Origin of the sequence: Paenibacillus sp. JCM 10914 (assembly GCF_001315105.1) — a bacterium.
Lineage (GTDB): Bacteria > Bacillota > Bacilli > Paenibacillales > Paenibacillaceae > Paenibacillus_AQ.
Genome location: NZ_BAZR01000019.1, coordinates 55,764 through 99,643, shown reverse-complemented (window position 1 = coordinate 99,643; position 43,880 = coordinate 55,764). Strand labels below are relative to the sequence as shown.

The following is a 43,880-nucleotide window of genomic DNA, read 5'->3' as shown; positions in this document are numbered from 1 at the left end:
GGCCATCATGTGGATTTCTTATTCCGCGATGTTCAGCAGGTGTCGCGGATCATTGATGATTGTTCATCCGGAAAGGTGTCAGCGCATTACCAAACCGGGCATCCGCATGCTTATTTGAATGTCATGTATATGGGTGAGGTCTCCATCGCTGCTATTTTGGCCGACCCCGATCAACGGATTCAGACTCTGAAAACGAAAACAAAGCCTTACCCGAACGCATTGAAGGAAGCGATCATCCGATCCTTCGGCTTCGAAGCCTCTTTCTCCTTCATGTTGGCCGACAAGACGGCAGGAAGTGACGACATTACGTACGTTGCCGGACACTGCTTTCGCACGATCGCTTGCTTGAATCAAGTACTCTTCGCTAAGAATGAGTCATACTGCATCAATGAGAAGCGGGCAGTAGCCATGATCGAGAGCTTTCCCATTCGACCGGCGAATTACAAGGAACGACTCGACCAAGTAATTACACAGCTCTCATCGGATGCAGCAACAACGAAACAAGCCTTGGCGCTTCTTCACGATATCGTGCTGGAGACGGAAGCTTTGTAACAAACGGCTTACTTCTTATTCATCCATTTATGCGACACACGATCCGCGAATCTTGGAAACAGCTGATACAGGCGAATGGCGAATGAAGCCAGCCGCGGAAGATTAAGCTCTTCCCTCCGTTTTCTCACCAGTCTGACGACTTGATCAGCGACATAGTCGGCCTGCATCATGAACCAACTTACGTTCTTCACGTAACCGCCGGATGGATCGGCCAGCGAGAAGAATGGCGTATCGATCGGTCCAGGATTGACGGTGGACACCGTTATTCCTGTATGTCTCAGCTCCTGCCGTAAGGAGTTGCTGAATCCGAGCACGGCATGCTTGGTTGCGCTATAGGACGTAGACTTGGCGGTTCCAATCTTCCCGGCCATGGAGGCGATATTGACGATTTGTCCGTCTCCTCGTTCCAGCATGCCCGGCAGTACAGCTTGGGTGCATCGCACAATGCCCATATAGTTTACGTCCATCATATCTTGGAACTCGTCTTGAGACATATCCATGATGGACTCGAATTTTCCATAACCAGCATTGTTAATCAATACATCGATCCGGCCGTGTTGATCAAGAATCCCCTTGATTACAGATGTTGTCTGCTGGGGGTCCTGAACATCCAATGTCGCTATTTCATGAGGCGAAGAGAGCCGTTCCGCTACCTCTTGCAGACGTTCAAGAGAACGTGCACATAACACAACATAAGCACCTTCGCTTGATAACTTCTCTGCCATAATAGCTCCGATGCCGCTGGATGCTCCTGTAATAACGATAATCTTGTCCTTCAGCATGATTTCATGGCCCCTTTCTTCGCCGGTACGTATTACGTACTGGCGTGGGATTGCTTACTCTTATTTTATGAAATCATGACTTGAATATCCAGTTCGCCGATCCCTTCCATCCGCAGCGGTATGCAGAGCGCCTTCTTCTGAATAAAGCTGGTCGTGCGTTCCGATTTAATAATTCGCGGCGGTGTAATGTCGACAGCCACGCCTTGGCCAGCCAGAATCGTGCTGGCGTTGCCGCTAATCATGTTACCCAGCTCGGATATCGCGCTTTGACCCATCTCGTCCATCTCCGTAATCACATAACCGCCCATCATGACGGATACCATATGTAATGCAACCTGTTCCTGGATTCCGAATATAATGTCACCATTCATCTGTCCCGTCATGCCGATCTGAATCCAGATATGATTCTCAATATATACAATCTCTTTGACCCCAAGATTCCCCGTGGAAGGTGAAACCTGTATGACTTGTTCGATCACGTGTCGTGCGGACTCTAAAAAAGGATTGATGACTTCCGCTTTCATTCCTAAATACTCCCCTTTCACTGGGTTGATGGTCAGGGTCCCAAAGTCCTGTCTATTTATTTAAACATTATAATGGATACCTTGTAATAAATCATCACAAAATAGCGGCAGCCCTTGTAACAATACAGACTGATGCCTGCTTTGCTCTGAACGAGAACGCGGCTGCACGCAATATTCCATTACGATATTCAGGTCTTTGGTCGCACCCGATACATATGTCTACTTTACTATTATCGGAAGCTTTTCGTATCTTTTAATAACAAATATGGCGAAAGTCAAATCTTTTATTCGTCAACGCGGTTATCTGCTTCCATGCTGACTGAATTGCTCCACCCGGCAGAATAGCTATAATTTAGATCAAACAAGAAAGCGATGCGATCCCTAACGCGGAAGAAACCAATCAAGTAAGGAGGAAGGCTATGAACATCAGCCAATTGGAAACGCTTATTACCATCTCCAAAACGATGAGCTTTCGTAAAGCGGGAGAGCTGCTCAATCTGACTCAACCGGCCGTATCTGCCCAGATCAAGAGTCTGGAGGAAGAGTTCAAGACCGTGCTTGTGGACCGAAGCCAGCCGGTGACGCTTACCGACCGGGGGCAAGTGTTCGTCGAGCATGCCGAACAAATCCTCAGTATCGTGGATGAACTGAAGCAGCGTCTAAATGACCTGGATCAAACCCCGCAGGGTCATATTCAACTGGGTACGACCACTTCGATCGCGATTCAGATCCTTCCACGGGTACTTTCCTATTTTCAGGATCAATTCCCGCATATCAAGACCACCATCCAATCCATGGCGTCATCCCAAATCTACCATAGCGTGGAGAATGGACTGATCGACATCGGACTCGGGTATTTAATTGAACGCAATCCGAATCTCAGCACGTCCGTCCTATATTATGATTCCTTCGAACTGGTCGTATCACCTCAGCATCCTTTAGCTAAACTCTCTACAGCAAGTATCGATGTGCTGGGCGGCATTCCGCTCATTCTACTATCCCGCGATACGGTAGGCAGGCGTTTCGCCGATGAAGTGATGAAGAAGCATGGCATTCAGCCCCATGTTGTGATGGAATTGTCCAGCAGTGAGGAAATTAAGCGAATGGTCGAAATCAATCTCGGGGCGGCCATCATTTCCAAGCAATCCATTTCCACCGAATTGCGCAACGGCTCACTTCAGATCGTTCCGCTGCGAGAACTCGAGGTCAGCCATCCCGTCGGCGTGATCTACAAGAGCGGACGATACGTAAGCTCGGCCATGCGCCAATTTCTAAGCGATCTTAAGGGCATGCCGGAAACACAATTTATAAGCAGTGAATAATGAGGAGGAACGATTCATGAAATTTGATTTGCACACGCATCATTTTCGTTGTGGTCATGCAGACGGAAACATTCGTGACTATGTCGAAGCGGCGATTGCGGCTGATTTCCAAGTGATTGGCATCTCCGATCATACCCCTTATTTCGGGAGTGATGAGGAACAACCCTTCCCTTCGATTTCGATGGCCAAGCGCGAATTCGATCACTATGTTCGCGAAGTACTGGACATCAAGAAAGAGTACGAAGGGAAAATCAAGGTACTGCTCGGCATTGAAGCCGACTATTTCCCTCAACATGCTCACGTGTATCAACAAGCGTTGTCCGCACACCCTTTCGATTACATTATTGGCTCCATTCATCATGTCCGTGATGTCAGTATCTTCAATAAAAATCGCTGGAATCACTTAACGACCGACGAGCAAAAAGCTGACAAAGAGGAGTATTTCAACCTCATTCGCCAATCCGCTCGAAGCGGGATGTTCCAGATTATCGCGCACATGGATGCCATGAAGGGCAATTATCCGCCATTCTCCGATATTGTTACGGATGAAGCGATCGATGAGACATTGCGGGTCATCGCCGAGTGCGGCCTGGCCATCGAAGTCAACACTTCCGGCAAAACCAAACTCTCCGGCGGCTGGTATCCTTCCCACGCAATTCTCGAAGTCGCCCATCATCATGGAGTAGACATCACCTTTGGCTCCGATGCTCACAAGCCCTCCCGAGTCGGCGACGAATTCGATGAGGTTGCCAAAGTACTCAAAGATATCGGTTATAACGAATGGGTCTATTTCGAACAAAAGCAGAAGGTAACGGTTCCTCTTCTTTAAGAGGCAGCGTTACCTTCTGCTTTTTGTATATCCGTTTATTCGGGCAAAAAAAAGTGGACCCATCAATGGGTCCAAAACCATATATATATTCTCAAAAGGGGGTCATGTGATAAGTGTACCCTGCCGCTGTTAGAGTTTGATAACAGGTATATTTCATTTGTGTAACAAAATTGGACTTCCATACTTTACGTTGATTAATGGATGGATGAATGCAGCGTGATAATGGTAAGCTCCGGCTGACAGAGAAACCTCATCGGCAATTGCGTCGTACCGATTCCTCGGTTAACGTATACCTGCGTCCCTTCAGAGAGCGTGTACAGTCCTTGTACGTATCGTTTCGCTCCTGGAGGCGTTATGACCTCCCCAATCCAAGGGAGCCGAATCTGCCCCCCGTGGCTGTGCCCTGACAGCTGGAGTTGTACCGAGTAGACGGCCGCCGTATCCGCAAAATCGGGTTCATGCATAAGCAGCAGCTTGAACGTCTCCGAAGACACCCCTTGCAGAGCAGCTTCAAGGTCAGGCTGGCCCCAGATGCCATCATCCAAACCTGCAATGGCGATGACTGCCCCTTCCCGCTTGAGCTTGACGTGCGTGTTGCGGAGCACTTGAAATCCGGCTTCCTCCTCCAGGGAGATCAATCGGTTCACATGGCCATAATCATGATTGCCCAAGATCGAGAATACGCCAAGCTGTGCCCGAAGCATGGATAACGGCTGAACGGCGGCTAGCATCTCTTCTGCTTCGCCATCCACCATATCGCCCGTGAAGCAGACGATGTCGACTTGTTCATCATGAATGGCTTCCACAAGGCGCGTGACATCCTTTACGCTGGTCTGGAACCCCAGATGCAAATCACTGAAATGTGCGATCTTAAGCCCATGAAACGGCCGCGGAAGCGACGAGTAGGCGAGCGTTAACCTCGTGATGTCCAACTGTTTGGGTTCCCATAATGATGCATATGTTGCCCCAATCAGCCCAGTACCTGCAATCGCTGACGCGCCCAGTTTCAGGAACTGGCGGCGGGACATGGCTTTGCCTTTTCCTGAAGCCCCGGTCGGGCTTGTGTTCTCAACATCAGAGGCAGCATTTTTCATATATCCGCATCCTCCTATATAATAATGACAACATACATAATTCAATCATAGGGGTATACATATCTAATGGAGTTGAAATGAAAGGAGTTTATCTATGAATGTTAACGACTCGATTGCGGCTATAGTTTCGGAACAGGAGCGTTTTTTTCACAAGGGCATTACGCGTGAAGTCGGATTTCGACTACAACAGCTGCGTAAGTTAAGACAGGTCATCATTGCGCGCGAGAGTGACATCATTCGCGCTCTGCGCAAGGACTTGAACAAGGGTGAGCAAGAAGCGTATACGACCGAGATTGGCATCGTGTATAAGGAACTTTCTTTCATCATAAAGAATTTGAAAGGCTGGGCCAAGCCGCGTCGTGTAAAAACCGCGCTTACCCATGTCGGTAGTCGCGGCATGATCTATCCCGAGCCGTATGGCAAGGCTTTAATTATCGCCCCTTGGAACTATCCTTGGCAGTTAGCGATCTCTCCGCTGATCGGAGCCTTAGCCGCCGGCAATACAGCGATTGTGAAACCGTCTGAACTAACGCCTGCCGTTTCGGGACTCATTACCTCCATTATCCAAGAAACCTTCCCACCGGAGTACGTGGCGTCTGTAGAGGGTGGGCCTGATGTGAGTACGAGCCTGCTGGAGCAGCCGATGGATTATATTTTCTTCACAGGCAGCACCCATGTCGGTCGCATTGTCATGGAGGCGGCAGCCAAGCGACTAACTCCCGTTACGCTCGAGCTTGGGGGCAAGAGTCCGTGCATTGTTCATGAGGATGCTCCGCTAGAGCTCGCCGCCCAGCGCGTGGCTTTCGGTAAATTCACGAATGCCGGACAGACATGTGTCGCTCCGGATTACCTTCTCGTGCACAGCCGAGTGAAAGAGAAGTTTATCTCCCATCTGAAAGGTTCAATTACATCGTTTTATGGTCAAGATCCACTAACCAACATAGACTATGGCCGTATCGTTTCCAAGAAGCATTATGACCGGTTGTCTAGCTTTCTAGATAACGGGAATCAACGGCATGGAGGAAGAACAGACAAGGATCAATTACGGATTGAGCCTACCATACTCGATGATATTACGTGGGATATGCCTGTGATGGAGGAAGAAATATTCGGCCCGTTATGCCCAATTCTGACCTATGATGATCTGAATGATGCCATTCGAGCAATTAATGACCGCCCTAAACCACTGGCATTATATTTATTCACCGACAATGAAGATGTTCAGGACCATGTCCTGTCCTCCATTTCATTTGGCGGCGGATGTGTAAATGATACCTTAATGCATCTGGCAACGCCTTATCTTCCGTTTGGAGGTGTTGGTGAGAGTGGTATGGGAGCCTATCATGGGGAATACAGCTTCCACACGTTCTCGCACAGTAAAAGCGTGCTGAAGCAGACGAATCGCTTTGATTTCAAATTCCGTTATCCATCCAAGAATGGCCTTGCTATTCTAAAGAAATTGTTGAAGCCCTGACCATAATGGGGGTATCCCCAAAGTTCTAGCGGGAAAAGCCCCCCTTCTTCTGTTAGGAGACGCTCCGCGTACGAATCGTTCCGAAAAAAATCCTTAAAGATATGTGTTTAACATCGTTCGATTCTTTCATAATCCCACTCGAGTATTTTCATAGTCCTTCTAATACACAGATAAAAGGAAACACAAAAAGACACACGTTTACGTGTCCCATGTGTTCCTTTGATCACCAATCTTCAGCTTTGCTCTGTGTTCAACCTACACTCTCTCTTTTCTTAAACATGAGAGTTAGCACAGAATGTGATTCGATGTTACATATTAGTGTAGGGTATATAATGCTTTTATGGATGCTAATATGGGAAGCGTTCGAACAATCATGGATACATGAGACCAATAATATTATAGTACTTCTTCAAGTATCACTTTACCATTCTTATCTTTTGCTAGGATAGAGATACGACTTGATGAATCATCTGCGAAGTAGTACCACAAATCAAAATCCTTTGCTCTTATTATATCGCAATCAGAGCCGTTTACTTCGATTTTTGTTATCTCAGGATTGGTTATTGTTCCGTATATAATAAATTCGTTGATTTCTTTAGATTCTCCTGTGCCATATGTAAACCCAGTATTCGAATAAATAGGGATGCCCCCTAATATATGAGTAATCATCTTCCTATCTTCTTCTATTATCCCCATCCCAAGGCCATCTAGATTGTCATATATACGATTTTTATAAAAAGAGTAAATTTTATCATTCCTTATATCAAAATGAACTAATTCTTTAAAGGTATTATCTTTTTTTAGAATCTGTTCCTCAATTTTGGCTTCGATTGTCTTACTTTCGTTAATTACGAATTGAGCAATGATACCAAGCATTAATAATAGTCCCAACAATGCAATATATCTTTTTAGCTTCAATAGAATCACCTTTTTCTTTTCGTATATTTATTTATCAACTCCCTGCATTATATTGTAGTTTAATTAACAGGAATGAAAAACCCCCCTCATAAAAAATATGGGGGGGGACTATTACCTAGTGCGTATAAATCCATTGACCCGCATCGGTCCATTGTTTGCCTTCATTAGTCCATCCGAATGATGCAGAGTATGGACCAATTCCGATGCTATTCACAGAAGTTTGATCCCAAGTATGTGCATAGGTACCGTAATGCTGAGTCTTTGCACCACTACCTGGCGGTGTAACAAATTCAAAATAGAAGTTAAAGTTGCCGTAGTGTGAGTTGTAGTTTCTAACTGATCCAGCAAATATTCTATCTTGCCATCGCCATGCCCTTCCATAGTTACTGTAATTTTGGTAAAATTGTACATCGTTTTGTATTTTACCTTCCCAGTAATCATATACATAGGCACTTGTTGAATGGGTAAGAGCTTGCCTGTTTAGGCCGATTGAAAATCCTTCATAACCCCCTACATTCCCATAGCCTGAACGCTGATTTAGATATTCACGATCTACCCACTCATAATCAACTGTCGCTATCCAACTGTCTGTCCAGATAGAGTCATAGTAAAGCGAACCAGAGAAAGAAACTTGACCGTCTGCTGCGGGCAGCAATATTCCATGTTCTTCTGTATTATCTACCTTTACGAGGCCTGTCAGACTCTCGAGATTTGCTTCCGTATACGCAACGTCTTTTTTCAAATTTTCTAGTTCGCTTGTTATACTGGAAATATCATTTTGAGTCATAATAATACCATCAGTGCCATTTAATTGGTTGTTTAATGCCTTTATTCTAATTTTTTTGCTGTGAAGTTCATTCATAAAATCACTGAGTTCATCACCTCTTTGTTTTTTTGCGTCTGCGATCTGTTGTTCAGACAGCGCATTACTAGAAGCAGAAGCTTCGACAGAAGGTACAAACAAACCCAAAGTAATTATTGTGGAAAAGAATAGCATCAGAAGTTTGTTATTCTTCAGAACCATTAAAATACCTCCATTTCTATTATTTGGATTATATCTGACTTGAATTCTAACATAGGTAGTATTTCTTCCAAGTGACCAGGGTCATATATTTTTGTGGGACAATGAATCTAATTCGACAAAAAAAGATAAGTATAGTCAAAAAAAGCACTCTCAATTGCTACTTTTTTCATATAAACCCTCTATTTTTCGAGCTTTATATGTAGCAATCATCTCCGTCATTTTTACAGACTGGTCACCAAATAACCTAGTATGAGTTTGCAATGTGGCATAACATAATGCTGTAAAGTAATGAGATAAATAGACCGTGGTCTAGTTTCATTCCAGTGGAATATCTAACATCAGAATAGCAGGCATGTATTCTTAATATATTTGTGTGACAATGAGGTTCCAGCAAATTTTACAACGATATATATTAAAACTCCTTAGCTAGACCACGGGCAATACGACGAAGTCGAATGTAGTGGCTCCGCGAACAGAAATAACAGAAAGCGATCATGAAATATGGAAACGACACTACCGGAGTGAATGCCGTAAAGGTTGTTCACGGGCTAAGTAAAAAGAGCCTAGAGGACGAATGGCTTTCGCTCCCCATAATCTGCTCAAAAAGGCGGCAATGGACCGCAAAACAAGCAATGACGGGGCAAGGATCACATCCTGAGCACCGCCATTGTTTGTTTTGATTAATTTCAGGAACCCTCAAGTGAATAAACTTTCTTATGGGTCAACTCCCATCTACTTATAATCGAATCTTATTATCTAACGATTACTCTTTAGCCATTGTACCGCATAATCGACCATCAATCGCTGATCGGCCAACACGCAATCGGCTTGCTCTACCTTGCCTCGCTTGTAAGCCTCTGGACAGTCCGCCTCGAACGCTGCGCCCAACGCCTCAAAGTCATCGGAATGATAATTTATATCTTCGAACGACTCCCACAAGGTCCTGCCTGCTGCCCTGCGTACCGGCGCCTGCGGCGTTGTCTTCTCTTTGCCCTTCCATTCTGCCTGATACTCTGCCAGATGAAACGATGTATTCGTGTCATGTCCTGTTCCCAGCAATAGTACGTAGGCCCCTGCATCATACAACCTTCCTAGAGGTGAGCCATGGCTAAGGCTATGGGAGAGCGGGTGGCTCATCATATATTCCTTGGCTCTTCTTCCTCGCGCAGCAAAGGACACCTGCGGATGATGACTGCGGATGACTCCCTCCTGCTTGCGGTACACTTCGGGGATTATGCCCATTCCCGAAGTAACTGAACGGTAAGGATGGTACGGTGGCGTCTCGTCTCGGATCAGATCCCACCATTTCGGATCTGCTGGCGGGTTTCTCCACGTCTTCGGATCGGTTAAATTGCCCGATTGCGTTGGCATAACGATCGTGCCTTCCTCCCCTACAGCCTCCTCAAGCGCCATAATGATAGCCTCCGCCCCGCCAACAACCCAGCCTCCCAGGCTCTTTAAAGAAGAATGTACAAGCAGCGTCATCCCCTTCTGAATGCCTAACATCTGAAGCTGTTCTGTCATATCGCTCATCGTAATCGGTCTCTCGGTTATCATGTCAGTCACTCCCTGAATTTTTAATGCTGTTCATATTTTACCCTATGAAAAAAGCGTCTGCACACGCAGAGCTACCCTGCGGTTCAGACGCTTTTCATCAATATTGCGGATTAAACACCCAACCAGCGCTTGAACAGATGCTTGGTCGTGTCTTTGTTCATTTCTGCGATCGATGTTGTCAATGGAATTCCTTTCGGACAGGAACGAACACAGTTTTGCGAGTTACCGCAGCCTTCAATACCGCCATCTTGCATCAACGCTTCGAGACGGTCTTCCTTGTTCATCTCACCCGTTGGATGAGCATTGAACAGACGCACTTGGGAGATGGCCGCAGGACCGATAAAGTCCGTCTTCTCATTGACGTTCGGGCATGCTTCAAGGCACACTCCGCATGTCATGCATTTGGACAGCTCGTAAGCCCACTGACGCTTCTTCTCAGCCATCTTGGTCCAGGACCCAGGTCATAGGTTCCATCGATCGGAATCCACGCCTTCACGCGCTTCAGAGCCGAGAACATACGACTGCGGTCAATAACCAAATCTCGCACAACCGGGAACGTCTTCATCGGCTGAATACGGATCGGTTGCTCCAGCTTATCGATGAGCGCAGCACACGCCTGGCGAGGTTTGCCGTTGATCACCATCGAGCAGGCTCCGCAGACTTCTTCCAGACAGTTGGAATCCCAACATACCGGTGCTGTAGTCTTTCCATCAGCGTTCGTCGGGTTACGCTGAATTTCCATTAATGCACTAATAACGTTCATACCAGGGCGGTAAGGGAGTTCGAATTCCTCATCATAGGATTTCGTCTCCGGATTGTCCTGGCGTGTAATGATAAATTTAACACTCTTTGAAGCGGTTGCCGTTTGAGACATATTAATTCCCCCTTCCTTCTTACTTGTCTTTCGAATAGTCGCGAATACGCGGCGGGATTAAGGAAACATCCACTTCATCATAAGAAATCTGTGGTCCGTCCGGTGTCCACGCTGCTTTAGTCGTCTTCAGGAATTTCTCATCATTACGTTCCGGGAAGTCCGGCTTGTAATGTGCTCCACGGCTCTCGTCGCGCAGGAGCGCTCCGAGTGTCATGGCTTCGGAGAGCTCCAGCATGTTCCACAATTGACGGGTAAATGCTACTCCCTGGTTGTTCCAGCGGGAAGTATCCGTCATATTGATATTGCGGTAACGCTGTTTCAATTCCTTAATCTTAGCGATAGTTGCTTCCAGTTTATCGTTATAACGAACGACGGTCATATTGTTCGTCATCCACTCGCCAAGCTCTTTATGGATAACGTAAGCATTCTCCGTACCTTCCATCTTGAGCAGGCCTTCATACTTGTCGGTTTGCTCTTTGGCTGCACGATCAAATACCGTTGAAGAAATATCCTCTGAGGACTTCTTCAAGCCCTTCACATACTCGATTGCTTTCGGTCCCGCAACCATACCGCCATAAATGGCCGATACGAGGGAGTTCGCTCCCAGACGGTTGGCACCGTGATATTGATACTCACATTCGCCGGCTGCGAACAGTCCTGGAATGTTCGTCATTTGATTGTAGTCTACCCACATTCCACCCATCGAATAGTGCACGGCAGGGAAGATTTTCATTGGGATCTTACGCGGATCATCGCCCATGAACTTCTCATAGATCTCGATAATACCACCGAGCTTAACGTCCAGCTCCTTCGGATCTTTATGCGAGAGGTCAAGGTACACCATGTTCTCGCCGTTAATGCCCAGGCCCATATCTACGCAGACGGAGAAGATTTCACGCGTCGCAATATCACGCGGCACAAGGTTTCCGTACGCTGGATATTTCTCTTCGAGGAAGTACCATGGCTTACCGTCTTTATATGTCCAGATTCGTCCGCCTTCACCGCGAGCTGACTCCGACATCAAGCGGAGCTTGTCATCGCCTGGAATAGCCGTTGGGTGAATCTGAATGAATTCGCCGTTAGCGTAATGAACGCCTTGCTGGTACACTGCACTTGCTGCGGTACCGGTGTTAATGACCGAGTTCGTTGTTTTACCGAAAATAATACCAGGACCACCACTTGCCAAGATGACCGCTTCTGCCTTGAACGACTTGATCTCCATCGTCCGTAGGTCTTGAGCAGAAATACCGCGGCATACGCCTTCATCATCAATAATAGCGTTGAGGAATTCCCAGTTCTCGTATTTCGTTACGAGACCCGCAGTCTCCCAGCGACGAACCTGCTCGTCAAGCGCATACAGCAGTTGTTGACCTGTTGTTGCACCTGCAAAAGCCGTACGGTGGCGCTTCGTACCACCGAAGCGACGGAAATCCAAGAGACCTTCCGGCGTGCGGTTAAACATTACGCCCATGCGGTCCATCAAATGGATGATGCCGGGTGCAGCTTCGCACATCGCTTTAACCGGAGGTTGGTTCGCGAGGAAGTCGCCCCCGTATACAGTATCGTCAAAGTGCTCCCAAGGAGAGTCACCCTCACCTTTGGTATTTACAGCTCCATTGATTCCGCCTTGCGCACACACGGAGTGAGAGCGTTTAACGGGTACAAGTGAGAACAGATGAACGTGAGCTCCCGCTTCGGCCGCTTTGATGGTTGCCATCAATCCGGCAAGGCCGCCACCCACTACAATTATATTAGATGCCATTGATCGTTCACTCCCCTTTAACTTAAGACTGTCTTAACTACATCGATCGCTGTTGCGAACTCAGAACTGCGGAACGCAGTCATGGCCAGAACGAACAGCACGCTCATCAGCACGAACAAGCCCATACAGATGTAACTCGATACTTTCTGCGCGCGAGGGCCGACGGTGATGCCCCAGCTAACGAGGAACGCCCACAGGCCGTTAGCAAAGTGGAAGGCTGCAGAAACAACACCGATTACATACAGAATAAAGAGCACGGGATTGTTCATGATGCTGTGCATCGTAGCGCCCAAATCGTCATGGGTGATATTGCCGATGATAATCTGGAAACGCGTATCGTACATATGCCAGATAACGAATACAAACGTAATGACCCCGGTTATACGTTGAATGGTAAAACGAATATTGCGCTCATAGTTATAATTACCTACGTTGTTGTTCGCTTGATAAGCAATGTACAAACCATAAACACCATGATAAAGCAATGGCAGCCAGATCAGGAACAACTCGAGGAAAAATACGAGCGGCATGCTGTTCAGAAAATGTACAGCTCCCTCAAAGCCTTTCTTTCCACCCTCGAAAGCCTTAAAGTTGGAGATCATATGGCTGATTAGAAAAGCTCCCAGCGGTATGACACCAAGTAAGGAATGTAGCTTTCTGGAATAATACCCTTTCATTAGTTGACGTTCCCCTTTCCAATGTGCAGCGTTTTCAATTTTCAATCTTTCCTATTTTCAGAACAATTACACATCACATGTCCCAAAACGATGATACGACAAAAAGCTGCCGGTTTCCACAATACTGTGAACAACTTGTGTCATGTTTCATGTTACTCCTTTTTTTCTTATAATGGAATTGCAATATAATTATTAATCGTTATAAGCTATACGCATAAGTAAATATCAAAGAACACGTTTATATATATAGTTACCTATATAATAGGAGGAAATATCATGTTTGAAGAATTGGACATGTTTGCGGTTGTCGTTGAACAATCGAGCATTAATCAAGCTTCGAAGCTATTAAATTTATCACAACCGGCCCTATCTCGTAAAATCGCCAAGCTTGAGGTAGAGCTCGGCTTGCAATTATTTAATCGGCGCGGCAAACGCCTGGAATTAACCTCAATCGGCCAGATCGTATACACCTACGCCCTCGAACAACGTCAACAGCAATTGAAGCTGATGCAGACGCTCGCCCATTATCGGGAAGGCGACCAAATATCGATTAATCTCGGTGCCAGCTTAACGACACTGCAGACAACGCTGCCGCCCCTCGTAAACGCTTTTATGGAGCGTCACCCGGCGGCCGAGATCAAGCTTATTACCGGCAAGACACATGAAATTGTATCGTATGTACGAGACAAACGGGTAGATGTCGGCATCGTCGCCTCATCCATCAATCAACCGGGACTCAACTGCATCCCTTTGTTTGATGATCATCTGGAGCTTGTTATTCCCTCCAGCCATCCGCTTGCAGAGCTCGAGGCGGTCGGGATTGAACAGCTTCAGGGCTTGCCGATGATCATCTTCTCAACCGGTACCTGGTACCGCAAGTTGACCGATGGTCTCTTTCATCGCTGGGGCATCATGCCCGATATTCGGATGGAAATCGACTCCTTCGAGGCAATCGTCCGGCTCATCCCAACGTGTAAGGCAGCCGCCCTGCTGCCTAAATCGTATCTTCGGCCACAGCTGCTCTCCGATAATGGGCTGCTGGACATTCATATACCGGCACTGATCGAAACTCGTCGCACGACCTCGCTCATCTATGGCCAGGCTTCTGAGCTAAGCAAAGCTGCCAGCCGCTGGATCGAGGAGACCGAAGTGTTGTTCCGCAGACAAGCCGAAGACAAAGCCTAAAGCCCTGCATCTGTCGGACTCTACATGTATCATCGTTTATCGTTCGTTCATGTTCACCACTTCGGATTCAAACCGTTCCACATTCTCATTCGTCCCGATAACCACCATAACATCTCCGGCATTCACCGCGTCCATTGCCGTTGGTGCGACAATAATGCCGGACTGCTTATTAAGAGCAACCACGGATACACCGTAATGCACCCTCGTGTTCAATTCGCTAAGCGTCTTCCCGTCCATGCACGCTGTAACCGCCATCTCAACAATGATATAATCCTTAGACAACTCGATATAGTCGAGCAGGTTCGGGGTTACTAACTGGTGCGCGACACGGATTCCCATATCCCGCTCCGGGAAAATCACCCGGTCAACGCCAAGCTTCTCTAGCGCTCTGCCATGAAGTACGGAGATCGCTTTGGCCACGACGGTAGCTACGCCGAGCTCTTTTAACAATATCGCGGATAGGATGCTCATCTGGATGTCATTACCGATGGCCACGATGCCGCAATCGAAATTACGAATGCCCAGCGACTTGAGTACCTCTTCATCCGTTGCGTCGGCCACAACCGTATGTGTCAGTTGATCGCTCAAATCATCTACGATCTCTTCGTTACGGTCAATGCCAAGCACCTCATATCCCAACTCCATTAATTCAAGCGCCAGAGCCGAGCCGAATCGCCCTAAACCGATAATTACAAATTGTTTTGGTTTCATGTCTCTTCTGTACCCCTTATCCAATCATCAGTTTGCCTTCTGGGTGACGATATAATTCTTTACCCTTTTTTGGTCCAAGTGCATACGCGAGCGTGAGCGGGCCGAGGCGCCCGATGAACATCGTCAGACTAAGCAAAATTTTTCCGAACGCCGTCAGTTCAGGGGTCAGTCCCATCGATAACCCGGCCGTAGCAAAAGCTGAGGTCGCCTCAAACAAAATCTCCAGAAAACTCCCCTCTTCCGTAGTCGAGAGAATCATCGCTACCGTCAAGACGAGCAGCACGGCCAATACAGTGATGGTCAGTGCCTTCAGGACGCGTTCTTGGGCGAAACGATAGCGGAACATGACAATATCCTCCCGCCCGCGGATCATCGCAATCACGGCTCCAACCATAATCGTGAAGGTTGTCGTCTTAATCCCGCCACCGGTAGAGCCGGGGGACGCACCGATAAACATAAGAATAATGATGAAAAATTGCGTAGCCTGTCTCAGACCGGTAATATTTATAGTATTAGCACCCGCCGTACGCGGTGTGACGGATTGGAACATGGCCCCAAGCAGCTTCCCGCCCCAGTTCAGAGAACCGAGTGTTCGTGGATTCGTGAATTCAAAAATAAAGATGACGATAAACCCGACCAGCAGCAACGTAGCTGTCATCGACAACACCACTTTGGAGTGCAGAGAGAGTTTCTGCTTCTGCTTGAGATCAATCAAATCGGATAGTACAACAAATCCGATACCGCCGGATACGATCAGGAACATCATGATCATGTTAATAAGCGGATCATATACATAGCCGGTCAAACTGCGAAAGCCGCCGAACAGATCAAAGCCTGCATTGTTAAACATCGATATCGCATGGAACACACCATAATAAACGGCTCTGCCAAGTGGCATATCAAAAGCCCAGCGTATACTTAACAAAGCTGCGCAAGTTGCTTCGATGATAAGCGTATAGATCATGACCCTGCGAATCAAGCGTACGATTCCTTCCATTGAGCTTTGATTCATGCTTCTTGCAGAATCAGCCGATCCTTTAACAGAATACGACGCTTGAACACGAGGGCGAACAATGTCGCCATCGTCATGAAGCCCAATCCACTGATTTGAATGAGCAGCATGATCACAACTTGCCCAAAGATGCTGAACGTTGTGCCCGTATCCACCACAACAAGACCGGTAAGGCATACGGCCGAGGTGGCGGTAAAAAAGCTGTCCACCCACGCTAAGGGTTCCCCGTTAGCGCTGGATATAGGCATCTTCAATAATAGTGTCCCTATTAAAATAATGGCCGCGAAGCCCAGAACGAGTATTTGCGGCGGGGACAATTTGAACCAGCTGAACTTGGTGTTCACTCCGTCACCTTCTTAAAAAAGTCATAGAAAAAAGACACTGGAAAACGCAGTGTCCCTCACGGTTCTGGTTCCTGTGCACAGCCTACGAGGTTAGCTGACGGATTCGGGCCTTGTCACAGGTCGCCCTATCCACGATCCTTACAGAATCATGAAATTCACCCCAATTACATGGTTCCCCCATTTTCAAATCGAAATTCGGCTGGAATATTCGGTTCCTGATGAAGCATGATGTGATTATACAGCATTCGCTGGCGTTACCCAATGCCGTTTTTCATCCAAAAAGTCTTTAAAAGGGCGGGAAATGGGCATATTCAAGAATACGAGCATAGGGTTATCGAACGTTTTCGAAACTTTTCATTCATTTTCATCATTTTTAACGGATCATGGTCATGAGTGGGATAAGCTGCAGCTACCCTTCATATCTATGTTATATTGACATTACGCGTTCTCAGTTGTACTAACTTTCGTACCACATTAGAAACAAGACCATTTTCTTCAAGGAGGAATGACATGAATCGTGTAAGAGAGCCACTGAAGCTGGAAGCCAATCTCAAGAAGCTTATCGTACCCGCGACAGTCGGCCTGATCCTGTTCCTAATATTCCAGGTGTTTCCCTCTACCAGCAGCGAATTGACGCAAACCAGCTCGGCCGATCTGATCTCCAAAGAACAAGCGCGGACTGCCGCAACCAGCTTCGCACAGGAGAATCTGCAATTCCAAGCTGCCGAAGCGGATGAAACGTTAGTTACATATCAATCCAAATCGGAGCTATATGGTTATTTGTCTAAGGAGAAAAAACTTTCTGATTATAACAAGAACTATGAAGCCAAGTATCCCTACGATGTGTACCGCGTTCGTTTCAGCCAGCCTGGGGGCGATGCGCTGAACGTGGACGTGCATATGCAGAATTCGGGTGTTGTGGGCTTTCAATATGATTTCGCACGGTCCAACTACGACCGCATTGAGCTGAATAAAGGTCGCGTCCAGCGGCAAATGCTCTTGGCGGCAGAAGATGGCATGACACTAGCCGACAAACAAATCCTGGCTGAGCCATGGCTGAAGCGTGCCGGATATGACTTGTCTCATCTGGAATTGGCTACCCAAGAGGGTGCGCCCAGACTGAAATACGTAGATCCGGAAGCCGCTGTCGGCAACGCCAGACTGGAACTCCAATTTACTTTTGAGCATGGGAAATTACGTTCCTTTGAACCTACATTCTCAGTACCTGCTGCCCATTCCAGTTATGTTGCACAGCAGACGCAGAATGCGATGGTGCTGACGCTGGTCGGTTACGGTCTGTTTACGTTAATTCTCGGGATTCTCGCTATCGTGTACAGCGTGAAGACTCAGGCACATACGTCGTTCAAGCGCGGCTTGTTCCTCTCTTCGCTCTTGTTCGTCATCCAGATGGCGAACACCTACAATCTGATTCCGGTCTTTAAATCGGAGGGGATGACATCTGCGGGAGTCGTGGGGATGATGATATTCTACGGGGTGTATTCCCTCATCTTCTCAGCGCTGCTCTACTTCGCCCTTGTCGGCGGGAATGGGCTCTGGCGCAAGGAAGATGGCCTGAACCCCTGGCCAAGAGCGAAAGAGCCGGGTTATGGACGATATGTACTGGACAGTATGAAGATTGGTTATATGTGGGCGCTGATCTTGCTCGGCGTGCAGACCATCATCTTCGTCATCCTTGGCTTGACGCTCAATACGTGGTCTACCACCGATGCGACCCAATCGCCTTACAATATGCTGTATCCGTGGCTCTTCCCACTGATGGCCTGGCTGGCGGGAATATCAGAAGAGGCGGTATATCGTCTGTTCGGTATTAAAATGCTGAAGAAGATCGTCCGCAGCACCTTTGCTGCGAGTCTGATCACGTCCCTGATCTGGGCGCTGGGCCATACGCTGTATCCAATCTATCCGATTATCTCGCGCCCCATCGAACTCGTGATTATCGGTCTGCTGTTCAGTTACATTTTCCTGAAATACGGATATTTATCAGCCATGTTCGCGCACGTGATCTTTAACAGCATTCTAATGGGCATTAGCCTGGTCATGATGAAGGATACCGCGAACCTGCTAATCGGCTTGTTCTATATCGTGCTTCCGGCGATCGTAGCCTATGTCATCTACCGATTTAATCCCGTAAAAAAAGAGAAGCCGTATGTTACGACTCCTCCTCACGAAGCGCTTTAAGAATATCTGTTGCTAATTTTTCACCAATGGAAAGGGGCTTGAAGTCTTCGACTGAAGCCTCTTTTATTTTTTTCACGGAGCCAAAATGCTTCAGCAGCAGCTTCCGGCGTTTCTCGCCGATACCCGGAATCGCATCCAACTTGGAGGATACCATCGACTTGCCGCGCTGTTCCCGATGGAACGATATCGCGAAGCGATGGACCTCGTCTTGAATGCGCTGTAATAAGTAGAACTCCTGGCTATCCCTTGGCAAGGACACCGGCTCAGGCGGATCCCCGATCATCAACTGCGCTGTCTTATGCTTCGCATCCTTCACCAGTCCGCAGACCGGGATAAACAGCCCGAGTTCGTTCTCCAGCACATCAATCGCCGCCGAGATTTGGCCCTTGCTCCATCAACAACGATCAAATCCGGAAACGGAAGATTCTCCTTCAACACCCGTTCATATCGACGGCGGATGACTTCGCGCATCGTCTCGTAATCATCGGGTCCCACAACGGAACGAACCTTGTACTTACGATACTCCTTCTTATCAGGCTTCCCATTCGTAAATACAACCATAGCCGACACCGGGTTGGCGCCTTGGATGTTGGAGTTGTCAAACGCCTCGATCCGATTTAGTGATTCCAAACCGATCACTTCGCCCAAGTTCGCAGCGGCCACCGAGGTCCGCTCTTCATCCCGCTCGATCAGGCGGAATTTCTCGTCGAGCGATACCCTCGCGTTATCACACGCCATACCGACCATCTGCCGCTTCAGTCCACGCTGTGGTACGTGTACCTTCACGCCAAGCCACTCCTGCAGCGCTTCCGCACCACCAGCGGCATCCACTGCGCCAATCGCCACTTCCTGTTCCTCAAGCACAGCTTCCTCCGTGACGGATTTGCGCTCAGTTTCTGATGCTGTACCCGCAGAAGCAGTGGCCTCCGCGGCCATAATCGGTCCAGGCAGCAGGATTTCCTGCGGCAAGGCTGGATTATCGCTGTAATATTGTGCGATGAAGGACATGAAATCACTATGCGCATCGCCATAGAACGGGAACACGGACTTATTGCGCTGTACCATTTTCCCCTGACGCATGTATAGAATCTGCACACACATCCAGCCTTTGTCCACCGAATATCCAAACACGTCGCGGTCTCTCGTATCCGTTGTTGTAATCTTCTGCTTCTCCATCAGCGTGTCGATGTGGATAATCTGGTCCCGCAGCTCCTTGGCACGCTCGAAGTACAGATCCTCTGCCGCCTCCTGCATCTTGCGCTGCAATTCCTTCTTGATCTCCTCATGTCCGCCGCTCAGGAAAGACTGGATTTCCTTCGTGATGTCTTCATAGGCTGAGTCGGGAACTTCCTTGACGCATGGAGCCATGCATTGTCCCATATGATAATACAGGCACACTTCCTTGGGCATGACGCCGCATTTACGAAGAGGATACATCCGGTCAAGCAGCTTCTTCGTTTGCTGAGCCGCATATGCGTTCGGGTATGGGCCAAAATATTTGGCTTTATCTTTAAGCACCCTTCTGGTTACTTCCAGGCGAGGATGCTCTTCATTCGTGATTTTGAGGTATGGATAGGTTTTGTCATCTTTAAGCAACACGTTGAATCTCGGTTGATGGGTCTTAATAAGATTGCATTCGAGAATAAGTGCTTCCATATTGCTGCCGGTCACGATGTATTCGAAATCACGAATTTCGGATACCAGCATTTGTGTCTTGCCGTTATGACTGCCGGTAAAATAGGAGCGCACCCGATTCTTGAGTACCTTGGCCTTACCGACATAGATGATGGTTCCCGCATCGTTCTTCATCAGATAACACCCGGGCAGATCCGGCAACAAAGCCAGCTTATGCCGAATGCTCTCGAGCGCCTTCTCCTGCTCTGCCAGCAGCTTGGCAAAATCGTCCATGCTCATCCTCCTCTCCAGGGAGACGATTTACAATAATAACGGATCATAAACCACACAAAGCGCCTTTCGGGTATACCGAAGGCGCTGTATGAATAGCCGTAATGCGCTTTGAGCCCATTATAGCTTATTGATGTTTAGCAATAATACCCTTCAAGGCTTCTTTGGAGTTCAAACCGACAACTTTATCGACAGGTTGGCCGTCTTTAAAGAAGATCATCGTTGGAATACTCATTACGCCGAAGCGTGCAGCGGATTCCGGATTCTCATCCACGTTCACCTTTGCAATTTTAACATCATCGCCGAGTTCTGAAGACAATTCGTCCAGAATCGGAGCAAGCATTTTACAAGGACCGCACCAAGGCGCCCAGAAATCAACTACAACCGTTCCTTGTCCTTCTACTTCATTCACGAAGGATTGATCGGTAACATTGACGATAGCCATTGTATTCTCCTCCTCACAGGATAAATTCTGCGTATGGTACAAATCATAATGTCGAATGGGTCGACGAATTTAGTATACCACATTCGGCCGGAAAAAGTGAAATATACTCACCTAAAGAAAGAGGTTTTCACGGGATATTTAAGCAATCTTTACAAATGATTTGCGCATTGGGTATACTACTAATAACAAGTCGGGTGACGGTCAAGCATTGAGCTTTCATTGTAACACGGCATGTTCACCTTTTGAGGAGGTAAGCACCATGGATGTAAACATACACGTCAACGATCCACGGGAGCACATCAATGAAGAACCACGTAACGATTTTTGGGATTTAGTGTTCGGCTTCGTCGGGATGTTCGGTTTCATGACCGTCATTTTCTTTGGATTCGTTATCATCAAATTTCTCGTCGGCTAAATTGATTGGTGCAATCACAAAAAGTCTGATCGTGTCCACGTTCGCGTGTGGCACGATCAGACTTTTTTATTAATATGGCTATATCTAGAATTTCCCGCGCTGATTCTCACCATACAGATGGATGACGTCAACAAAAGGACCGATCCTGTTCATGAGCCGCTGCCCTTTGTGCAGCTCCTCGCCGTCCTTGCTTGTAAAGCTGAGATGCTGTTCCAAACCATCCAAGGGATAATTGGATGTGTAGAACGTCGGCTTACGATTCATGCGGAAGTTAAGGATGGAGCCAAGCACATGATCGCGCACCCAGGGGTTTAGATTCTCGGCACCGATATCGTCAAAGATCAAGAGATCGCAATGCTTCATCGTCTCGATCATATCCTTCAGCTTCTGTCCGTCCTGCATCATCGTCTTCAGATCCTCCACGAAATCAGGCATGTACACAATGACGCCGGAGTGCCCGGCCTTAGCCAGTTCATGCATCAGGTAGCCCATCAGATAGGTTTTGCCTGTTCCGAAAGAGCCGGTTAGATAGAGTCCCCGCGGAGAAAGTCCATTCTCTTTTGTCTCCTTAATGTATCGAAACACTTGATGAACAGCCGGGGAGCGCAGCCGATCTTTGGCCATGATCTCCATATGATCGTAACCTTCGCTGAGTGCATGTTCATCCACGTAAAAACTGCGAATCCGCTTCTTGATCTGTTCCTCATTCGCTTTGGCTGTATGCAGTGAACAAGGCGTCTTACGCTCATATACCTCTACCGTCCCGTTCATGCGCTGAATATCCAGACTGCTGTAATGGCCCTGGAAATCGTTCGGACATCGTTCCAGTCCAGGACAGGCGCTGCAATGAGCCTGATCGCCCGCATATTGATAGAACTTGCTAAGATTCAGTCGCAAGACCCGTTCATCAATCTCAGGATATTCGCTGCGCAGCGCCTGGATGAGAGGATTGCTCAGCAAATCCTCTGTAATTTGCTCTGTCCTGCGCCGGAGCGCGGGACTTCTCATGCTGTTCAGCAGTTCACCGAGAGATTCCATCGCTTCCCCTCCTTTTGTTCATCTGACGTTATCCGCCCTGCTTGTTGCCGGCCTGCATCTCGGCCGCAAATCTCATCATTTCTTCGAATTCTTCATCCGATACGGACTCCCCTTGATCGGTATTCAGCGCCACCGGTATGTCTGGCTTGGCCTTACCCTTGGCGTATGTACGCGTTCGTGTCGAAGATGACTTCTGCTTGCCCTTCATCTTGGCCTGGTCCCTGATATACTGCACAGCCTTCTCATAGCTGTTGACTTGCTTAAGCAGCATATTGGAAGCAATCGCTTCAACAAAATTGCGGTTGATCCGCTGCTCTCCGCCGAGCGCAATCAGATTCATTAAATAATGAATGAGCACGTTAATGACTTCACCAGGAAGCTTGTAGCTCAAATCAATCTTCTCGAAGATATCCAGGAATTGCACCGGCACCGAGCCTGGGAAGAACGTCTGCAGCAGCCGGGTATACGGCTCATTGCGCAGCATCATATTATATTGATGAATATCGCATTTGGACTGGAACTGAGCAGGGACATCCACGTAATATTCCATCTGTACCGCATGTTCCTGTGCCGGTTCATCCGATGCGTCCTCCAGTTCTTGATGTAAAGCCACCACTTTACCCGCCGTGATCTGACGCTTCTCTTGGCGCTTCATTCCTTGACGGAAGTGCAGGCTTGCCTTATGCTGCAGATCGTCCAGCATCACTTCGCCATGTTCAGTAAAGATGCCATCCTCATCGAGCAAGCGGCACAAGTCCTGTATACCCAAATCATACTTGCGCACCACGTAGTTGACGATGCCCATCTGCTCATGATCATATCGAAGACGTTCCACGAATACCCGATTGCGAGACTCTCGCGGGAAACGCAGAATGATATCCGCGTAATTCAAACCTTCCCCTTGCGGGATCGGGGACTGAACCGCCTTGCGGGAGACGGCGACTTCTTCCAGCGCCTGTTCAAGTTCATGGTCAATTACATGGGTGTTCAGTTCAAAAATATCATAAAAAGGAACGGAAATGTTCTCTTTGTTCAGCGAAATGCCGGACCATTCATGCGGCTCTTTGCTCCACAACTGCTCACGGAGTGCAAGCACGGCGAATTTACCAATTTTATCACGGAGCAGCAGTGTCAAATGTTGCGTATTGAAGAATTCAGCAGGACTAAGGGGCACCTGCAATTCATATTCATACACATAGTCGTCCGTCTCCGGAACGAACATTCTACTCGTCTGCAGCAGGCCAACGGCCTCTAGCTTCGAGGTCTGCTCAATGAGATAGCGACGCCCCTTCTCACTCGGTTCCAGCCCTAAAGTAAGAAACAGCCTGCGCTGCTGCTCAATGGCTGAATAACCGACTTTCTCCAGTGGCACATGGGACGATAGAAGCCGATAGAGACTTACTGCGAACGCTCCAACCATCGGTTGTAGATAGACCCCAGCATTCTGTCATCAAGGCCGCTTACACAGAAGTCACGGTATACGCAGTAACGGTGATGCTCGGTAAAATGCAAAAAATTAGTCATGCGCATCGATGTCATTCCCCCTGTCGCCCAAAAGTAGACTTCCTCTATTCTATCATAAATCGAGTGGCCTAGAGCCGGTTCTTTTACATCAAAATTTCACCAAATCATAAAGAGCGGCCCTCCTAGTAGGAAGAGCCGCTGCTAAACGCCGAAAAGCATGGATTGATTATCCTGGTAAATAGGTTAGAACATTCTGAAGCCTCTAATCCGCAGTTGTTTGATTGTCCATCCACTCATATAAGCGCCGATCAGACCTGCTACGCCCGTCAAATAATCGACCAATTGGAACGAAGATACATGCGTCCAGAAAGGCATATGATTCTTGTCCCACAAGGTATAGACAACGATTGGCAAAATAACGAGAACGAACAGAAAACACGGAAACCAGGTTGTCTTCATCAACATATTCAGAATAAAGCCGATACCGAACATCATAACGAAGAACAAAATCATCAGCACGAGTACAGGAATAAATTGAAGCATGGTCGCTGTTTCACCTCTTCTTTAGCTAATTGCTAGTTTACTAAAAAAAATGTCACGAATCAACGAACAATCCGTGAATAGATTGTGTCAGCGTTTGCCGAGCAGGCCGCGCTTACAGTACAATGAAGGAAGTTAATTCTAGCGGATACCCGCTACCCAAATAACGAACATACTGTTTAGGAGTGATCTCATGAACGAAGCTGCAATGACGCTGGAAGGCTGGTATGCCCTGCATGATTTCCGCACGATCAACTGGCCGGCCTGGAAAGCTGCAGATGAAGAAGTCCGTGCCTTTGCCATGGACGAGTTGAATGCCTTCCTGGATGAATGGACTGCCGTCGATACGGATAAACAAGGCAGCACCGCTGTATACACCATCGTCGGCCAGAAAGCCGACTTTGTATTTATGCATCTGCGGGAGACGCTGGAAGAGCTGAATGCCATCGAGAACGCCTTCAACAAGACGACCTTCGCCCAGTTCACGTCCAAAGCGTATTCTTATGTAAGTATCGTTGAGCTCAGCAACTATCTTGCCGGTTCTTCGGATGAAGACCCGATGCAAAACCCGCACGTGATCGCTCGCCTGAAACCGGCCCTGCCGAAATCCAAGCATATCTGCTTCTATCCGATGAACAAGAAGCGGGAACTGTCCGATAACTGGTATATGCTGAGCATGGAAGAGCGCCGCTCGATGATGAAGAGTCACGGCATGATTGGCCGCGGTTATGCCGGCAAGGTGAAGCAGATTATTACCGGTTCCGTTGGCTTTGATGATTGGGAATGGGGCGTGACGCTCTTCGCTGACGATGCGCTTCAATTCAAGAAGCTCGTATATGAGATGCGCTTCGACGAAGTCAGCGCGCGCTTCGGGGAATTTGGCTCATTCTACGTCGGTAACCTGCTTGAAGCCAATTCATTCACGGAATTAATGAAAGTATAATGGAAGAGGTATGCCTTCGTAACGAAGGCATACCTCTTTTTTTATATCTATTCTTTCTCTTCGAAATCCCCATCCTGCTGACGCAAAGACTCCAAATATTCGGCTGTTGCTTTGTCACGGGCACGTCCCTTATCCTTGAGACGCTCAATCGCTGGCAGAATCAAGATATCGACTTCTTGCTGAATGGTATACGCAAGGTCATAACGTTCCTGTGATTCCAGATACGAGCCGACTTCCATCAACGCATTATAACGGTCCAGTTCAGCTCTCGTAAGCAATCCCCGCACTTGGACACTGCAATGTCTCATTTACAGAAACCTTCCTTTTTTCAGGACGAGCGGAATGCCTCCAATAATGAAGAGATATCGGAGATCGACCAGCTTCTTCAACTGAGCCGCTTTCCAGCCCTGATATTTCTTATCGCCGACAATGGCAATTCCTTCGCCCTTCCCGAGAGAAGCTACCGTTCCCTTGTGCTGGAACTGGAATTTGCGCATCGACTTGCCGCGAATCGCTGCCACGATATTTTGAGCACAGCAAACTCCTTGCTGCATGGCCATTTGCGCCGTTGGCGGATATGGACGACCTTCTTCTGTAAAGTTTAAGGAGTTATCGCCGATAATATAGATATTCTCATAGCCAGGGGCACGCAAATATTCGTCAACCTTCACCCGGCCGCGCATCGTTTCAAATCCGGCGGCTTCTACCAGACGATTCCCGCGGATTCCCCCGGTCCAGACGACGGTTGATGAGCGAATCTCTTCCCCGTTGTTGAGAATGACGCCGCCCGGCAGGCATTCCTTAATCGCGATGCCTAATTTGAAGGTGACACCTTTCTTCTCCAGCACGTTCATGGCGTATTCCACCAACTCCGGTGCAAAACCAGGCAGCGCAGCTGGCGCAGCTTCAACATTGTAGATATTGACGAGAGCCGGGTCAACGTCGTATTCCTTACATAACCGCGGAATGCGATCAGCCAGCTCAGCAACAAACTCAATACCGCTGAAGCCCGCTCCTCCGACAACGAAGTTGATACGCTCCTGTGGTCTGCGTTCATTCTTATATAGCGCAAACTGATATTCAATATGCTCTCGAATCAATCGAACGGAGTTAATGCTCCTGATTGTCATCGCGTGTTCGGCCAGACCCGGGATTCCGAAGGTTTCAGGCTCTCCGCCAAGTCCGATAACTAGATAATCGTAGGATAACGTGCCGTCCTCCAGTATTACCTTTTTGTCATGCAGCCGAATCTCTTGCACCGATGATTTTACCAAATCGATTTTGAATTCGTCTATTAATTTGGAAATGGATACTCTTGTGTTCTCTATGCTGTCTGTTCCTGCTGCCGGCATATGCAAATGCGTTGTAATATAATGATAGTCGTGGCGGTTCACCAGTGTAACATCGGCCTCATTATAATTCAGCTCTTTTTGCAGCCGCTGCGCTGTCAAAATGCCCCCGTAACCCGCACCAAGGATTACGATCTTCGGTATGCTGCTCATTCTCCTACTCCTTCCGCCTTACTCTCTATATACAGTATGGTACACTTGTTAACATTCTGTGAAAAACTCGTTTAAAAAAGAGAAGAGCCCCTCATCAGAGCCCCTTGTACACTTTGACCTGACCGTTCATCTTTATACGCATGAATCGCGCATAAATCAGCTGTGCTGCTAGGGTTCCAGCACGATTGCGAAGGCTTCTTCACATACGGGTTCCTCATGATGAACACAAGTTATCACGTTAATCATATGCATAAACCAAGCAAAGATCAAGATTTTTTTTGCCATTTAATATGTAAATAATCCCACCTGATATCACCATGAATAACAAGTAAGCGTAATCAATCCAATGTTAGGTATTTTAACTCATTTCTCGTCTTTTCATGCTGGTTCAGGACGATTATAATAGTTAAGGAATTGTTGAATCAGCTTAATCCAGACATGAGCGTCTGTCTGATTCCAATATAATCTGAAATTATGGAGGTGCTTACCGCATGACAACGATGCCAGAAGACAACAACAACATGACGGATCTATTGATTATCGGTGGCGGACCTGCTGGTATGTTTGCTGCTTTTTACGGCGGAATGCGCCAAGCCTCGGTGAAACTGATCGAGAGCATGCCTCAGCTCGGAGGACAACTCGCTGCGCTGTATCCGGAGAAATATATTTATGACGTCGCGGGCTTTCCGAAAGTAACAGCTCAGGAGCTCGTGAACAATCTGTCCGCACAGATGGACCTGTTCAATACGGATATTCGTCTGGAGGAGAAGGTTCAAGCCGTAGAGAAGTTGGATGAGCGACATTTCGTGGTGAAGACCAACCTCGGGGAGCATCACACGAAAGCCGTGATTATCACCGCTGGAGTCGGAGCATTCCAACCACGCCGCCTCGAAATTGAAGGCGCCGAGAAATATGAGAAGAATAATCTCCACTATTTCGTCAATGACTTGAGTCGTTTCCAAGGCAAGAAGGTGCTGATCAGCGGCGGCGGTGATTCGGCTGTAGACTGGGCACTGATGATTGAGCCGATCGCCGAGCAGGTTACACTGGTTCACCGCCGCGACAAGTTCCGTGCCCATGAGCATAGTGTGGAACAATTGTTGGCTTCCAAGGTTAATATCGTCACCCCAACCGAAATCACGGAACTCTATGGAGAAGACGCGATTACTAAGGTAACGCTTACCCATATGAAGACCAAAGAGACGCAAGAGATTGAAGTTGACGATGTCATCGTGAATTTCGGTTTCGTCTCCTCTCTCGGACCGATTTCCGAATGGGGCATTGCAATTGAGAGCAATTCCATTGTTGTCGATTCCCGTATGGAGACCAGCATTCCCGGGATATTCGCAGCAGGTGACATCACGACGTATCCGGGCAAAGTTAAGCTGATCGCTGTTGGATTCGGTGAAGCTCCTACTGCTGTAAATAACGCAAAAGTATACTATGATCCTGAGGCCAGACTAGCACCGGGCCACAGCAGTAATATGAAATTATAGAATAAACAAAAAAAGGTGTCTTGTGCATTCTGAAGAGATCATCATCCTTCATCAGAATCCAAGATACCTTTTCTATTAGGTGCTTGTATGGTATGTAGAACCCGGTAGCCTCCTAGATTATGGCTTAACGGTGTCACATGAGTGGCGGATAATCGGATTAATGCAGGATGCTTTCGGAATCGGTCTCCAAGTTCCGTTTATGAATTTCGGCTAGCAAAAGAGTAATGAACTCTCGCTCCAACTTTAATTCAACAGCCATATGATAGGAATCGAGCAGCATCTCATCCGTCAACATAGCCATTCCTCTCACACCCCTTCCTCAAATTTCCTGAATCTATCATATCAGACATCACAAAACGGAACAACTGTTCGCTTATCCACAGCCGCTTGTGGAAATCCTGTGTATAATTTGTTGGTAAGTGTAAAAAACAAGGTCATATCAAAGTGGATTATGGGGATAAATGTTATACACAGGATATTAACAATATCGGCGATCCAAAAAATAATTTAATAAATATATCGGAAATAATGGTTTCATTTTTAATTACCCTATTAAAATTTCATATAAACGATTCAAAATACGGAGAAACTACCGAAAATTCAGCTCGGTCTTGTATTAACTTCCAATATCCAAATCTTGCCGTCCTGATCAAGCCCATAATCAAATCCCAGCTCGCCGATTCCAGGAAAGGATGACTCGAGGATCGCTATGCACTGTCTGGTCAGTTGCCGCATCTCGTTGCGTTTCTGTCTTCGCTTTATGTGCGGAAGGGATAATCGCAGCGCATGACGTAATTGCAGCAGCGATCCCCCTTTGCATATGTTCGTGACGAACAGTCCTGGACCTGCAAGCCGTCCAACCATCGCACGAAACTCCCACCTGCCTCTGCCCTTAACCACCTTTACCCGGTAATCGAGTGGACGCCCGTGAATCCTTGCCAGACGAATACCCTGTTGAATCAAGTACCGCCGCTTTAACTTCATTCGATCCAATACGTTCTGTAAGGAATTCAATGTATCTGCATGAACCGTGCGCTTTTTATAAGTTACCAAATATCCCGTCCCGACCTTCTCTATTCGGATGACTCCGTTACCGCCAGTGCCTACAATCGGCTTAATGACCACCATCTCGTGTTCAGCCAGCATTGAGACCAGGGTATCCCCTCCATACGACTCGGTCGCCGGAATGTAGGGAGCAACTTGCGGATCGGTCAGCAGCGCCTCTGTCTTGAGCCACTTGCTGGCCAGCTGTCTTCCCGCCATGCTGCTTCGCCTCCTTTTTATTCATGACATACGTTATCCTATTCCCCTCTCCGCTCTTTTTCTTGGATGATTGTCTGTGATGTTATGCCTAATAATTTGGCATTCTCGTGTCATTCACCTAGGTTCCCTTTCCAAATGATGTGATCTGTCGTATAGTTAGAGCAGAAGTTTGTCCCTAAACCGAACAATGAACATGGATAACTATAAAGGAGGCTTTGTCACCTTGGCAGATTTGTTTGAAGTATTGTACTGGGTTGCCATCGTCGGCATGTCTTTAGCACTTGCAGCTGTTACCGTTATGATATTCATCAGCGGCTTCAGGTTCATCAAAGACAAACGCAAAGGACTGGGCATCGGCTGTATCGCGTTTTCGATACTTGCGGCCGGTATGATTGTTGTGATGCTTAATGATACGTTTTTCTTTCCGGTTTAAGCCGGATCACGGACGCCAATGAACAAAAGAAACAGCAGGTTACCCACAGTGGATAACCTGCTGTTTCTTTTATAAATAAAAAACGACCTTCACAACGGGGTTTACCGTCATGCAGGTCGTCACCGTTAACGCGGCATTCCCGTCATTAACAAGGCTCTTCGTTTGGTTTGCCAGCATCTGCCGCTGTGCGGAACGATGATCCGCAGCCGCACGTTACCGTTGCGTTCGGATTATGGATCGTAAATCGACGTTATGCTTGCGGAAGGCTATAAACGGCGTCACTACGCTATTCTTACGTTAGTAACGGGATTGATAATGCGCGATAGGGTTAATATTCACGTCGCTAAATGACGGTGTATTACGATAATCCAATTGTACCCAAGTGATCGCGCGATTGCAAGACGGTTAGCTCCCAGAGTTTAAAATTATGTTCGGATTTTAAATACGTCTGTTGTAAATAAGTTTTGGACTGGGAATGCGTAGCCCTACCGAAACAATTATAGTAAGATTAATGTGATTTGGAATATATGGTAAGGGAGTTAAATGGATGAATCTCACAGAAGTTTCAGACAGATTAGCAAAGTTAATCGGTCAGGGGAATTTAATAATAAGTTCTTCTTACGTAGAAACAGAATTCGGCTCGTATATTTCTGGACAAACCTATAATCAATGGATTTCTTCGTGTATAATTTTCTTGGACAGGCACGTTGGAAGTGACAAAGAACTTGTCAAAGAATTTAAAGAAGCTGCAAAAGATGCGCCTGGGTATGGTCTAAATTACTATAATCAAATGATGGGAATCCTCAAAGCAGTACATGACTCAATTGAAGACGTGGTTACTACTCCTAATTCAAATACCTCATTTTCAGGAAAAACGTTTGATAAAATATTTATAAGTCACTCCTCAAGAGACGCTGATTATGTAGAGCATATAATACAACTTCTTAATGACATTGGTATTCCTAAGAATAACGATAATATTTTTTGTAGCTCCTTTGAAGGGTACAGTATACCGCTCGGGGAAAAAATCTATGATTATTTGAAAAACCAGTTCAATCAGAATATTTTAGTCTTATTCATCCTTTCAGATAATTATTATGAAAGTGCTCCTTGTTTAAACGAAATGGGCGCAACCTGGGTTACTGCCAGGGATTACTACTCAATACTATTGCCTGGCTTTGAATACCAAAGTTTAAAAGGGGCGATTGATCCGACTAGAATATGCTTGAGAATTGAAGACGACCAGAAATTAAACTCTCTCAAAAATAAAATCATTGAAAGTTTTAGCTTAGAAAACACTGATGATAGTATATGGGGAAGGGATAAAGCTAAGTTCATATCTAATATTCAAAAAATTACCCTTAAACAAAAACCAACAATCCAGCAAGCAAGCGTAGATTTGATTAAGGTAAAGAAAAAGGAAAACGGTTATATAGAGCTTGAAACACGATTTAAAAATAATAGTAATATCCCTATTGAGATTGTTGAGCTGTCCTTTGACGTGGTTGACAGTCTTGGAGGAACTTGTAAGATTGAGATACCTGAGGAAGTGCTTAACGGTAGAATTATTTACGGGTATGAGAATCGAAGAGAGTTATTACATCTTCAATTTTATAATGAAAACATCAACATTAAGAAAATAGAAAGTCATACAACTCACTTCCATTTTTCAAACGCATATTAAACGAAGAAAAGCGCCCATCTACGGATATCATTCCACAAGTGGGCGCTATTTTTATTCATCTTATTAGTCGGACTCTACTTTGACCCCCACATTAAATTTTGCTGTGCGAATTGTGTGTGGACTTGCCGGAGCCCCTTCGAGAGGGGGCGTTGGGGTATCGCTTTAACGAAATAAATCATATTCATCGGTATACATTTTTGCAGGTTGTGAATTAGCAATCCGCAATCCACTTCGCTGTCGATGAGTCCGCACCACTGCGCCATTCCTCCGTACATGCGCCAATAATCCGTTATGCAACGTTTATGCATCCGTAACAAACCGCACCGTTACGCGGTCCACTTTATCGCGATAAATCATCGTAATCGGTACGATATACATACAATTATGCAGTGGTGACCCCCGGTTTCCAGCGTGCCTGTCCACCGGGAGCGTGCTGTAGGTGAAACGCAGGTTTAGTCCGAAATAGTCGCCATTCATCGTAGTTACCCCCGATTACTACCGCTAACCATATCGTCAAGCTCGGCGATCTCCTTACGGATTTCTTCGTCGGTTTTTCTCTTCGTTTCGATTGATTCTCGCGAATCTTCAACAACAGTTCGATCAGTTAACAATCCGTATCTGCGCATGTAAAGGTCGAGCGCCTTGACGCTAGGTATGCCGTTCGCGCCACCACGGATCGCCCGCATGAGTTGGACGTAAACTTCCGATCTCATTACGTCGAGTTGACGCTCAGTTAAATAGTTCACGTAAGCTGCGAATGATTCCTGAGCTTTCCATTCGAACAGAGTTGAGCGCGCGATTCCAATCTCTTCGCTGAGTTCTTTCATCGTTCTTTTTTTTCCGTCTTCATTCAATAGCTCGGCCCATTCGTTATTAACGATGAGCTGCGCCGCCCGTTGTTGTTGCGGTGTCAATTGCGCTTCAAGTACCCTCCGTTGTCTTGCGTTACTCATACGAACCGTCCTCCTCTTTCATGGGTAATTGCGCCATAGCATCGTGGATCGCGGCCTGAAATGCCTCATCATCCGCAATAAGGCGTTTCATTTCCGCTTCTGCTGCGCGCAATCCCTCCGTGTAGCCTCCGTAAGCATCGAACATGTCCCAGCCGATCTTATAATCGTTATCTAAAAACGTGCTTAGCGCGAAATGTAGAATTCGCATCGCTCTGTTAAAGTCAAAGTAGTCGGTCTGATCCTCTTCAATCGCTTTGTTAATCGTATTAATCTCAGAAAGCACCAGACGGATTCCTGTCGCGTAAAACGCCCCCCATTTGCCATGAGAGTAATAAAGCAGCCGCTCATATTCGCGGTATCGTTCCAACTTGTTAACATCGATCCCGGTTAATTGATCCTGTGCCACAATAGACGCGAGCTTGATTGCGATAGCTTTAAACGGTCCCAACCGCCTAGCAATCGCGGCTGTAAGTGGAAACTCAACGATTTGAGGACGCGGTAAAGGGACCGGCGGCAATCCCTTTTCAATACGGATCTGGCGCAATCGTTCCGTTAATTCGTCGATACGTGTGCGAATTTGGTCGTTCGTTTCGTATTTCATTCATGCCCTCCTCAGAAAATAAAGCCGCCCCGAAGGACTGCCGTAAGTCTTGCGCTAATATCAATCTTTCGCCGGTAACTCGTTTACCTCTGCATCTACATGGTCGCTGTTATCGCATCTCCCAGTTGACGCAGTATCTCCACCCGAATTATCGCGGACCTCCCGACGTAAATGTTCCACCCCAGTTTTGATTAGCGCTATTTCCGTGATTATGTGTCGGCAACGTTACGGAGTGCGTATGTGAGTTATATGAACTCCGCAGAGAGTCAATTTGCGATTGCAATGACGAAAGTATTGCAGACAATCCCGATACTTCCGACATGCTCAAGTTAATTCCGCTTACGGAACTGTTAAACCGAACCGGACCCGCGAATGTGGCAGCGCCTTGTATGCTTATTGGATTCCCCGTATTGTTCGATCCGATAATGAGGTTATCGCTATACAGCGTCAACCCGTTATTCTGGTACGCGTTTATCTCGCCGGCATATCCGCCACCTGATCCGTTGAATACGATCGAAGCAACTCCGGAATCAGATCCCGTATTGATCCGAATACGGTTTCGGCCGTTACCGTCGTATGTGCGGAGTCCTTGCGTATCCACCTCAATTCTTCGGCCACTCGCACCAGTCCGAAGTAGCGCGCCGGTCACAGTACCGCCGGTAAGGCAGACGCTCATACGGCTATCCTCATCGGGCGTGATTGTTTTGAAACGGACATTCTCGTGTAATGGCTTACGACCTAAATACTCAGTGCCTCTGTAACTCACCTCGAAAAGATCCAGTTCGCCGCCAATCTCACCGCCCGAGAAGTGTTCGAATACGTCGCGGATATAGGTTTCGATATCGTTATCGTCATGCCAAGTTTTTTGCGCATGTACTAAGACCTCATCAGCCTAAAGCCGCCGGTTATAATATAAACGGCCTCAGATACGCCGCGTCGTGTTACCGGATTAAACTGATTGGTTGGCGAGAAGCTGTGCGATACAGTACGGCCATTTCCGTCCATCTTGAACATTACCGCATTAAGTTTATTTGGATCTGCCTTACCTTGCGTGCCAGATAGTAGACGATAGTGCTTTTTCAAAATACGCTTAAACGACGATATGCTTTTGTTCTTTTCCGCATCATACTCGTGTGCAATAGCAGAGCACGCAGCCCTATCACCAGCCAAAAATACCGCCCACTTATCAATAAGATAAGTTTTTTGCGCAGGTAAACTCCCTCGCTGCTTTTCCCCTGATACTAAATTGTACGTAACCGCAGTATCTGACCCAATAATCATGCGGTCTTGAAACTGTACACATATGCATAGACTCAATTCAATTTCCCCCTCTTTATACTGCACACTCTATCGAAGTTCCGCGCCTAACCGCATCATGCGCCAGATCGACCGTATCTGAAAAGTGACGTGGAACTCGCATATCGTGGTTAACCTTCACCGTAACGCCTTGTGTCGCAGAGAACACATTAATAAGTCGCTCATAATAGCGCCACTGCCGGAAATTCGGCACGTTCGACCGCATGACAAGTAGCTTTGTTTCACCGTCAAGACATCGCAGAATATCCGAAGCAATAACCGGTATCGTTTGTCGAAATGATCGCGGCGCTCTCTCGTCATAGCAGAGCGAGAGGACGTGGTATGGCTCGTAATACGTCCGACCATTATCCGCAATCTTACGTTTTGACAATTCGACGCCTGCTGCAATATGTCCGATTTCACTTTTCATCGTCCAAAGATGCGCGAATGAAATCTCGTCCAGTCCGTAGTCCACTCCGTCACCTCCTGGAAATAAAACAGAAGAGACCCCTTTCGGGATCTCAATCGGTTTTATCAACGCACATATCTTCTAACTAACCCTTTGTATGGCCCATTCCCTGTAATCATCAGTGTCTCGAACGAATCGACTCGCTCGTCGAAAATTTCACCAGGCAACATTGTGTACTCAAACCAGGGTGATAACCTAAAGGTTAAATCGTTAGCGCCAATGTTGATAATGCGGAGCGATTGGTACCTGTCCCTAAACTTAATAGTCGTGCTTTCGTTACCTTTGAACGGTTCACGCGCAATAAATGCTGCCACTTAATTCCCCTCCCCATGTTTTCGTTTTAATTGCGAGTATAGACTCATCAATTCGACGCTAGGAGTATGTTTTGCCAACCTGTACGCCTCCTGAACGTCAGCGCCCGTTACTTTCCCGCCTTCGACGAGTAATTTACGGAACCGTTCGCGGCTAATCCGCCAATCGAAATGCTTAGTCTTCTCGGCGTCATAGTAATCAAGTCTATCGCGCAGAATGGCGGCGCGTGCTTTATCGGTTGGGTCTCCGCTTTCCGCCGCCTTGGTTTCTAAATCGGTAACGTACGATTCTGACGGGTGTTCGTGAAACTCGACGCCAGCATCCTCGTGGAATAGTTCCGCTATGGTGTCTTTATACCGGCGCTCTGCCATCGTATAGGCAGCGATCTTTTCCGGATTGCCGGTGGACATAACTTTCATTTCCTGTAGATTTGCGAAGGTTGTTTCGAGTTTCAATTTACTTCACTCCTTTCTCGGTTGGTTTACGTTCAATCCCGTTAGGCAGTGCCCGGCTCCTCTTAATCTGAGTTAGGTCCGCGGATGTTACGAGTGGAAGATTATATTCTTGCTCGATTGAATGGACTGCGTAAGACATTCTTCGACATTGGTCTGAGTCTCTTTGTTCAAGTTCCACAACCTCCCGGCGTTGGGAATCATACTTATCTACGAGGACATAGTAATCCAGCAGAGCGTTATACATAGCGGCCCGGGCGGCTTCCATCCGTTCAACAATCGGCTTAAGCTCTTTCTCGCGGATCTCCGGAATGACTTTGTTGTTCCAGTCCATCGTCAGGTCCAATGCGGTGATACGACCCTCTCGCGATTTCTCTGTCGAGTATGTGAACGCTGCATCTCGGACACTTTTCGCTTCCTGTACGGCTTTTTCTGCAGTTTCAATTTCTTTTGTAATCGTGGCCCGTTCCGCAGTTACGTCTCCACCGTCAAACTCCCGGATAAGAATCTGCTGTTTCTCCGCGACGAGTTCCGCGACCTTTTGCTCGGCTTCCCTAACTAATCCGTCATGTTTGCTTCGTAGCTCGGTAAAACGTGCATCTTGCTTATCAAACTTCTCTTTCAATTCCCACTTAATCATTCAAAAACACTCCTTTAATGTATTGGATTATCCGGATATACCACGGCTTTCGCAGCTCCGGTACTTCTTCAAATTCTTCGGCTTCTTCTTCCGGTTCATCTTCCGCACATATTTCCGCAAGGATCGGATAAATCGGCGATCCTTGCGACAAATGCTGGTGCAAGCCACTTAGCGCACTTGATGGGACCAACGATGTATGTACGCCTGGCACGGGAAGAAACAACTTAAACAAGATGTCGTTATCTGTCTCGACGTCCACTGTATCAACCTTGTGCAAGCGCATAGTTTCGAGTACCACGTCAATAATTGCGAGTTCCTCTACTCCATCCAATCCGCGAATTATCTGGTCTGCATGAGCGCCGCTTTCATCGAAATAGTTGATTGCGATAAGTTTCGTCGAGCCAATTTCCGTAATGACTGCTTGAAATAACGGCCTCACGCTAACTTCACCTTGACCGCAATCGGACGCCCTTGCTTGTCTTCACCGATTTCAAACGTTACAAGTTCACCAGGCAGTACATAAGAAAGTCCTGGATCTTCCGCTGATGATATATGAAAGAAAAAATCATCTTTCCTACTGCGAACGAAGCCGTAGTTCTTTTCCGAGTTGAACATACGCACTTTACCTTGCCGGCGACTGGATTTCTCTTTCTCTCGCTTTGGCTTCGGTTGCGTGACCGGTGATTTGCTCAGGCTAGGGCCGATGCGCGAGTATACCTCTGACATATCCTCGTCTTTAATTCCCGTCCAAACTTCTCTTCTCATTTCGCATTCCTCCGTTTAAATGACGCCAACATCAACGCCCGAAATATCATTGATTTTTCCGTGATAGAATCGCCAAACAAAATCGAGGTGGTGTCCCCGTTTTTATTGCGCAATATCACTCTTCGTTGGTAATTTCCGACTGGCTCGATCCACGCCTCGACAACAACGTCATTAACCATTCCGTACCGCCTCCCCCGAAAATGTCCAGTGCTTCAATAATGCCGCCGCGCACCATAGCCTGTCCGACTCCGTACGTCTTCTTAGGCGATGTTTCTTTACAGAACTCGATCGTGATTTTTTCGATTAGCCGGCATTTCTTAACGTCGTCCATTCCGCGCCATGTCTCGATACCTATCCGGCTGCCGACAAACTCGATAAGACCTTCATAAAGCTCCGGAACCTCGTCCGCAGGAAATGATTCGAACTTAATCGGCCACCGTGCACCATATTCAACGCTAATCATTTCGCTCAACTCCTCCTCGCAACTTGAGTATCTAAATAGCGGCATTTTACTGAATTCTCACCGCGCCAGACTTTACAACGCACATCCGTCATCGCTTGCAGCAAAGCACACCCGCAATCGCTGCGAAAATAAGGGCAGTAATGTTTTGCATCGGCTTGTTTGTCATTCAATTTCTTGCCTCCCCTCCGTTAAAAATCGTGCATATTCGGTACGATTTACGCTGATTTCGCTTGATTTCCGGCACGACAAACAGCCCGGCAAGGTGTTTATACCTCCGGACTTCTAAGCGTCTATTTCGCCGTGACTTTTACGTTTTCTGTACATTAACTTTGAGGAGATGACGTGCCGATCTCTTGCGTTTCGAATCAATCCGGTACTGCCGCGCATAGGGTACTCCGTCCTTTTCGTACGTGGCCATCTGGATATAATCAGGATAGCTACGACGGATCTTGCGCATGACTTCGCGGTCTTCTGTGTAGATTGCGTGTTCGTAATCGTTCAGCTTCCATATCGCGTTGTTCATTCGTACGCTCCTTTTTGGGCATAAAAATAGCGCTCGGCGTGTGTGCCTGCGCTTTTCAATCTTCGTAATATTTTCGTAGTTTATCGGCCATCCGTTGTTTGATTCGCGATGCCTGTTTTCGGTCACGAACCCCGAGTGCGTCCGCCATTTCTTGTAACGTCGCGTCCGGATCAGCTTTAAGGAATTCGAATAACAGACGTTCTTGTTTGGTTAATGACGTATCTACCTCCATTTCCGCGATAATAAGCCTCGGCACGACGATATCTTCGGTGGTATGCGATGCCGCAATCTTTGCGACCTTCTTAGACGCTGACTCATCGTCAATGGATAGGGCCAGGTGATTAATTCGATTCTTCTTTGTCAGTGCATTCCGCACCAGATCCCGGCCGGCGTTATTAATCGCTGTACCAAGCAAATCAAAGAATGTGCCTCTTTGGCCGTCATACTTTAGAGCGGCTTTTACCACGGTATAACGGAAGTGGCTTTCGAAGTCATCCTCATATAGACGGTACTTCCTACAGGAACGCGCCCACCTTTCAGCCTCGCGTCTAACGAATGCGTCGGTTTGTTCTGATAGTGCACCAAATCCGTAATGGTATGGCTTTTCGTCTTTCCTATCGACTCTATCGTAAACCTCTGAAATATACTCGGCCCAAGCTGCGTCTACTTGTTTACGTCTCCTGGTAAAAAAGTGTTGTCTTTCTAAGTGCACGACTGCTCCTCGGCCTTTTCTTTGAATAGTGGACATTTAAACGTCCTTTCGAAAATTATTTTATTTTTTTTTGATCTACCTGCCACAAACACATACAAAATTACGTTATTAATACGTAAACATTTCCGAGGGTCCCTACCCTCCGTACTATACCGTATTCCTCGGTTGATACCGTTCCATGTCAGTACGTAATGAAGAGGTTTCAGCGAAGATAAATATGTTGAAGCCTGGCTGCCGCTTGTTATCGCATATCTTGATTAATTTGTGGCCGTTATAAATTAGCCAGCCGGCCATACGTTGCGAGTGAATCGCCTTTTCGTTTGTCATTATGACGCCCCTTTCGTTTTCATCGTCGTCTCTTCATATATAGCGAGAACCCGCGTCAGCTTTTCCGGTGTCAATTCAAACTCACGAATAAGCCCGCGCCTAATTCTGTCGGATAGGCTGCGTTTACCGCGCTCGATCTGATTAATGAACGCATCCGACACGCCACACATTGCGCCTATTTCCGCCTGAGACAACCGATAAACCTTGCGTAGCTTGAACATCGTATCCGCTGTGATCGTCATAGTATTGCGCCTCCTCCTCTTCCGTTAGATTTTCCTAACTTAGATTCAAAATAAAAACTCCGCCTTCACTGTCGTCAGGCATGCGACGCGGTGGCAGACTGGATTAAAAGCAATGTTCTTCTCGTCACATTAAATTAATACGTCAATGTTTAACACTTTTTATCTTTTTCAGAGAACGGCTTAAACTCACCTCATGCATGCCGAGCTGCTCCGCAATGTGTCTGTTAACGATCCGATATCCCCCGTTCATATCGACCGTGTAGTCTTCGATTCGACCTTCCGCGTAATCAGTTTCGACTGCAGCGATGATCCGTTCGATTAACTGCCGCTGCCGTCCGCTAAAGTTAGTGAAATCTACGGATATCTTTCCAAATATCGCATAGTGCGGTCCGAAATATTTCGGCTTCACATACTTAACCTCGCCACCTCTCCGTACCCTGCGCATGCCTTCGAATTGGTGACGATAATAGGCCGTTCTAGTTACGTAGTTTATGTAACGGATTATCTCGCGTTCGGATCGGTTAGTATCAACGCGATCGAGGGCGTCCTTGAGCGCCTTTTCAAGCGTAGACCAATGCTTGTCTATTATCTCGGACGTAATCTGTTGCCATAGTGTTTCCCTTTCGCCCATAAGTTGCATGTATACGTCCTCTAGTTCTAGATATCCTGGGACTAAATATTCGCGAAGGAATGTCTCATGCTCTTTAAAGTTTTGAAGAGAAACTTTAACCCCTGTGTTTGCGTGTACGAACGCGGTTAACTCCGCAAAGACGTACTCCGGCGAGTCCTCACGCGCACTAAGGCCGTAGTCACTTAACGTGTACTTAATCGTCGCCAGGCGCCCGCGTAGAAGACGGAGACAACGGAAAGCGACGTACATTTCCGGTTTATCGAACGTCATACCGGTTGGGGAATGCAAATAATCGTAATTCATGGCCTTGCGGATCATCTTTAACGTGTCTGCATCTCCTGACTCCTGGTAACGTTTAATTGCATCTATAAATGACACTATATACCCCCCTCAAGTTGTTATATCTAACATAAACTACCCACCATGATTTGTTAACTAAAGAAACTAAAGTAGAAACGGAGGATGTGTTCCTTCGTGCGCTATCACACCCTCGCAGTTACCCTTCCAGTCACAATGAGTATTACGCAAGGTATTCCGCCAGGTCTCCGTCTATTTCTACGTTATAGTACCGACGTAAACGGCGGAGTGACCTGAGTGCAGTGTTATGGTGAAGGCCTGCTCGTCCACTTATAGAGGTAATCGACTCTTTCGCGTTACTTCTTAACGCCATATCCGCGATCAGTGCTGCAGTTTTTTCTCCGCTACGATCAATAAGCGCCCGTATTAATTCGGTCCGGTCAGGTTCGATCCGGTCGACTGTTCCTCCGAACTCTGCATCCGATTCCGGGTAGTATATACGCTCCTGCCATTTGGTATTTTTGCGGTACAACTTGAGTCTAGTAAATCGCATACTTACATAGAGTAAGCGCCGGATATCGGTAATACCCTCTCTACTAGCAAGGCCAAACAATACATCGTCAAAAGAAGATTCAGCATCATATACGTCACCTGCACCACTCGAAGAAACTTTAGATTTATGCCACGACTTCACATCCGCCAGCGCTATATATAATTCCGTAAAACTCTCGTTATCGAGAGTCTGCCTATAACGCAAATAACATTCCTGTGCATGAACGTCTATTATCATTTTATTTCCCCCTTTGTTAGAGCTAATAGCTGCAGAGCAACCCAATTCCCGCCGCTCGTCCTCACGTATAACCTTCCATTGATTAGACAACCTCCACGAAACACACCTGAGTCCTCCTAACCTTAAAAATGAGTACAACAAATAAACAGAAAGTTGTGGATTTTTCTGCAAACTAGTTGTATACTGTCATTAAGTCAACATTTCAAAATGTCAACATGTTGTGCTGATGTTTCTATAGTACAACCTTTATCCCAGTATGTCAACATGTTGTGCTTAAATTTGTCTAGGGGGATTTATTTACTATGGCTATTCGTTGTCGTCTCGGAGACATCATGAAAGAAAGAGGATTGACAAATAAGGAAGTAGTTGAATTAACGAAAGTCAGTCGCAACACAATTACATCTCTAGCAGCAAACGCCACAAAAAGGATTGATTACGACACACTCGAAGGATTGTGCAGAGGTCTCAACGTTACCCCAGGTGACTTAATCGAATACATAGAGGATGAGAATTAATGAGGATTTTAGCAGCCCTTATCGTTGCAGCCGCATCACTTACCGGAATCTGCTTTTTTGCGATCGGATCATCACCGCAATGAGTACAGAACGCGATTTACGCCAACTTTATCAAGATGTCCATTTCTTCGCGGCTGCCTTATCCGAATCGCTCATATCCGTTTGGGAAGAAGATCCAGCCGGAGTTTATGTCGAAGTCGAACGCGGATTTATTGATCGGTATACGGCCGATTACGTGCGCGTCCGCAACGTCGAGACCGGCTGCAGGACGTATTACAGTAGGGATACTGCGATGTTTAAGCGGATATAAACGAAGAAAACCGCCAGCAGCCACAAACCATCCCGTCAAGTGGCGCCATTAAAACGGTAGACGAGATGACCGTTCGAGAGCTGCGCGAGGTGAAAGCGGCGGAGTCCAGTGTTTACAGAGTTTTTAATCTAATTTTATTTTAATCGCGAGTCTGAAAAATATCGATGTGGAGAATTTAGATGGCGTGATAAACCGTCTAAGTCAGGGAACAAAGTGTATTCGTTTACACCAGTTAGAACAAGAAAGTCTCTAACCTCTTCCCTTAGATCAGGTGTCAGTATTATTTTACTCAAGTAGCCATCTCTCACCAGACTGCCGCCGTCCTCAAGATCAAGAGGCAATCCAGAGTTGCCTTGAAGCGTAAAGACTCCCCTTTGTGCCACTAATCTGCTATTATTCATAAGCGGGTAAAGGGCAGTTGAAGATTCCCGAAAGGTAAATTTTTTATTAATTGTGATATCCTCGTAAGCTGTTCCTTCTGTAGGTACAGTAAGATACCCTATTTCGGATAAGACTAGGTTTAAATCGATTGGACTAATTACCCAGACACAGGCACAAGTATCTGGTTTCCAATCTTTAAATGCAAAATATAGAGCAACACCAAATGATTCCGACCAATCAAGTAATCTAGTTTTTACTCCGTGATGTTGCATAAGGAAAAGCAGGTTCCAATCAGTTTGATTGTGGTGTAGGTGGCCCTTTAATAGAAACTCTCTATAGATAGACCGCTCATAAGTTTTTAGTTCTTCAATGGATTGAAAGTTCATTCTGAATAGACCTGAGTGTAGTTCGTAATCTATGCTTGAATGACCTCTGAACCACATAATTGGCTTTCCAGAGCATAAATCATCAACTCTATTTAGTATCTCAATCCATTTATAAGAAAATGACATATTTCCTCCTTCTTAGTCCCCCATACTTAAACGTACACGTATCGCGAAGATACCGCGTCTCTGCGACCTTAACGCTATTCACCGTTATTCCCTCGATCTTTCCGCTGCCAATAAGCTTGTCCGCAATAAACACGACGATAGGTGTCCGATTGAGCATCGCGGTATGTAAATGAATATCGGTAGTTAGCGGTTTCATAAATCGTCCCATGACCGAAATTTTACCATATTACGACAGGGTTGTCCCCAACAAATAGACCGCAATTCTGCAGTCTACACTCTACTTAAGTCAACTTATTCAACGGGCTCGCCTTAGCATGGTCTTTTTTTAAATCTTCGTCTGCTAAAGCCACATACCGTTTAGTCATCGATATATCAACGTGACCTAATGTCTTTTGCAGACTAAACGCTGATGCTCCGTTCCTAAGAAACTCTAGTGCAAACGCGTGCCTAAGAGCGTATGGTGTTATATGTACTCCGACCTGTTTACTGTGGCGCTCAAGTCTATCGCCCCATACATGCCTATTCAAAGCATTACCGGCTTCTGTACTAAATACTGTAACCTTGTTCCCCCACGATCGTGGTCTCATACTAATGAAACGGTTTAGAGCATCAATAGTAACTGGCGAAATATTAAGCGTTCGAGAAACACGTGTCTTTGCCGCAGCATCAGGTATCCGGACCCAGCCGGATATGAGATTAAAATCGTTTGGTTGAAGCGCTA

At 46.8% G+C, this 43,880-nt stretch carries 50 protein-coding genes, 5 pseudogenes and 1 riboswitch (1 of these 56 only partly in view); of the genes and pseudogenes, 13 read left to right on the top strand and 42 right to left on the bottom strand.

Annotation, left to right across the window (positions count from 1 at the left end; translation table 11 throughout):
• A partial coding sequence (locus JCM10914_RS29340; protein ID WP_036719070.1) for a hypothetical protein occupies nt 1-552 on the top strand: 552 nt, incomplete at its 5' end.
• Between the two features lie 8 nt (nt 553-560).
• Here the strand turns inward: JCM10914_RS29340 and JCM10914_RS19205 are convergent.
• Entirely contained in the window at nt 561-1,334 is a 774-nt protein-coding gene (locus JCM10914_RS19205; RefSeq protein WP_023963752.1) for an SDR family oxidoreductase, read from the bottom strand.
• A gap of 65 nt (nt 1,335-1,399) precedes the next feature.
• A complete protein-coding gene (locus JCM10914_RS19200) occupies nt 1,400-1,858 on the bottom strand; it encodes a chemotaxis protein CheX (protein WP_023963751.1) in 459 nt (152 codons plus the stop codon).
• A 419-nt stretch (nt 1,859-2,277) separates the two neighbouring features.
• Between JCM10914_RS19200 and JCM10914_RS19195 the strand changes: the two genes are divergently transcribed.
• Both JCM10914_RS19195 and JCM10914_RS19190 read left to right on the top strand, forming a co-directional pair.
• Nucleotides 2,278-3,180 (top strand): LysR family transcriptional regulator, encoded by a 903-nt coding sequence (locus tag JCM10914_RS19195; protein WP_023963750.1) that lies wholly within the window; start codon nt 2,278-2,280, stop codon nt 3,178-3,180.
• A gap of 16 nt (nt 3,181-3,196) precedes the next feature.
• Nucleotides 3,197-4,009, top strand: coding sequence for a histidinol-phosphatase (locus tag JCM10914_RS19190; protein WP_023963749.1), 813 nt, complete (start codon nt 3,197-3,199; stop codon nt 4,007-4,009).
• Between the two features lie 194 nt (nt 4,010-4,203).
• Here JCM10914_RS19190 and JCM10914_RS19185 read toward each other — a convergent pair whose 3' ends face one another.
• The gene (locus JCM10914_RS19185) at nt 4,204-5,103 is read right to left on the bottom strand and encodes a metallophosphoesterase (RefSeq protein ID WP_023963748.1); all 900 of its coding nucleotides are present in this window, start codon (nt 5,101-5,103) and stop codon (nt 4,204-4,206) included.
• Nucleotides 5,104-5,197: 94 nt separating this feature from the next.
• Between JCM10914_RS19185 and JCM10914_RS19180 the strand changes: the two genes are divergently transcribed.
• Nucleotides 5,198-6,577, top strand: a complete 1,380-nt coding sequence (locus JCM10914_RS19180; RefSeq protein ID WP_023963747.1) for an aldehyde dehydrogenase — start codon at nt 5,198-5,200, stop codon at nt 6,575-6,577.
• A 396-nt stretch (nt 6,578-6,973) separates the two neighbouring features.
• On the opposite strand, the gene JCM10914_RS19175 is transcribed toward JCM10914_RS19180, so the two are convergent.
• The 6 genes and pseudogenes from JCM10914_RS19175 to JCM10914_RS19150 form a co-directional block, all read right to left on the bottom strand.
• Nucleotides 6,974-7,495 (bottom strand): hypothetical protein, encoded by a 522-nt coding sequence (locus tag JCM10914_RS19175; protein ID WP_036719049.1) that lies wholly within the window; start codon nt 7,493-7,495, stop codon nt 6,974-6,976.
• Nucleotides 7,496-7,610: 115 nt separating this feature from the next.
• Nucleotides 7,611-8,519: a hypothetical protein gene (locus tag JCM10914_RS19170; protein ID WP_023963746.1), complete on the bottom strand. Its 909-nt coding sequence runs from the start codon at nt 8,517-8,519 to the stop codon at nt 7,611-7,613.
• Nucleotides 8,520-9,275: 756 nt separating this feature from the next.
• Nucleotides 9,276-10,076: an aminoglycoside N(3)-acetyltransferase gene (locus JCM10914_RS19165; protein WP_023963745.1), complete on the bottom strand. Its 801-nt coding sequence runs from the start codon at nt 10,074-10,076 to the stop codon at nt 9,276-9,278.
• A 110-nt stretch (nt 10,077-10,186) separates the two neighbouring features.
• A pseudogene (sdhB, locus tag JCM10914_RS19160) lies at nt 10,187-10,950 on the bottom strand (succinate dehydrogenase iron-sulfur subunit).
• A gap of 19 nt (nt 10,951-10,969) precedes the next feature.
• Nucleotides 10,970-12,712 carry a succinate dehydrogenase flavoprotein subunit gene (gene sdhA, locus JCM10914_RS19155; RefSeq protein ID WP_023963742.1) on the bottom strand — a complete coding sequence of 581 codons (1,743 nt, stop codon included), beginning with the start codon at nt 12,710-12,712 and terminating at the stop codon, nt 10,970-10,972.
• A 17-nt stretch (nt 12,713-12,729) separates the two neighbouring features.
• Nucleotides 12,730-13,389 carry a succinate dehydrogenase cytochrome b558 subunit gene (locus JCM10914_RS19150; protein ID WP_023963741.1) on the bottom strand — a complete coding sequence of 220 codons (660 nt, stop codon included), beginning with the start codon at nt 13,387-13,389 and terminating at the stop codon, nt 12,730-12,732.
• 276 nt (nt 13,390-13,665) lie between these two features.
• Here JCM10914_RS19150 and JCM10914_RS19145 point away from each other — a divergent pair, with 276 nt between their 5' ends.
• Complete coding sequence (locus JCM10914_RS19145) at nt 13,666-14,574, top strand: LysR family transcriptional regulator (protein ID WP_023963740.1); 909 nt, start codon at nt 13,666-13,668, stop codon at nt 14,572-14,574.
• Nucleotides 14,575-14,610: 36 nt separating this feature from the next.
• Here the strand turns inward: JCM10914_RS19145 and JCM10914_RS19140 are convergent, their stop codons facing one another.
• Nucleotides 14,611-15,285, bottom strand: coding sequence for a TrkA family potassium uptake protein (locus tag JCM10914_RS19140; protein ID WP_023963739.1), 675 nt, complete (start codon nt 15,283-15,285; stop codon nt 14,611-14,613).
• Nucleotides 15,286-15,301: 16 nt separating this feature from the next.
• A pseudogene (locus JCM10914_RS19135) lies at nt 15,302-16,641 on the bottom strand (TrkH family potassium uptake protein).
• A gap of 64 nt (nt 16,642-16,705) precedes the next feature.
• Nucleotides 16,706-16,852: riboswitch (cyclic di-AMP (ydaO/yuaA leader) on the bottom strand.
• Nucleotides 16,853-17,151: 299 nt separating this feature from the next.
• On the opposite strand from JCM10914_RS19135, the gene JCM10914_RS19130 reads away from it, so the two are divergent.
• Nucleotides 17,152-18,840 (top strand): type II CAAX prenyl endopeptidase Rce1 family protein, encoded by a 1,689-nt coding sequence (locus tag JCM10914_RS19130; protein ID WP_023963736.1) that lies wholly within the window; start codon nt 17,152-17,154, stop codon nt 18,838-18,840.
• Here JCM10914_RS19130 and uvrC read toward each other — a convergent pair.
• Both uvrC and trxA read right to left on the bottom strand, forming a co-directional pair.
• Nucleotides 18,812-20,748, bottom strand: a pseudogene (gene uvrC, locus JCM10914_RS19125) (excinuclease ABC subunit UvrC). The gene JCM10914_RS19130 and the pseudogene uvrC overlap by 29 nt on opposite strands.
• Nucleotides 20,749-20,872: 124 nt before the next feature.
• Nucleotides 20,873-21,190 (bottom strand): thioredoxin, encoded by a 318-nt coding sequence (trxA, locus tag JCM10914_RS19120; protein WP_023963733.1) that lies wholly within the window; start codon nt 21,188-21,190, stop codon nt 20,873-20,875.
• Nucleotides 21,191-21,449: 259 nt separating this feature from the next.
• On the opposite strand from trxA, the gene JCM10914_RS28995 reads away from it, so the two are divergent.
• Nucleotides 21,450-21,605, top strand: a complete 156-nt coding sequence (locus tag JCM10914_RS28995; protein WP_023963732.1) for a hypothetical protein — start codon at nt 21,450-21,452, stop codon at nt 21,603-21,605.
• Between the two features lie 84 nt (nt 21,606-21,689).
• Here the strand turns inward: JCM10914_RS28995 and dnaI are convergent, their stop codons facing one another.
• From dnaI to JCM10914_RS19105, 3 genes and pseudogenes are all read right to left on the bottom strand, one after another.
• Nucleotides 21,690-22,643: a primosomal protein DnaI gene (gene dnaI, locus JCM10914_RS19115; RefSeq protein ID WP_023963731.1), complete on the bottom strand. Its 954-nt coding sequence runs from the start codon at nt 22,641-22,643 to the stop codon at nt 21,690-21,692.
• A gap of 28 nt (nt 22,644-22,671) precedes the next feature.
• Nucleotides 22,672-24,173, bottom strand: a pseudogene (locus JCM10914_RS19110) (helicase DnaB).
• 177 nt (nt 24,174-24,350) lie between these two features.
• Entirely contained in the window at nt 24,351-24,650 is a 300-nt protein-coding gene (locus JCM10914_RS19105; RefSeq protein ID WP_023963729.1) for a YuiB family protein, read from the bottom strand.
• A gap of 190 nt (nt 24,651-24,840) precedes the next feature.
• Between JCM10914_RS19105 and hemQ the strand changes: the two genes are divergently transcribed.
• Nucleotides 24,841-25,590 (top strand): hydrogen peroxide-dependent heme synthase, encoded by a 750-nt coding sequence (hemQ, locus tag JCM10914_RS19100; protein WP_023963728.1) that lies wholly within the window; start codon nt 24,841-24,843, stop codon nt 25,588-25,590.
• A gap of 47 nt (nt 25,591-25,637) precedes the next feature.
• Here the strand turns inward: hemQ and JCM10914_RS19095 are convergent, their stop codons facing one another.
• Complete coding sequence (locus JCM10914_RS19095; protein ID WP_023963727.1) at nt 25,638-25,898, bottom strand: hypothetical protein; 261 nt, start codon at nt 25,896-25,898, stop codon at nt 25,638-25,640.
• Complete coding sequence (locus JCM10914_RS19090) at nt 25,899-27,092, bottom strand: NAD(P)/FAD-dependent oxidoreductase (protein ID WP_023963726.1); 1,194 nt, start codon at nt 27,090-27,092, stop codon at nt 25,899-25,901.
• A 491-nt stretch (nt 27,093-27,583) separates the two neighbouring features.
• On the opposite strand from JCM10914_RS19090, the gene JCM10914_RS19085 reads away from it, so the two are divergent.
• A complete protein-coding gene (locus JCM10914_RS19085; protein ID WP_023963725.1) occupies nt 27,584-28,588 on the top strand; it encodes an NAD(P)/FAD-dependent oxidoreductase in 1,005 nt (334 codons plus the stop codon).
• Between the two features lie 157 nt (nt 28,589-28,745).
• Here JCM10914_RS19085 and sda read toward each other — a convergent pair whose 3' ends face one another.
• Together sda and JCM10914_RS19075 are read right to left on the bottom strand one after the other, a co-directional pair.
• Entirely contained in the window at nt 28,746-28,889 is a 144-nt protein-coding gene (gene sda / locus JCM10914_RS19080) for a sporulation histidine kinase inhibitor Sda (RefSeq protein WP_148300233.1), read from the bottom strand.
• A gap of 299 nt (nt 28,890-29,188) precedes the next feature.
• Nucleotides 29,189-29,851: a YheC/YheD family protein gene (locus tag JCM10914_RS19075; protein ID WP_023963724.1), complete on the bottom strand. Its 663-nt coding sequence runs from the start codon at nt 29,849-29,851 to the stop codon at nt 29,189-29,191.
• Nucleotides 29,852-30,074: 223 nt separating this feature from the next.
• Here JCM10914_RS19075 and JCM10914_RS19070 point away from each other — a divergent pair, with 223 nt between their 5' ends.
• The gene (locus JCM10914_RS19070) at nt 30,075-30,284 is read left to right on the top strand and encodes a hypothetical protein (protein ID WP_023963723.1); all 210 of its coding nucleotides are present in this window, start codon (nt 30,075-30,077) and stop codon (nt 30,282-30,284) included.
• Between the two features lie 145 nt (nt 30,285-30,429).
• Here the strand turns inward: JCM10914_RS19070 and JCM10914_RS30650 are convergent.
• A pseudogene (locus JCM10914_RS30650) lies at nt 30,430-30,528 on the bottom strand (iron-sulfur cluster assembly accessory protein); the annotation flags it as partial.
• Between the two features lie 303 nt (nt 30,529-30,831).
• On the opposite strand from JCM10914_RS30650, the gene JCM10914_RS19065 reads away from it, so the two are divergent.
• Nucleotides 30,832-31,968 carry a toll/interleukin-1 receptor domain-containing protein gene (locus tag JCM10914_RS19065; RefSeq protein ID WP_023963722.1) on the top strand — a complete coding sequence of 379 codons (1,137 nt, stop codon included), beginning with the start codon at nt 30,832-30,834 and terminating at the stop codon, nt 31,966-31,968.
• Between the two features lie 300 nt (nt 31,969-32,268).
• On the opposite strand, the gene JCM10914_RS28990 is transcribed toward JCM10914_RS19065, so the two are convergent.
• The 18 genes from JCM10914_RS28990 to JCM10914_RS18975 form a co-directional block, all read right to left on the bottom strand.
• The gene (locus JCM10914_RS28990; RefSeq protein ID WP_023963721.1) at nt 32,269-32,445 is read right to left on the bottom strand and encodes a hypothetical protein; all 177 of its coding nucleotides are present in this window, start codon (nt 32,443-32,445) and stop codon (nt 32,269-32,271) included.
• Nucleotides 32,446-32,450: 5 nt separating this feature from the next.
• On the bottom strand, nt 32,451-32,921 hold the full coding sequence (locus JCM10914_RS19055) for a phBC6A51 family helix-turn-helix protein (RefSeq protein ID WP_023963720.1): 471 nt from the start codon (nt 32,919-32,921) through the stop codon (nt 32,451-32,453).
• On the bottom strand, nt 32,914-33,522 hold the full coding sequence (locus JCM10914_RS19050) for a hypothetical protein (RefSeq protein WP_023963719.1): 609 nt from the start codon (nt 33,520-33,522) through the stop codon (nt 32,914-32,916). The genes JCM10914_RS19055 and JCM10914_RS19050 overlap by 8 nt, the downstream gene beginning before the upstream one ends.
• Before the next feature lie 148 nt (nt 33,523-33,670).
• On the bottom strand, nt 33,671-34,198 hold the full coding sequence (locus tag JCM10914_RS19045) for a hypothetical protein (RefSeq protein ID WP_023963718.1): 528 nt from the start codon (nt 34,196-34,198) through the stop codon (nt 33,671-33,673).
• A 200-nt stretch (nt 34,199-34,398) separates the two neighbouring features.
• Nucleotides 34,399-34,839, bottom strand: coding sequence for a hypothetical protein (locus JCM10914_RS19040; RefSeq protein WP_036719039.1), 441 nt, complete (start codon nt 34,837-34,839; stop codon nt 34,399-34,401).
• Between the two features lie 16 nt (nt 34,840-34,855).
• Nucleotides 34,856-35,293 carry a hypothetical protein gene (locus tag JCM10914_RS19035; RefSeq protein WP_023963717.1) on the bottom strand — a complete coding sequence of 146 codons (438 nt, stop codon included), beginning with the start codon at nt 35,291-35,293 and terminating at the stop codon, nt 34,856-34,858.
• A gap of 308 nt (nt 35,294-35,601) precedes the next feature.
• Nucleotides 35,602-36,054, bottom strand: coding sequence for a hypothetical protein (locus JCM10914_RS19025; protein ID WP_036719033.1), 453 nt, complete (start codon nt 36,052-36,054; stop codon nt 35,602-35,604).
• A 1-nt stretch (nt 36,055) separates the two neighbouring features.
• Complete coding sequence (locus JCM10914_RS19020; RefSeq protein WP_023963715.1) at nt 36,056-36,691, bottom strand: hypothetical protein; 636 nt, start codon at nt 36,689-36,691, stop codon at nt 36,056-36,058.
• A complete protein-coding gene (locus JCM10914_RS19015) occupies nt 36,684-37,130 on the bottom strand; it encodes a hypothetical protein (RefSeq protein ID WP_036719030.1) in 447 nt (148 codons plus the stop codon). Before JCM10914_RS19015 ends, JCM10914_RS19020 begins: the two co-directional genes overlap by 8 nt.
• Nucleotides 37,127-37,456, bottom strand: coding sequence for a cold-shock protein (locus JCM10914_RS19010; protein ID WP_023963713.1), 330 nt, complete (start codon nt 37,454-37,456; stop codon nt 37,127-37,129). Before JCM10914_RS19010 ends, JCM10914_RS19015 begins: the two co-directional genes overlap by 4 nt.
• 115 nt (nt 37,457-37,571) lie before the next feature.
• Nucleotides 37,572-37,919, bottom strand: a complete 348-nt coding sequence (locus JCM10914_RS19005; RefSeq protein ID WP_023963712.1) for a hypothetical protein — start codon at nt 37,917-37,919, stop codon at nt 37,572-37,574.
• A gap of 5 nt (nt 37,920-37,924) precedes the next feature.
• Nucleotides 37,925-38,089: a hypothetical protein gene (locus JCM10914_RS28985; RefSeq protein ID WP_156332330.1), complete on the bottom strand. Its 165-nt coding sequence runs from the start codon at nt 38,087-38,089 to the stop codon at nt 37,925-37,927.
• A gap of 137 nt (nt 38,090-38,226) precedes the next feature.
• Nucleotides 38,227-38,442: a hypothetical protein gene (locus tag JCM10914_RS19000; protein ID WP_023963711.1), complete on the bottom strand. Its 216-nt coding sequence runs from the start codon at nt 38,440-38,442 to the stop codon at nt 38,227-38,229.
• A gap of 55 nt (nt 38,443-38,497) precedes the next feature.
• On the bottom strand, nt 38,498-39,154 hold the full coding sequence (locus JCM10914_RS18995; RefSeq protein ID WP_148300232.1) for a hypothetical protein: 657 nt from the start codon (nt 39,152-39,154) through the stop codon (nt 38,498-38,500).
• Between the two features lie 147 nt (nt 39,155-39,301).
• Complete coding sequence (locus JCM10914_RS18990) at nt 39,302-39,481, bottom strand: DUF5659 domain-containing protein (protein WP_023963709.1); 180 nt, start codon at nt 39,479-39,481, stop codon at nt 39,302-39,304.
• The gene (locus JCM10914_RS18985; RefSeq protein ID WP_023963708.1) at nt 39,481-39,723 is read right to left on the bottom strand and encodes a helix-turn-helix domain-containing protein; all 243 of its coding nucleotides are present in this window, start codon (nt 39,721-39,723) and stop codon (nt 39,481-39,483) included. Before JCM10914_RS18985 ends, JCM10914_RS18990 begins: the two co-directional genes overlap by 1 nt.
• 142 nt (nt 39,724-39,865) lie before the next feature.
• Entirely contained in the window at nt 39,866-40,732 is an 867-nt protein-coding gene (locus JCM10914_RS18980) for a hypothetical protein (RefSeq protein ID WP_023963707.1), read from the bottom strand.
• Between the two features lie 142 nt (nt 40,733-40,874).
• Nucleotides 40,875-41,441, bottom strand: a complete 567-nt coding sequence (locus tag JCM10914_RS18975; RefSeq protein WP_023963706.1) for a hypothetical protein — start codon at nt 41,439-41,441, stop codon at nt 40,875-40,877.
• Between the two features lie 302 nt (nt 41,442-41,743).
• On the opposite strand from JCM10914_RS18975, the gene JCM10914_RS18970 reads away from it, so the two are divergent.
• Together JCM10914_RS18970 and JCM10914_RS18965 are read left to right on the top strand one after the other, a co-directional pair.
• The gene (locus JCM10914_RS18970; protein ID WP_036719021.1) at nt 41,744-41,956 is read left to right on the top strand and encodes a helix-turn-helix transcriptional regulator; all 213 of its coding nucleotides are present in this window, start codon (nt 41,744-41,746) and stop codon (nt 41,954-41,956) included.
• 79 nt (nt 41,957-42,035) lie between these two features.
• Nucleotides 42,036-42,266, top strand: coding sequence for a hypothetical protein (locus JCM10914_RS18965; protein ID WP_023963705.1), 231 nt, complete (start codon nt 42,036-42,038; stop codon nt 42,264-42,266).
• Between the two features lie 134 nt (nt 42,267-42,400).
• On the opposite strand, the gene JCM10914_RS18960 is transcribed toward JCM10914_RS18965, so the two are convergent.
• The 3 genes from JCM10914_RS18960 to JCM10914_RS18950 all read right to left on the bottom strand — a co-directional run.
• A complete protein-coding gene (locus tag JCM10914_RS18960) occupies nt 42,401-43,159 on the bottom strand; it encodes an FRG domain-containing protein (RefSeq protein WP_023963704.1) in 759 nt (252 codons plus the stop codon).
• Entirely contained in the window at nt 43,143-43,355 is a 213-nt protein-coding gene (locus JCM10914_RS18955; RefSeq protein ID WP_023963703.1) for a hypothetical protein, read from the bottom strand. The genes JCM10914_RS18960 and JCM10914_RS18955 overlap by 17 nt, the downstream gene beginning before the upstream one ends.
• Before the next feature lie 85 nt (nt 43,356-43,440).
• Nucleotides 43,441-43,880: the 3' portion of a tyrosine-type recombinase/integrase gene (locus tag JCM10914_RS18950; protein ID WP_231638707.1), read on the bottom strand. It continues 418 nt past the right edge of the window; only the last 440 of its 858 coding nucleotides appear in the window; the start codon falls outside the window, past its right edge — the gene reads right to left on this strand; its stop codon occupies nt 43,441-43,443.

Bases quoted from the DNA above. Each gene is read 5' to 3' on its own strand.
- JCM10914_RS19205 (WP_023963752.1), bottom strand. From the start codon at position 1,334: ATGCTGAAGGACAAGATTATCGTTATTACAGGAGCATCCAGCGGCATC.
- JCM10914_RS19200 (WP_023963751.1), bottom strand. From the start codon at position 1,858: ATGAAAGCGGAAGTCATCAATCCTTTTTTAGAGTCCGCACGACACGTG.
- JCM10914_RS19195 (WP_023963750.1), top strand. From the start codon at position 2,278: ATGAACATCAGCCAATTGGAAACGCTTATTACCATCTCCAAAACGATG.
- JCM10914_RS19190 (WP_023963749.1), top strand. From the start codon at position 3,197: ATGAAATTTGATTTGCACACGCATCATTTTCGTTGTGGTCATGCAGAC.
- JCM10914_RS19185 (WP_023963748.1), bottom strand. From the start codon at position 5,103: ATGAAAAATGCTGCCTCTGATGTTGAGAACACAAGCCCGACCGGGGCT.
- JCM10914_RS19180 (WP_023963747.1), top strand. From the start codon at position 5,198: ATGAATGTTAACGACTCGATTGCGGCTATAGTTTCGGAACAGGAGCGT.
- JCM10914_RS19170 (WP_023963746.1), bottom strand. From the start codon at position 8,519: ATGGTTCTGAAGAATAACAAACTTCTGATGCTATTCTTTTCCACAATA.
- JCM10914_RS19165 (WP_023963745.1), bottom strand. From the start codon at position 10,076: ATGATAACCGAGAGACCGATTACGATGAGCGATATGACAGAACAGCTT.
- sdhA (WP_023963742.1), bottom strand. From the start codon at position 12,712: ATGGCATCTAATATAATTGTAGTGGGTGGCGGCCTTGCCGGATTGATG.
- JCM10914_RS19150 (WP_023963741.1), bottom strand. From the start codon at position 13,389: ATGAAAGGGTATTATTCCAGAAAGCTACATTCCTTACTTGGTGTCATA.
- JCM10914_RS19145 (WP_023963740.1), top strand. From the start codon at position 13,666: ATGTTTGAAGAATTGGACATGTTTGCGGTTGTCGTTGAACAATCGAGC.
- JCM10914_RS19140 (WP_023963739.1), bottom strand. From the start codon at position 15,285: ATGAAACCAAAACAATTTGTAATTATCGGTTTAGGGCGATTCGGCTCG.
- JCM10914_RS19130 (WP_023963736.1), top strand. From the start codon at position 17,152: ATGAATCGTGTAAGAGAGCCACTGAAGCTGGAAGCCAATCTCAAGAAG.
- trxA (WP_023963733.1), bottom strand. From the start codon at position 21,190: ATGGCTATCGTCAATGTTACCGATCAATCCTTCGTGAATGAAGTAGAA.
- JCM10914_RS28995 (WP_023963732.1), top strand. From the start codon at position 21,450: ATGGATGTAAACATACACGTCAACGATCCACGGGAGCACATCAATGAA.
- dnaI (WP_023963731.1), bottom strand. From the start codon at position 22,643: ATGGAATCTCTCGGTGAACTGCTGAACAGCATGAGAAGTCCCGCGCTC.
- JCM10914_RS19105 (WP_023963729.1), bottom strand. From the start codon at position 24,650: ATGCTTCAATTTATTCCTGTACTCGTGCTGATGATTTTGTTCTTCGTT.
- hemQ (WP_023963728.1), top strand. From the start codon at position 24,841: ATGAACGAAGCTGCAATGACGCTGGAAGGCTGGTATGCCCTGCATGAT.
- JCM10914_RS19095 (WP_023963727.1), bottom strand. From the start codon at position 25,898: ATGAGACATTGCAGTGTCCAAGTGCGGGGATTGCTTACGAGAGCTGAA.
- JCM10914_RS19090 (WP_023963726.1), bottom strand. From the start codon at position 27,092: ATGAGCAGCATACCGAAGATCGTAATCCTTGGTGCGGGTTACGGGGGC.
- JCM10914_RS19085 (WP_023963725.1), top strand. From the start codon at position 27,584: ATGACAACGATGCCAGAAGACAACAACAACATGACGGATCTATTGATT.
- sda (WP_148300233.1), bottom strand. From the start codon at position 28,889: ATGGCTATGTTGACGGATGAGATGCTGCTCGATTCCTATCATATGGCT.
- JCM10914_RS19075 (WP_023963724.1), bottom strand. From the start codon at position 29,851: ATGGCGGGAAGACAGCTGGCCAGCAAGTGGCTCAAGACAGAGGCGCTG.
- JCM10914_RS19065 (WP_023963722.1), top strand. From the start codon at position 30,832: ATGAATCTCACAGAAGTTTCAGACAGATTAGCAAAGTTAATCGGTCAG.
- JCM10914_RS28990 (WP_023963721.1), bottom strand. From the start codon at position 32,445: ATGAATGGCGACTATTTCGGACTAAACCTGCGTTTCACCTACAGCACG.
- JCM10914_RS19055 (WP_023963720.1), bottom strand. From the start codon at position 32,921: ATGAGTAACGCAAGACAACGGAGGGTACTTGAAGCGCAATTGACACCG.
- JCM10914_RS19050 (WP_023963719.1), bottom strand. From the start codon at position 33,522: ATGAAATACGAAACGAACGACCAAATTCGCACACGTATCGACGAATTA.
- JCM10914_RS19045 (WP_023963718.1), bottom strand. From the start codon at position 34,198: ATGAGCGTCTGCCTTACCGGCGGTACTGTGACCGGCGCGCTACTTCGG.
- JCM10914_RS19020 (WP_023963715.1), bottom strand. From the start codon at position 36,691: ATGATTAAGTGGGAATTGAAAGAGAAGTTTGATAAGCAAGATGCACGT.
- JCM10914_RS19010 (WP_023963713.1), bottom strand. From the start codon at position 37,456: ATGAGAAGAGAAGTTTGGACGGGAATTAAAGACGAGGATATGTCAGAG.
- JCM10914_RS19005 (WP_023963712.1), bottom strand. From the start codon at position 37,919: ATGATTAGCGTTGAATATGGTGCACGGTGGCCGATTAAGTTCGAATCA.
- JCM10914_RS19000 (WP_023963711.1), bottom strand. From the start codon at position 38,442: ATGAACAACGCGATATGGAAGCTGAACGATTACGAACACGCAATCTAC.
- JCM10914_RS18990 (WP_023963709.1), bottom strand. From the start codon at position 39,481: ATGACAAACGAAAAGGCGATTCACTCGCAACGTATGGCCGGCTGGCTA.
- JCM10914_RS18985 (WP_023963708.1), bottom strand. From the start codon at position 39,723: ATGACGATCACAGCGGATACGATGTTCAAGCTACGCAAGGTTTATCGG.
- JCM10914_RS18975 (WP_023963706.1), bottom strand. From the start codon at position 41,441: ATGATAATAGACGTTCATGCACAGGAATGTTATTTGCGTTATAGGCAG.
- JCM10914_RS18970 (WP_036719021.1), top strand. From the start codon at position 41,744: ATGGCTATTCGTTGTCGTCTCGGAGACATCATGAAAGAAAGAGGATTG.
- JCM10914_RS18965 (WP_023963705.1), top strand. From the start codon at position 42,036: ATGAGTACAGAACGCGATTTACGCCAACTTTATCAAGATGTCCATTTC.
- JCM10914_RS18960 (WP_023963704.1), bottom strand. From the start codon at position 43,159: ATGTCATTTTCTTATAAATGGATTGAGATACTAAATAGAGTTGATGAT.
- JCM10914_RS18955 (WP_023963703.1), bottom strand. From the start codon at position 43,355: ATGAAACCGCTAACTACCGATATTCATTTACATACCGCGATGCTCAAT.